The sequence below is a fragment of the Flavitalea sp. genome, assembly GCF_035489435.1.
Taxonomy (GTDB): Bacteria; Bacteroidota; Bacteroidia; order Chitinophagales; family Chitinophagaceae; genus DATHKG01.
Map to the genome: position 1 here is coordinate 1 of NZ_DATHKG010000067.1, position 57,671 is coordinate 57,671.

The 57,671-nt window shown below is 41.1% G+C and carries 44 protein-coding genes and 1 pseudogene (1 of these 45 running past the window's edge); 19 read left to right on the forward strand and 26 right to left on the reverse strand.

Annotated features, from left to right (window positions below; all coding sequences use genetic code 11):
- The 6 genes from VK664_RS10550 to VK664_RS10575 all read right to left on the reverse strand — a co-directional run.
- A partial coding sequence (locus VK664_RS10550) for a SusC/RagA family TonB-linked outer membrane protein (protein WP_461398617.1) occupies positions 1-1,745 on the reverse strand: 1,745 nt, incomplete at its 3' end.
- A gap of 41 nt (positions 1,746-1,786) precedes the next feature.
- Positions 1,787-2,836, reverse strand: a complete 1,050-nt coding sequence (locus VK664_RS10555; protein WP_461398618.1) for a FecR family protein — start codon at positions 2,834-2,836, stop codon at positions 1,787-1,789.
- A gap of 79 nt (positions 2,837-2,915) precedes the next feature.
- Entirely contained in the window at positions 2,916-3,494 is a 579-nt protein-coding gene (locus VK664_RS10560; RefSeq protein ID WP_461398619.1) for an RNA polymerase sigma factor, read from the reverse strand.
- Positions 3,495-3,534: 40 nt separating this feature from the next.
- A complete protein-coding gene (locus tag VK664_RS10565) occupies positions 3,535-4,227 on the reverse strand; it encodes a 3-keto-disaccharide hydrolase (RefSeq protein ID WP_461398620.1) in 693 nt (230 codons plus the stop codon).
- A 513-nt stretch (positions 4,228-4,740) separates the two neighbouring features.
- Positions 4,741-5,043: a hypothetical protein gene (locus tag VK664_RS10570; RefSeq protein WP_461398621.1), complete on the reverse strand. Its 303-nt coding sequence runs from the start codon at positions 5,041-5,043 to the stop codon at positions 4,741-4,743.
- A gap of 11 nt (positions 5,044-5,054) precedes the next feature.
- Positions 5,055-5,504, reverse strand: a complete 450-nt coding sequence (locus VK664_RS10575; RefSeq protein WP_461398622.1) for an SRPBCC family protein — start codon at positions 5,502-5,504, stop codon at positions 5,055-5,057.
- 426 nt (positions 5,505-5,930) lie between these two features.
- Between VK664_RS10575 and VK664_RS10580 the strand changes: the two genes are divergently transcribed.
- A complete protein-coding gene (locus VK664_RS10580; protein ID WP_461398623.1) occupies positions 5,931-6,866 on the forward strand; it encodes a DUF808 domain-containing protein in 936 nt (311 codons plus the stop codon).
- Between the two features lie 112 nt (positions 6,867-6,978).
- On the opposite strand, the gene VK664_RS10585 is transcribed toward VK664_RS10580, so the two are convergent.
- Complete coding sequence (locus tag VK664_RS10585; protein WP_461398624.1) at positions 6,979-7,632, reverse strand: alpha/beta hydrolase family protein; 654 nt, start codon at positions 7,630-7,632, stop codon at positions 6,979-6,981.
- Between the two features lie 519 nt (positions 7,633-8,151).
- On the opposite strand from VK664_RS10585, the gene VK664_RS10590 reads away from it, so the two are divergent.
- Together VK664_RS10590 and VK664_RS10595 are read left to right on the forward strand one after the other, a co-directional pair.
- Positions 8,152-8,712 carry an ORF6N domain-containing protein gene (locus VK664_RS10590; protein ID WP_461398625.1) on the forward strand — a complete coding sequence of 187 codons (561 nt, stop codon included), beginning with the start codon at positions 8,152-8,154 and terminating at the stop codon, positions 8,710-8,712.
- 150 nt (positions 8,713-8,862) lie between these two features.
- Complete coding sequence (locus tag VK664_RS10595; RefSeq protein WP_461398626.1) at positions 8,863-10,290, forward strand: alpha-L-fucosidase; 1,428 nt, start codon at positions 8,863-8,865, stop codon at positions 10,288-10,290.
- Between the two features lie 98 nt (positions 10,291-10,388).
- Here the strand turns inward: VK664_RS10595 and VK664_RS10600 are convergent, their stop codons facing one another.
- Positions 10,389-12,773 (reverse strand): ABC transporter permease, encoded by a 2,385-nt coding sequence (locus tag VK664_RS10600; protein ID WP_461398627.1) that lies wholly within the window; start codon positions 12,771-12,773, stop codon positions 10,389-10,391.
- 1,060 nt (positions 12,774-13,833) lie between these two features.
- Here VK664_RS10600 and VK664_RS10605 point away from each other — a divergent pair.
- The 6 genes from VK664_RS10605 (at position 13,834) to VK664_RS10630 (ending at position 22,537) form a co-directional block, all read left to right on the forward strand.
- Positions 13,834-17,883 carry a YDG domain-containing protein gene (locus VK664_RS10605; protein WP_461398628.1) on the forward strand — a complete coding sequence of 1,350 codons (4,050 nt, stop codon included), beginning with the start codon at positions 13,834-13,836 and terminating at the stop codon, positions 17,881-17,883.
- Positions 17,884-18,018: 135 nt separating this feature from the next.
- A complete protein-coding gene (gene porV, locus VK664_RS10610; protein WP_461398629.1) occupies positions 18,019-19,128 on the forward strand; it encodes a type IX secretion system outer membrane channel protein PorV in 1,110 nt (369 codons plus the stop codon).
- 224 nt (positions 19,129-19,352) lie between these two features.
- The gene (locus VK664_RS10615) at positions 19,353-19,598 is read left to right on the forward strand and encodes an ABC transporter permease (protein ID WP_461398661.1); all 246 of its coding nucleotides are present in this window, start codon (positions 19,353-19,355) and stop codon (positions 19,596-19,598) included.
- A gap of 627 nt (positions 19,599-20,225) precedes the next feature.
- On the forward strand, positions 20,226-20,612 hold the full coding sequence (locus VK664_RS10620; RefSeq protein ID WP_461398630.1) for a hypothetical protein: 387 nt from the start codon (positions 20,226-20,228) through the stop codon (positions 20,610-20,612).
- A gap of 191 nt (positions 20,613-20,803) precedes the next feature.
- Complete coding sequence (locus VK664_RS10625) at positions 20,804-21,583, forward strand: alpha/beta hydrolase (protein WP_461398631.1); 780 nt, start codon at positions 20,804-20,806, stop codon at positions 21,581-21,583.
- A 135-nt stretch (positions 21,584-21,718) separates the two neighbouring features.
- Positions 21,719-22,537: an alpha/beta fold hydrolase gene (locus tag VK664_RS10630; protein WP_461398632.1), complete on the forward strand. Its 819-nt coding sequence runs from the start codon at positions 21,719-21,721 to the stop codon at positions 22,535-22,537.
- 171 nt (positions 22,538-22,708) lie between these two features.
- Here the strand turns inward: VK664_RS10630 and VK664_RS10635 are convergent, their stop codons facing one another.
- Complete coding sequence (locus VK664_RS10635) at positions 22,709-23,695, reverse strand: isocitrate lyase/PEP mutase family protein (RefSeq protein WP_461398633.1); 987 nt, start codon at positions 23,693-23,695, stop codon at positions 22,709-22,711.
- A gap of 412 nt (positions 23,696-24,107) precedes the next feature.
- On the opposite strand from VK664_RS10635, the gene VK664_RS10640 reads away from it, so the two are divergent.
- The 6 genes from VK664_RS10640 to VK664_RS10665 all read left to right on the forward strand — a co-directional run bounded on the left by VK664_RS10640 (position 24,108) and on the right by VK664_RS10665 (position 33,824).
- Positions 24,108-24,626, forward strand: coding sequence for a DUF4760 domain-containing protein (locus VK664_RS10640; protein WP_461398634.1), 519 nt, complete (start codon positions 24,108-24,110; stop codon positions 24,624-24,626).
- 340 nt (positions 24,627-24,966) lie between these two features.
- On the forward strand, positions 24,967-26,307 hold the full coding sequence (locus tag VK664_RS10645) for an NAD(P)/FAD-dependent oxidoreductase (protein ID WP_461398635.1): 1,341 nt from the start codon (positions 24,967-24,969) through the stop codon (positions 26,305-26,307).
- 50 nt (positions 26,308-26,357) lie between these two features.
- Positions 26,358-26,810, forward strand: coding sequence for a carboxymuconolactone decarboxylase family protein (locus tag VK664_RS10650; protein ID WP_461398636.1), 453 nt, complete (start codon positions 26,358-26,360; stop codon positions 26,808-26,810).
- A 112-nt stretch (positions 26,811-26,922) separates the two neighbouring features.
- Positions 26,923-27,678: an SDR family oxidoreductase gene (locus VK664_RS10655; protein WP_461398637.1), complete on the forward strand. Its 756-nt coding sequence runs from the start codon at positions 26,923-26,925 to the stop codon at positions 27,676-27,678.
- Between the two features lie 336 nt (positions 27,679-28,014).
- On the forward strand, positions 28,015-31,275 hold the full coding sequence (locus tag VK664_RS10660) for a sigma 54-interacting transcriptional regulator (RefSeq protein ID WP_461398638.1): 3,261 nt from the start codon (positions 28,015-28,017) through the stop codon (positions 31,273-31,275).
- A 143-nt stretch (positions 31,276-31,418) separates the two neighbouring features.
- Positions 31,419-33,824, forward strand: coding sequence for an ABC transporter permease (locus VK664_RS10665; protein ID WP_461398639.1), 2,406 nt, complete (start codon positions 31,419-31,421; stop codon positions 33,822-33,824).
- A gap of 159 nt (positions 33,825-33,983) precedes the next feature.
- Here VK664_RS10665 and VK664_RS10670 read toward each other — a convergent pair whose 3' ends face one another.
- Positions 33,984-34,787 (reverse strand): lysostaphin resistance A-like protein, encoded by an 804-nt coding sequence (locus VK664_RS10670; RefSeq protein WP_461398640.1) that lies wholly within the window; start codon positions 34,785-34,787, stop codon positions 33,984-33,986.
- A 48-nt stretch (positions 34,788-34,835) separates the two neighbouring features.
- Positions 34,836-34,997, reverse strand: a pseudogene (locus VK664_RS10675) (hypothetical protein); the annotation flags it as partial.
- A 140-nt stretch (positions 34,998-35,137) separates the two neighbouring features.
- Here VK664_RS10675 and VK664_RS10680 point away from each other — a divergent pair.
- Positions 35,138-35,926, forward strand: a complete 789-nt coding sequence (locus VK664_RS10680; protein ID WP_461398641.1) for a hypothetical protein — start codon at positions 35,138-35,140, stop codon at positions 35,924-35,926.
- Between the two features lie 12 nt (positions 35,927-35,938).
- Here the strand turns inward: VK664_RS10680 and VK664_RS10685 are convergent, their stop codons facing one another.
- The 8 genes from VK664_RS10685 to VK664_RS10720 all read right to left on the reverse strand — a co-directional run bounded on the left by VK664_RS10685 (position 35,939) and on the right by VK664_RS10720 (position 46,009).
- Positions 35,939-37,417, reverse strand: a complete 1,479-nt coding sequence (locus tag VK664_RS10685) for a PAS domain-containing sensor histidine kinase (protein ID WP_461398642.1) — start codon at positions 37,415-37,417, stop codon at positions 35,939-35,941.
- Positions 37,418-37,433: 16 nt separating this feature from the next.
- Positions 37,434-37,859, reverse strand: a complete 426-nt coding sequence (locus VK664_RS10690) for a response regulator (protein WP_461398643.1) — start codon at positions 37,857-37,859, stop codon at positions 37,434-37,436.
- Complete coding sequence (locus VK664_RS10695; protein WP_461398644.1) at positions 37,856-39,748, reverse strand: sensor histidine kinase; 1,893 nt, start codon at positions 39,746-39,748, stop codon at positions 37,856-37,858. Before VK664_RS10695 ends, VK664_RS10690 begins: the two co-directional genes overlap by 4 nt.
- 244 nt (positions 39,749-39,992) lie before the next feature.
- Positions 39,993-40,211, reverse strand: a complete 219-nt coding sequence (locus tag VK664_RS10700) for a hypothetical protein (RefSeq protein WP_461398645.1) — start codon at positions 40,209-40,211, stop codon at positions 39,993-39,995.
- Positions 40,212-40,298: 87 nt separating this feature from the next.
- The gene (locus VK664_RS10705) at positions 40,299-43,343 is read right to left on the reverse strand and encodes an efflux RND transporter permease subunit (RefSeq protein WP_461398646.1); all 3,045 of its coding nucleotides are present in this window, start codon (positions 43,341-43,343) and stop codon (positions 40,299-40,301) included.
- 10 nt (positions 43,344-43,353) lie between these two features.
- Positions 43,354-44,277 carry an efflux RND transporter periplasmic adaptor subunit gene (locus VK664_RS10710; protein ID WP_461398647.1) on the reverse strand — a complete coding sequence of 308 codons (924 nt, stop codon included), beginning with the start codon at positions 44,275-44,277 and terminating at the stop codon, positions 43,354-43,356.
- 12 nt (positions 44,278-44,289) lie between these two features.
- Positions 44,290-45,531, reverse strand: coding sequence for a TolC family protein (locus VK664_RS10715; RefSeq protein WP_461398648.1), 1,242 nt, complete (start codon positions 45,529-45,531; stop codon positions 44,290-44,292).
- A 52-nt stretch (positions 45,532-45,583) separates the two neighbouring features.
- Complete coding sequence (locus tag VK664_RS10720) at positions 45,584-46,009, reverse strand: PepSY-like domain-containing protein (protein WP_461398649.1); 426 nt, start codon at positions 46,007-46,009, stop codon at positions 45,584-45,586.
- Positions 46,010-46,208: 199 nt separating this feature from the next.
- Between VK664_RS10720 and VK664_RS10725 the strand changes: the two genes are divergently transcribed.
- A complete protein-coding gene (locus VK664_RS10725) occupies positions 46,209-46,988 on the forward strand; it encodes a LytR/AlgR family response regulator transcription factor (RefSeq protein ID WP_461398650.1) in 780 nt (259 codons plus the stop codon).
- 108 nt (positions 46,989-47,096) lie between these two features.
- On the opposite strand, the gene mnmE is transcribed toward VK664_RS10725, so the two are convergent.
- Positions 47,097-48,479, reverse strand: coding sequence for a tRNA uridine-5-carboxymethylaminomethyl(34) synthesis GTPase MnmE (gene mnmE / locus VK664_RS10730; protein WP_461398651.1), 1,383 nt, complete (start codon positions 48,477-48,479; stop codon positions 47,097-47,099).
- 240 nt (positions 48,480-48,719) lie between these two features.
- Here mnmE and VK664_RS10735 point away from each other — a divergent pair, with 240 nt between their 5' ends.
- A complete protein-coding gene (locus VK664_RS10735; RefSeq protein WP_461398652.1) occupies positions 48,720-49,403 on the forward strand; it encodes a hypothetical protein in 684 nt (227 codons plus the stop codon).
- 81 nt (positions 49,404-49,484) lie between these two features.
- On the opposite strand, the gene VK664_RS10740 is transcribed toward VK664_RS10735, so the two are convergent.
- From VK664_RS10740 to VK664_RS10760, 5 genes are all read right to left on the reverse strand, one after another.
- The gene (locus VK664_RS10740; RefSeq protein WP_461398653.1) at positions 49,485-50,309 is read right to left on the reverse strand and encodes an energy transducer TonB; all 825 of its coding nucleotides are present in this window, start codon (positions 50,307-50,309) and stop codon (positions 49,485-49,487) included.
- Between the two features lie 813 nt (positions 50,310-51,122).
- Complete coding sequence (locus VK664_RS10745) at positions 51,123-51,953, reverse strand: energy transducer TonB (protein WP_461398654.1); 831 nt, start codon at positions 51,951-51,953, stop codon at positions 51,123-51,125.
- A 61-nt stretch (positions 51,954-52,014) separates the two neighbouring features.
- The gene (locus VK664_RS10750; RefSeq protein WP_461398655.1) at positions 52,015-52,575 is read right to left on the reverse strand and encodes an ExbD/TolR family protein; all 561 of its coding nucleotides are present in this window, start codon (positions 52,573-52,575) and stop codon (positions 52,015-52,017) included.
- Positions 52,576-52,613: 38 nt separating this feature from the next.
- Positions 52,614-53,288 carry an ExbD/TolR family protein gene (locus VK664_RS10755; RefSeq protein ID WP_461398656.1) on the reverse strand — a complete coding sequence of 225 codons (675 nt, stop codon included), beginning with the start codon at positions 53,286-53,288 and terminating at the stop codon, positions 52,614-52,616.
- Between the two features lie 107 nt (positions 53,289-53,395).
- A complete protein-coding gene (locus VK664_RS10760) occupies positions 53,396-54,259 on the reverse strand; it encodes a MotA/TolQ/ExbB proton channel family protein (protein WP_461398657.1) in 864 nt (287 codons plus the stop codon).
- A 333-nt stretch (positions 54,260-54,592) separates the two neighbouring features.
- Here VK664_RS10760 and VK664_RS10765 point away from each other — a divergent pair, with 333 nt between their 5' ends.
- The gene (locus tag VK664_RS10765; protein ID WP_461398658.1) at positions 54,593-57,148 is read left to right on the forward strand and encodes a zinc-dependent metalloprotease; all 2,556 of its coding nucleotides are present in this window, start codon (positions 54,593-54,595) and stop codon (positions 57,146-57,148) included.
- A 274-nt stretch (positions 57,149-57,422) separates the two neighbouring features.
- Here the strand turns inward: VK664_RS10765 and VK664_RS10770 are convergent, their stop codons facing one another.
- On the reverse strand, positions 57,423-57,671 hold the 3' end of the coding sequence (locus tag VK664_RS10770; protein WP_461398659.1) for an ABC transporter permease. It continues 1,029 nt past the right edge of the window; only the last 249 of its 1,278 coding nucleotides appear in the window; the start codon falls outside the window, past its right edge; its stop codon occupies positions 57,423-57,425.

Sequence of the window (57,671 nt, forward strand, 5' to 3'; positions counted from 1 at the left end):
AAGGTATTGATACCAAATGAAGATCTGAATACCAGTCCTTTGATTGGCTGAACCGTAAGATATATATTACCGTTCAGCGTATTGCTCCGGCTGAAACTTCCGGATCTTGCGTAATCCAGCCAGGCCATTGGATTTGGCGCAGTTGGCGAAACACCGGTAGGGCTGCCATAAACATTATAAGGATAATACGGATAAGGGCCCTGTACCGTCGGATCGGGATTGTAGATCTGGATCACCGGGCTTCCACTTGCTACACCGGCATAGCTATTTTCATTGCCTGCACCTTCAGCAATGGTTGCGCGCCGGCCTATATTATTATAATTGACATTTTCGCCGATTTTAAGAATTGCTGTATTTCCCTTTTTGAGTAATGTCCATTCAGAATTCATTCTGAAACTAACGCGTTTATAGGTAGGTATGGCGGGTTTGCCTACAATTCCTTCCTGGTCATCGAGTGATATACCCAAAGAGTAAACACCCTGCTCAGTGCCACCTGAAATATTCACGCTATGACTTTGAATGGGCGCATTTTTATTAGAAGTCGCATCGAGCCAATTGGTTCCATCCCATTTACCGTTTGCTATATCTGCATAGCCTGGTATTACCTTGCTAAAATCAGGAACCGCAACGCCTTTATTGGTGTAGTCTTCTGCCCAAAGCATCAGGTAATCTTTTGCGCCGAGGTATTCCACTTTTTTGGCAACGTTCTGCACGCCATAAAATCCGTCGTAACTAATGGTTGGTTTTCCAACTCTACCTTTCCTTGTAGTAATCAGGATCACACCATTTGATGCCCGGGCGCCATAAATTGCTGCCGAAGCAGCGTCCTTCAACACATCCACAGACTCTATGTCAGCAGGATTCAGACTGTTGATATTTGGAACTGTTACCCCATCAACAACATAAAGTGGTGATGAATTTCCGGTAGTACCGATACCGCGGATAATCACTTTAAAGCCATCCCCTGGTTGAGCAGAAACCTTTGCAATGTTTAATCCCGAAACCTGGCCTTTCAGCGCATCTAATACAGCCGGTGTGTTTCGTTTTTGTATATCCGTGCCTTTAACCTGGCTGGTAGCACCGGTGATCAATTTCTTTTTCTGAACACCATACCCTACTACTACTACTTCTTCCATGGCAGCAGATTTAGTGACTAGCGTTGTTGTAATGGCGGTTTGTGTGCCAACGGCAACTTCTTTTGTTTCATATCCAACAGAAGAAATAGTCAATACAGACTTAGTGCCTGCAACAGTAATTGTAAAAGCACCGTCAGCATCGGAGGATGTAGAATTAGTAGTCCCATTTTCGGAGATGGTTGCATCGGGGATAGCCTGACCATTAGGATCCGTTACAGTTCCCGAAATTTTGATTGGTTCAAAGCTCGCACCGGGGCTTGTGCTACCCTGGATACCTGATTGTATCGCAACAGGTACAATCGGATTTTGTGTACCAATTTTTTCGTTTGGAACAATACAATAGTAGTTTGTTTTGACATAAAGGAAAACAAGATTGTTGGGATACAGGAGGTTCTTTAAGACTTCTTCAACAGGCTTGTCTGCAAAACTGTCAAGCTGGTAGCTGGTAGTTTTACCATCGAGTATGGATTTGTCGCAGACAAACTCGGTACCAAAAATTTTTGTAACTTTTTTTAAGGCTTCGCGGAGGGAGGTTGATTTCTGGGCGAAGGCGCAGGGGCTTATCAATAGCAGCAAAATAAGCATCCTGCCGCGGTGGCGTGCATTCATGGCGTTTTATCGTTAGAGATGGTGAAAGATTATATATTTGATTACCTAGGTCTTACTATGATCGTGCTGTCATTCTTTATAATTTCTGCATTTAATACAGTGGATAATACAAATAAAGCATCATCCATGTTGGTTAATAAAACAGCACCTTCAATTTTCCGTTTTCCTGATTCGGAATTTTCCAGTACAATATTTTTTCCGAAATTGTCTTCCAGGTATTGAACAATCTCTTCCGCAGTAGGATTATCCAATAGCAGTCGTTTTTCTTTCCATGCCGAAAATTTTTCCGCACTGGTAGTCGCCGTTATCAATTTATTTTCAACATAATTGTAGTCGAGCATTTCGCCTGGCTTCATTATGATGTCACTCCTGTTCGTATTTTTGAAAGACACTTTTATTTTGCCTGTCTCAAGCACCACTATTGTTTTTCCTCTTCTAAGCCGGATGTCGAACGAAGTGCCCAAAACTTCTACCGTAACGTCTTTTGTATGAACAATGAAGCGTTCATATTTTTGAATATGGTTGGTATCTTTGTTGATGTGATTGACATTAAAAAAAGCTTCGCCCGTTAACCACACTTCCCTTTGATCATTTTTGTCCCATTCTTCATCGAACCTGATTGCTGAATGAGCATTTAAAACAACCTGGGAACTATCAGGTAAGGTTAGTGATCTCACTTCGCCATATTGAGTACTGAATGAAACAGGTTCCTGCTTTTTAGTTAAAATATAAAGTGCCGAGGCGACCAGGATCAGGCCTACAAAACCCGCCGCTATCCCAAGCACCGTTTTCATTGGAAAGCTCCGTTTGAAATCAACAATCTTACTATTTTCAATTCTTTTGACAGCCTGGAGATGAGTTGCCAACGATCTATTGATCACCATTTCGTCGGGGAGATCTTCTTTGAAGATGATCTGCTTTAAAAAAATGGCTGCCGCCTTTCCCGCGTCCTGTAGATGTGGATATGCCTCAAAAAAAGACTGCCAGAAGATGTTGCTTTCCGCGCCGGGATGCATTACCCAATCCTGGAAAACAGGATCCATGATAAATTCGTTCTCAGTAAAATCGCTATACTTATTATAATCCGTCATTGAAACAAGCTTCCGTTACTATGATTAATAGCATCTCTATTTATTATAGTGCAAGGAAAGCAATGTTTTACCCCACGGTTTAATATTTATTTAAAAAAAAATTCAAGGAGAGGACATTTAAAAGCAATGCAAGAGCAATAAGCATCCTATTTTTCAGGGCAGACAGGCTTCTGGCCATTATCTTATAAGTAGCTTTTACGGAAATGTTAAGCACCTGAGCGACTTCTTCATACGATAAGTTCTGGTAAAACCTTAAAAAGACAGCTTCACGCTGATGGGGGGTTAATGCTTCAAATGCAGTTTTTAACCTGGCCTGCTGTTCATTATTCACTTCCCGGCTTATAAGTAGGCTATCAACCGAAAATGAGGCTTCACCCTCAATTCCTTCATTACTGACAATTTTGTTCTCTTCTTTTATTTTCCTAAACAGGATGTAACGGAAAGATGCAAAAAAATAGCTGTTGATGGAACTTACGTGGAGCAGCTTATGTTTTTTTAGCCAGATCTCAAGAAACACTTCCTGGATCGAATCTTCTATTAGCGAGGTATTTGAAGTAAATTTTTTGCCGTAGTTGTAAAATTTTTTATAATAATCAGTATATAATTTTGCATAAGATTCGTCATCGTTAAAAATATTTACCCAATCCTCGTTCGTCATCCTGCACGCTATTAAATATGAGAATGAATTGTCAAAACCATTACAGCCTTTTTACCCTGATATTTTTAAACCATACTTTTTGTCCATGGTGCTGAATCATGATCAGCCCGTCAGGTGACTTGCCAAAAATGGGATTATCTTTATACTTACTTTCATTGATCAGTCGGTTCGTTTTAACTGAACCCATTTCGTATTCCACTACCTTTTTGCCATTCAGCCAGTGTTCGACGCGGTTTCCATTAACTACAAGCTTACCGGTATTGTATTCACCAACTGGCTTCAAAGTTTTATTGGTAGGGACAATTAAATCGTAGAGCGATCCCGCTGAACGTATGGGCGCCTTGTCATTGAAATCTATATCATCCAGTATTTGAAATTCGAAATTATCCAGCCAGTTAGGGCTGTTTCCATTGCCGGATTGATGGATCTGCGATTCCTGCATGTGAAAAAAGATACCGCTATTCCCGGCTTTTGATACTTTCCATTCAAATTCCATTTCGAAGTTCTTGTATTTTTCTTTCGTAACTAGATCTATGTTCGATACGTCGATTTGAGCTGCCAAAGCACCATCTTCAATTTTCCAGGCCTGGTCGGGGAAGGATTTCATATTATATCCCCTGAAATTGTCAGTAGAAGTACCATCAAATAATACGGTCCATTTACCTTGCTGTGCGTGGCCAGATATCACGCTAATGCAGACTGCGAAAAAGCTAAATAGAATGTTCTTTTTCATGAACTGTTAGGATTAATTCGATTTTTCGTTTCAATAAATTACTTAAAAAACTTCAATATCTGCTGTTATACCACAACCAGCTGTTAATGTGGTTCAGGGCCTTTATAATATGCCTGGGAAAACCATTCAATCAGTGAATATACTACAATGGTTGTATACCGGCATTTCATATAAAGTTTATCAGAGGATCGAATCCAGAAAATTTTATGTGTGTATGCAATAATATTGGCAAACTATTGCAGCCAGGCGGTCCACTTTGCAATATCGAACAAATTAACGGTGGATTGGTTCCGTTCGCGGGAGCGTATTTATAAAACACGGTGCGGGGAAAATTGTTGGCATGATTGGCGTATCTCGTGTCAGTTGACGAGTATAATCAGGTAGCCTCTTTCGGAATAATTGTGATGTGAGCAGTATTTGTTGAAATTGGATTTGCTATGGAGTATAAAACGCGAGCGGATTTTTGGAAAATTTAAAGTGATAAAATTTTGAAAAGGCAATCAGTTACCAGACCTACTTTCCAATACAAAACTTATTAAAAATGTAATCGAGTTGATCTTCATGCGTGATCTCGCCAGTTATCTCTCCAAGAAAATGAAGACATCTGCGAATGTCCAAATCAATCAAATCGCCTGGAATATTGTTGTCCAGCCCCAGGCGAACTTCATGAACAGAAATAGCTATCTTCTGAAGCGAATCAAAATGTCCTGCATTGGTAACTATTGTTCCTTCTGCCTGAACATCTCCTTCGAGCACCATAGCTGTAAGTTGGTTCTTTATGTTAGCACTTCTTCCATCTATTGAAAGACCAGGCATCGGCTTAAAGATCAGGCATCGGGTATTTCAGGCTCCACAAGCTTAATTAATTTATCCAACGAGTCCTGCCAGCCTAAATAGCACATCTCCGCAGGTATCATCGCAGGAATACCTTCCTGCGTAATTTTTATTTCCGTACCAGCTAAGTTTTTCCGAAGTGAGACCGTAGTAGTCATCTCACCCGGCAGATTAGGATCATCAAATATGTCGGTATATTTCAAAAATTCATTAGGTTTTATCTCCACATATTTTCCGCCGAACGATTGGCTACTGCCAGTGGTAAAATTTTGAAAAGACATTTTATAAGTGCCGCCTGTTTTTACATTCATTTCATGAACTGTACAAAGAAAACCATAAGGTGGTATCCATGAAGCAATGGCCAGTGCTTCAGTGAAAGCGCGATACACCTTTTCCGGCGAAGCTTTTGTTTGCCTGTGTAATGAAACATTATTCGTTGACATAAAATTGCTTTTTTGTTCCTACTCGTTTGGCTTTTCGGTTTCGCCCGTTTTTTGCCGTGGTTGCTGCTCCACCAAAATTGTTTGCTTTGATTTTGTTAACATCAACTTTTTATTAACATCAACAACTCAAAGGTGCCGACTATCTTTCAATATAACGATGGGTATATACGACAACTATTGGGTTATTTGCGACTTACTGCAACATTTTATTGGGATTATTTGGAAAAATATATCCAAACACAAAACCTTTGTCAACTTAATTCAATTATGGTCTTTATGGATTGGCAGCATGAGACCCGAGGAAAAACTAAAAGTCATTCCGCACTACCAACAAACTTTTATTAATAAAGCTGTCCTAACTTGCTGCCGGGCAGAACAGGAAAAAACATAGCGAACTAAACAGGACATCAAAAAAAATTGACAAATATGGCATCAGGATTTTTTGCTTTGCTAGATGATATTTCGGCTTTGGTTAAAGCAAGTGCTGCCAGTTTGGATGATGTGCCCGCACAGGTCGCCAAAACAACCGGAAAAGTTTCAGGTATTGTAATCGACGATACGGCGGTTACACCTAAGTATGTTGTCGGCCTCGATCCATCCCGGGAACTCTCCATTATTTTCAGTATTGCGAAAAAATCACTGATAAATAAGCTGTTTATTTTAAGTCCGGCAGCTTTGCTGCTTGGGTATTTCGCCCCCTGGGCAATTACCCCGATTTTGATGGCAGGTGGTGCTTATTTATGTTTCGAAGGTTATGAAAAATTGCATTCGTTGTTTACCAAGCCGCACAAAGCGCAGGTTGAGACTAAGCAGCTAAAAGTGATTACTCCGGAGGAACTGGAAAAGGAACGCGTTACAGGCGCTGTACGCACAGATATCATTCTGTCAGCCGAAATTATGGCTATTGCGTATAACGAGGTAAAGGACCAGGCAATATTTAATCAGGTTGTTGTGATGTTGGCAGTAGCCGTTTTTATCACGGTGGCCGTATATGGGTTTGTCGGGCTGATTGTTAAAGCAGATGATATCGGCACACACCTGGCGCAGGATAGATTTCACCCTGTTGCGCAAAAGTTTGGTCGTGCAATTGTAAAATTTATGCCACGCTTCCTGAATATACTTGGTGTTGTAGGTACTGTCGCGATGCTTTGGGTAGGCGCCGAAATCATCGCACATGGCATACCTTTTACCAGTCATTTACTTCACGATTTAGAAAATGCTTTGGCAGGAATGCCGGCAGTGGCGTGGGCCGCGAAGGCGCTAGTCAGTGCAATTGCAGGGATTGTTATCGGTTTTACTATTGAGAAAATCCTAATGGGGGTGAAGATGCTATTTCCTAAGAAAGAAGATGTTATCGCTTAGGAAAGTTTATTCCTGATAATCTTCACCATCTATTGTAAATTCGTTTCCGGAACAAGACTAAAAACTTCTCCGTTCGCCCATCATTCTACTTTCATTTCCTTCTGATTAATTATCACTTTAAAGTCATTATCCAGTCCCTGGTTAAATTGGCAAGAAGCTGTATGACATCCTGTTTCCCTGCTTTAAATGCATGATTCGCTCCCTCGATTTTCATCAGGGTGGCTGGCCGCAGTGAGGCACATACTTCTTCTATTAAATTCCATGTAGCCAATTCATCTCTTGTTCCCTGCAAAAACAACATTGGCTTTTTAATGTTTTTTAAATGTTCCGCCCTGTCTGTAGAAGGCTTTCCCGGAGCATGTAACGGAAAACCGTAAAAGATTAAACCTTTAATTTCAGCATCGGAATTAGCCGACACATATTGAGAACTCATTCGTCCACCGAATGATTTTCCTGCAACAAAAAGCGGAAGCGCAGGGAACAATTGTTGGGCTTTAGCAATAGCGGTTTCAATAGTTTGATGAGCAACAGCAGGAGTATCAGGTCTGCCTTTTTTATGCTCTGCAAAGGGAAAATTGAAACGCATCGTAATAATCCCCGCATCTGCAAGTAACTGCGACAAGGTTGTCATGAAAGAATGATTCATACCTGCACCGGCACCATGTGCAAGGGTCAGTACACAGGAGCTTTTCTGCGGTACAATACATTCAGCGGAAACGGTCCCAAGAGCAGGAGAGATTTTAAGTGATAAAGACTTCGTTTTCATTTGCCATTCATTTAGCTGTGCGATAAAAATAAGAAGGATAATCTGTTTCGGTAAATGTTATACTTTTCCTAAATCGGAAACCGCGGTTAACATCGAAATACCCGGACGTCAGACAAACCAGGACAGCGGATCATTGAGTTCACGAAGTATGAAAACAAGGCGTGATGATCTGTCGAAAGTTATCTCTTAAATTCACAGCCATTTTTTTCTTTTAAACAAGAACAAGTATACTCCAACATTGAATTGATGTCTTTAATAAGAATTTTGAGTCTTTCCTTGTTCTCAAAAACATTGCTGCCCCCGGGACCTCCATGCCTGAATATCCGGGATTTCATGTCATATTGCTTGTGTAAAGGTTCTCCCGTAGATATATCACTATCGACAATCTTAGGAATTTTTGTTCGGGCTGTTAATGGGTTTGATAGAATTAATCAAAGTTCCCGGCCATGAACTATCCCATTTATTGTAATTTCATAAAGTCATCTTACATTAATTTAATCGAAATCGAATCTGGTACCCGTGAAAAAAATTATTAGCATTCAAAATAGAATATACCAGCTGCGGGAAGAACGTGTCATGCTGGATTTTGATCTTGCTCAACTATACGAAGTAGAAACCCGCGCATTAAACCAGGCCGTGAAGCGCAATATTAAACGTTTCCCCAATGATTTCATGTTCCGTTTGACTCTTGCCGAATGGCAGGAGATCCGATCACAATCTGTGACCGCATCTGACAGTACGAATATGCGATCACAAACTGTGATCGCATCCCAAAGCAAACGAAATACCACTGTTACCCCATTCGCCTTTACAGAACAAGGCGTTGCCATGTTAAGTGGCATATTAAACAGTGACAAAGCAATAAACATGAACATTGCAATCATGCGAGCTTTTGTAGAATTGCGAAAAGTGCTGATGCTACCTTCAGATCTTAAAGAACAGTTAAATCAGATAAAAGAGAGATTAGGCGAACATGATGTGCAGCTCAACCAGATCTATGACGCGATGGAAAACTTGTTGGATGAAAAATCTGCTCAAAAAAAATGGGAAGACAGGGACAGGATAGGATTTAAGAAATAATACTTTAATTTAAACTATGCACTCCAGCTTATGGCTTAAAGTTTATCAATGTGTTCATGTGGTATGATGAATTCTCAGTGCTCCCACCCAGCTTATGGATGGACATGTAAGAGCTTTTAGATTAAAATACCTATGCAACGATTAAATTGTATGAAAAAACGCTTCTTTATCGCGGTAGCTATTACCTGCATTTTCCAACCTCTATTTGCCCAGCAATTATCCAGGGATGAACGTATGAAATGGTGGCGTGAGGCCCGTTTTGGAATGTTCATTCATTGGGGTGTATATGCCCAAATGGCGGGGGTATATAATGGTCATGAGCAAGCCCGGGGTGGGGCTGAATGGATCTTAAACCGCATGAAAGTTCCTATTGCAGAATACAAGGGAATAGCAAGGCAATTTAACCCGACAAAATATGATCCGGATGCATGGGTAAAAATGGCTAAAGATGCAGGCATGAAATATCTCATTATTACTGCAAAACACCATGATGGATTCGCATTATTTGATTCAAAGGCAAGTGATTGGGATGTGATAAACGCGACAACCTATGGTAAAGACCTTTTAAAGCCCTTAGCGGCAGCTTGTAAAAAGTATGATCTGAAATTAGGCTTCTATTATTCCCAGGCACAGGACTGGGGCAATCCCGGCGGTTCTGTAGCAAGAAAAGAAATGCTTGAAGGATGGCCAAATCCTGATAGCGCGAAAATTGATGCCTATACAAAGAAACATAAAGGTCACTGGGATCCGGCACAGGAAACAAAATCATTTGATCAGTACATAAACGATGTAGCCGTTCCACAGGTAAAGGAAATTCTTTCCAATTATGGTGATATTTCAGTGCTTTGGTGGGATACGCCAACAAATATGACAGACGAGGCCGCACTTAAACTTCAGGAGCAATTAAAGCTACAACCCCGAATTATTACTAATGATCGTTTGAAGCGTCCAAACTTTCCTGGTGATACAAAAACGCCCGAGCAGAAAATACCAACCCAGGCTGAACTGGATGTAATGGATTGGGAAACATGTATGACCATGAATGGTACCTGGGGGTTTAGAACTTCTGACAATGACTGGAAATCATCTGAAACATTGATTCGAAATCTTTGTGATATTGCTTCTAAAGGAGGGAATTATTTATTGAACATTGGACCTAAGCCCGATGGAGCATTTCCGCAGGAAAGTATTGACCGGTTGAAGGAAATAGGTGCGTGGACAAAAGTGAATGGAGAGGCAATATATGCTACGAAAAGAAGCCCACTGACTCCCCTGCCCTGGGGACGTTGTACTAAAAAAGAAACAAAAAATACTACTACACTATACTTTTCTGTTTTTGAATGGCCTGAAGACGGAAAGCTTACTATTCCAGGTGTGAAAAATGAAGTTGTATCGGCAATATTACTATCCAATAATTCAACAATCAAAACGAATAAATCTGCTGATGGATTAACATTAATAGTTCCGGCAAAGGCGCCGGATTTAATTGCCCCGGTTATTAAAGTTGTATTGAATGGAGCTGTTTCGGATGTAAACAACGATAAAAAAGGTAAGATTAAGAGTAGTGAGATTGACTAATAAAACCGGAAAAATCCCGATCAGCACTTCACTTTAAAATCCTTTCTTTAGATCTTTTAAAAAGGGCCAGTGACAAGCTCTGAAAAACCGGGTTCATATTATTCGTTCCGTAAACTTCTAACCGGGTTTGTCACCGCTGCCCTAACCGACTGAAAACTCACTGTAAGTAAGGCTATCCCTAGCGCTATCGCACCAGCGACCACAAAAATCCATACACTGATAGTAGTCTTATATGCAAAGTTCTCCAGCCACTTGTTCATTGCCCAACTGGCAATTGGTAATGCGATAACGATCGAAACAGATACCAGCTTCAGGAGATTGCCCGATAACATCAGTACAATATTACTTACACTTGCTCCTACAATTTTTCGAATGCCAATTTCCTTCTGCCTTCTTTGGGCTGCGAATGCAGCAAGTCCAAACAAACCCAGACAGGAAATAATAATAGCAAGACCCGCAAAATACTTTGACAGCTTTCCAGCCCTCTGTTCTGAAGAATATAATTGCTGATAAGCTTCATCCAGAAAAGTGAAAGTAAATGAATATTTAGGATGCAATTGTTTGTATAAGCTTTCGATCTTTTTAATAGAAGAAGCCTCATTTCCAGCAGCAATCTTAACTAATATACGATTACTGACCCGAGCATTCCTGAACCGGAAAATAAGAGGTTCAATAGTATGGTGCATGGATCCATACTGAAAATCTTTTACTACACCGATGATTTGCGCCTGGCTATCACCCTTTTCTATAGTTTTACCTATGGGGTCTTTTAGTCCCATCTTTTTTAGAGCAGATTCATTCAGGATGATCTTTGAATCATCATCTTTAAATTCTCTTGAAAACGTTCTGCCTGCTAACAGTTTTAGTCCAAGTGTTTCTACCACATCATAACATATTCTTGGTGATTTAAAGGAATACTCTTCATCTGATTTTTGTCCTCTCCATGAAAAACCGCTTTGATTATCCGTGTCATCCAGAATGGATCCTGCCATTCCGGCTGCATTGATGACGCCGGGAATATTTTTAAGCATTGATAAAAACACTTCAGGGTCACCTGTTATTTCTCCTTCTCTTTGAAAAGAAACGATATTATCCCTGTTGTATCCCAGGTTTTTTGTCCGAATGAAGTCGATCTGTTTGTTAATGATCAGAAAGCCTACGATAAAAATAATAGATAACGAAAACTGCGTAACCACCAATCCCTTTCTGATCCATAGCTCACCTATGGAAGTCTTCGGATTTCCTTTTAATACGGTTACCGGTTTAAATGCTGAAAGATAAAATGCCGGATAAAGCCCGGAAACAAGACCCGTAAACAAAGCAGTCCCTATGATAGGCAAAATGAAACCCGCCTCATAATTTATTTGAATTTGTTTGCCTGTAATTTCATTGAAACCTGGCAGCAACAAAACAACTAATAGCATAGCAACGATCAACGATAACAAAGCCATGAAGATCGATTCACCAAGAAACTGCAACACCAGGGATCTTCGACTCGCTCCTATCGTTTTCTTTACTCCTATCTCTTTCATTTTTCCGGTGGCCTGGGCCGTAGACAGGTTCATAAAATTGATACAGGCTATGATCAATATAAACAGCGCAATTATCGAGAACAGTTTTACATATTGGATCCTGCCGCCAGCCACCACTCCATTTTCATATTGTCCATATAGGTATTTTTTTGAAAACTGCTGAATGAATATGCTGCATATGTTATTCCGCGGATCTTTTGTTTTTGTAAAATCCCTGATCTTCTTTTCAAAAGCTTTTTGATCTGTTCCTTTTTTTAGTACCATGTATGTTTTGGCGTAAGTGCCTGTCCAGTCTTTAGCGTAGCGGTCTCCTTTATATAAATTTTCATAGTTAAATATGATATCAAATTGACTGGTTGAGTTGGCTGGCGGATTTTCGAATATCCCTGAGATATAAAACGGTCCTTCCAGCTTCACCCGATGATCCCACTCCAGTGTTTTGCCCATAATACCCTCTGTAGTACCAAACATTTTTTTTGCCAATGATTTAGAGAGCAACACGCCATTTTTATCAGCCAGCACTGTATCCTTATGACCATGGATCAACCTGAATGAAAACACATTGAAATAATCCTTCCCCGCAAAAATTCCCTGCGCCCCTATATGTTTATTTTCAAATGAAACAACCCCCGGCCCCACAAACCCATTCATAAAAGGGTTTATAGAAACAGCCGTTTCCACCTCGGGCATTTCAGCCACTAATGCAGCTGCCAAAGGCGATGGTGTTTGATCAATGGTAAGAATATTATCTGCCGTCTGTATATTATACATCGCCTGATAGATCCGGCTATCTTTTTCATTGAACTTATCAATGCTCATCTCATCATTCACCCATAAAAAGATCAATATAGCGCTGGCTAACCCGGTCGAGAGCCCTACGAGATTGAGAATAGTGAATTGCCGGTCTTTTATCAATCTGCGCCTGGCGATTCGAAAAAAGTTATGGAACATTTGGATGGTTTTTAGTTTGAAAGACAAGATAACAGGGGGTTTTTTACGAGCCGGGATTCTTTAATTCACGTAAAAATGTGCCGGGAATGGGTTGGTTGGTTTTCAAAGGTTTGTGAAGTTGGTATTTGGCCGATTGTTCGGATACGTTACAGAGATTGTTCGGATACGTTACAGAGGTTGTTCGGTTTTGCGCAGATGAAACTTCCTCTCATGTTGGAACTGTGAATGTTTTCATTGTGTTTGTTTTGATTATCGTGCGGCACAATTAACTACAATCAGTTGCTTTGTCGAGTGACAACCATGTTGTAATGTAGTTCTGCCTTTATCCATGATAAAGTTTTTTTTAAAGTTAACATTTTCAGAGAAATCTTCTGAGTGGAAATAACCGTGAAAGTATTCCGATACCAGAGTAGCAAATGAAACAAAGAAACTCTTTTCATTAGTCCCGAAACGATTATTGTCTGTAATCAGATAATAACTATACAATTTTTTACTTGCAGCACAATCAAAAGTATATTTCATCAAAACTCATTTTCGGGTATGAAGAACTGTTAATTGTATATGGCTTTATCTGATGTCATCAATCTTATTTAGTAAAGGGCATTTTTATTAAAAGCCGGATACAAGTTGACGGGACAGGCTGCTAACCTATAACATTACTAATATCGCTCCGGCAGGGCATTTCGACAGGCCAGGTATTTCGATCATTGTGATACCTGGCCTTTTTATTAAAGCTCTCGATGTCGCAGATGGACTTTGCGTTTAAACAGATCGTCCACTGAATCTTTCAAGTTTCATTACTCAGACCTCAGGCACCCTGATTATTGAAGCCATTGAAAATTGTCCGATGGAAAATGTCCTGTAAAATCATCCAACTTATTTCTCTTCTATTTTCAGTTGATAGTTGCTTGTGATGATTTTTTTTAAGCAAATACTCTTAAACATTTAAGTATCACATAATAATTATAATAAAGAATCTGCTCTCAAGTTATACCTCGGAAATTTCCCGTAATTCAGCGGGGAGTATATCTATAATGAACGAAACTAATCAACCGTGTTTATGAAACGAACGTTACTCTTATTGATTGACATTTTCTTACGACAACATCAAAAAAAAGCTTTAAAACCCGCCTTGGTTCAACCCAGGATATTTACGCCTGAAAAATCAAGGATCAACCCGATAAAATTTGCCGGGATCGGCATTTTTCTAATGCTGAATCTCCTTACAACTTTAGTATCAAGGGCACAGACCACTTATGATTTCAGTACTCCTGCTACATTATCATACGGAACGGGTGCACCATACTGGTATAACCAGGCTAACATCACCATTGACGGAGTTGACTATAAGATCACTTCCGCTGGAAATGGTTCTTTATCCAATGAAAGTACCGGCGGATCGGGAAACTCGAAATGCCTGCAGAAAGAGGGTTCCGGTGGTGACCAGTTTATTTTATCGCGGGCAGATAATAAACCCTTCCAGTTCTATGGTTTTTGGATAAAACACCAAAGCATGAATAATTATGCAGAGTTTTATTCCTTACCACCCTGGTACGTGATCACTTATAACAAGGTGGTAGGAGCAGCTGAAATTTACAACGACAACACACCGATGCAGGGAGCTGTAAAACCAGGTGTTTACACATCATCATCTACTGCATTTACCAAAGATCTTACAGTAAAGTCCGTATCTATTTTTTTCTACGCCAACTACCATTATTGGATTGATGATATAAAAGTCGGCCCTGCTACTTCTGGTGCACCCGCTATCACGGTTCAACCCTCCAATAAAACTGCCTGTATCGGCTCTAACACCGGGTTTTCGGTTACGGCCACCAGTGCAACAGGTTATCAATGGAAGGTCAATACTGGTTCAGGGTTTACCAATATAACAAATGGTGCTCCTTACTCCGGGGCAACCACAGCCAGTTTAACCATTACGGGTGCTACCAGTACCATGGATGGTAACTTGTATCAATGTGTAGCCAGCGGATCCGGAACAATTACATCCAATTCTGCCACATTAAGTGTTCCTACAATTACCACATCAGGCTCCAATACTAATGTCAGTTGCAACGCTGGTTCAGATGGAAGTGCCACAGTAGTTGCCAGTGGAGGCGTAGCTCCATATTCTTATAGCTGGGCTCCTTCAGGTGGAACTGCTGCAACTGCATCAGGACTCACTGCCGGCGAATATACAGTTACCATCACCGATGCAAACACTTGCACCACTACACAAAATTTTACGATCATTCAACCACCTGCATTTGCCGTAACACCAACACAAACTGATGTAAGCTGTAACGGCGGCAGCAATGGCGAAGCTTCAGTAGCTGTAACCGGTGGAACAGGTTCATATACTTATAGCTGGTCACCTTCAGGTGGAACCGGTGCAACCGCATCAGGACTCACTGCAGGAAAGTATACGGTGACCGTCGCCGATGCAAACACTTGCAACACTACACAAAACTTTACGATCATTCAACCTGCTGCAGTTACCGCAACAGCTACTCCGTCTTCGGCAACGGTATGCAGCGGCAGCGCAACAGATATTGTTCTAAGCTCTAACACATCCGGCGTATCCTTTACCTGGACGGCAGCAACCGTGAGTGGAAACGTGGCCGGCGCCAGCGCAGGTACCGGATCTGCTATTGCACAAACATTAACAGGTAATGGCGTTATAAAATACGTGATCACTCCTGCCAATGCCACCTGCACCGGTGCATCAATTACGGTTGTTGTGACTGTGAATGCCTTAACAAGTATAGACAGCCACCCTACTGGCAGTAATATTTATGATGAAGAAAATACCAGCTTTTCAGTTACAGCAACTTCTGCAACGGGCTTCCAATGGCAGGTAGATAATGGTAATGGCTTAATAAACATACAAAATCAAGCTCCTTACTCGGGCGCAAACACAACCACGCTTAACATCACAAATGCTACAGGCGATCTGAACGGATATGCGTTTCGTTGTATTGTCACAGGAAACTGTGCACCAGTTATTTCAAAAACTGCAGTACTTGGAGTAAAAACAAGGACAGTTCAAAAGATTGTCTTCCCTGCTACCCGGGAAGTAACCTACGGCGATGTTGATTTTACTCCTGATGCAATAAGTGACGGAGGACTCGAATTGACCTATTCAAGCAGCGATGAAAACATAGCCACGATTCTTGATGGAAAGATTCATATCAAAAAAATCGGACAGGCCATCATCACTGCCGGTCAGCCAGGTGATGATGATTTCAAGCCTGCGAAATCTGTTACACAACAATTAACCATCAACAGGAAGGACCTGGTGGTAACGCTCAATTCAACACCGCAGATAAACAAGACATACGACGGAACTACGAGAGCCACCCTTACAGCCGGAAACTATACTATAACCGGCCTTGTAGGCAGCGATGATGTCACCGTTGAAGGAACTGCATATTTCAATGACAGCAAAGCCGGAACAAACAAAAACATAACCGTCAATAACTTTGCATTGAGTGGTAAGGATATAGAAAATTATAATTTAACAACTACCACCTCAGACGTAAAAGGTGACATCACTAAAAAGGATATAACCGTTACACTGAATTCGAAGCCCCTGATCAGCAAAATATATGATGCTACTGCAGAAGCTCAACTTGGCGCAGGCAATTATACTCTGACAGGATTAATTGGCGAGGACCAAACAGGCATTACAGGAAAAGCGGCCTATTCCGACAAAAATGCAGGATCAGGTAAAGTTGTTTCAGTCAGCGATTTCATATTGGATGGCCAAGACAAAGACAACTATTCATTGACTACTTCTTCAGCCACCACAACGGGCAATATTGAGGTAAAGCAGATCGGCATTGCTCTCTCCGCTGCATCAGCTATCACCAAAGTATATGACGGTACCACACATGCAACCACAACTGCAGGCAATTATCAGCTTCAGCAGGTTGAAAAAGGAGACGATCTTTCTGTATCAGGTACAGCAGAATATGATAACCCGAATGCAGGAACAAATAAAAAAGTATCCGTCTCCGGGTTTGTGTTGAGTGGAACCGATAAGGATAATTATAGCCTTGGAATTTCGTCTGATCTTACTACAGGAAGTATTACACAGAAATCAATATCGGTAACGCTTCAGCAGACCCCGGTTGTGACTAAGGTTTATGATGGCAACACTGACGCAATGTTAAGCTCGGGAAATTACCTTGTTACGGGAATCGTTGGTTCAGATGATGTAGTACTGAACAATCCTGCAAACGGTGCATACGATAATAAAAATGGCGGCCTGAATATACAGGTAACCGTATCAGGTCTTGAAATATCAGGTAACCATGCAGGTAACTATAGTTTAGTATCAACCACAGCAGAGGCTGCTATAGGAACAATTACTCCAAAAGAAATAAAAGTTGTTGCCCAGGCTCAAACAAAACAATATGGTGAAAACGATCCTGATCTTACTTATAAAACTGAAGGAAAGCTGGAACAGGATGAACTAACGGGCAGCCTTACACGGGCAACCGGCAAAAATGTGGGTGACTATGCAATCTCAATCGGATCGGTTTCTGGTGGCGATAACTACACCATCAGCAAATTCGCACCATCTGTGATGACCATCACTCCTGCACCGCTTGTAATAACTGCAGAAGATAAGACCAAGCCGCAGGGAACATTGAATCCATCCTTCACGTTCCGTTATGGAGGACTGGTAGCAGGTGATTTGCCTTCGGACCTTTCCATACCTGCGGTAGCAACCTCCACTGCAGCAACCGGTTCACCAATCGGCTATTATGATATCGTAGCAGCAGGAGCTGTTTCCAATAATTATACGATAACATTCACTAAAGGCAAATTAACAGTTACGCCAGCCGGAAGCCAGACTCATAGCCTTAAAACATGGAGCAGCAGCCCTGATATGTTGCAAATAAGGATTTATACTGATGTTGCACAGAAAGCAGCCATTATCCTTTATACTGAAAGTGGTCAGCAGGTAATACTGCAACAGCGTCAGCTTCAGAAAGGCATCAACAGCTTTTCGATGCCTGTGGGACATCTTTCTTCAAGCACATATGTTCTGGGAGTAGCAGCTGAAAAATTCAAAGACTCTCAAAAAGTAAATGTGAAATAAAAACCCAAAGCATTCTACCCGGCTATTTCAATAATGCCGGGTAGAACGCTTTCTTTAATCGCTATCCCATCGCGGACAATTAATTTCCACCTTAACAATATCAATTCGTAGCCCAAACATCAATTCGTAATTTATATGAAGACCTTGTATAATAAATTATTTCTTTCAATTTCATTACTGGCATTTAGCCCTGTTTTTTCACAGGATCCTGAACCTATAAACGTTGTTACAACAGCTACTCCATTTCTGCGTATTTCACCCGACGCACGTGCAGGTGGCCTGGGCGATCAGGGGATCTCAACATCACCAGACGCCAGTTCACAATTTTATAATGTTTCCAAATATGCCTTTGCCAGATCTCAATCCGGAATCGGCGCAACCTATACTCCCTGGATGCGGGATCTTAACCTTAAGGATGTATATCTTGCAACAATTGCTGGTTATTATAAACCGGATGAATCGCAGTCTTTATCAGCCTCATTGAGGTATTTCAGCCTGGGCAGTATTCAGTTTTCGGATGCTATGGGCAATGAGCTGAATACTGGTCGTCCGCGCGAGTTCAGTTTTGACCTTGGCTATTCAAGAAAGCTTTCAGATAAACTGGCCCTGGGTATGGCTTTACGGTATATCTATAGCAACCTTGCTTCGGGTTCCAGCTCCGGAACCAACTATAAGGCAGGCAACGCAGTAGCCGGTGATATTGGCTTGTATTATACAACAGTAAATGAAACAGGGCAGGGATTCAATATCGGTGCTGTGTTAAGTAATATGGGATCCAGGATCGCCTATACTACTGATGCCACTCAAAAGAATTTTATCCCTGCCAACCTCGGATTAGGTGCAGGACATACATGGGTCACCGATGGCGTACATAAAATTTCCGTAAATGGAGAGATTAATAAATTGCTTGTTCCGGCATTGCCGAATGGCAATATAGATTCTGCTGCTTATGCCAAATATGCTAGTGATGGCATGGTTAGTAGTTGGGCAAAATCTTTCGGTAATAAAGCCATGGCATATTCCTTAGGTGCAGAATACGTGTATAATGAGCAGTTTGCTTTGCGTGCCGGATATTACACAGATACCAGGAGCCTGGGCAAAAGAAATTATTTTACTGTTGGTGCAGGATTTGATTACAGCATGGTGGGTCTGAATTTCTCATACCTGGTGCCATCCGGCAATGGAGTAAATAGAAATCCACTCTCCAATACTATACGCATCGGTTTTTCACTTAAGTTTGAGTAAGCAACTCTCTTTGTCTTTGCAACAGCTGGCGGGCTATACTATCTTTGTGTTTTATTTTTTCGACACTGCAAAGATATTCTGGTTCATTAACTCATAGCCTACCTCTTACAACGTTCAGTTCATCAACCGGCGTATCAATTCTTTGTTGAGGTAAATGCTTCCAACACGATAAGGTTTCGAATTACCAGTCTGTCTATCATCAAACCATTTTTCTTATAGTTGCGCTGCTCGTCATTTTCATAGCGGGATTAGGTTTATTAGGTCTTACCATTTATGCGGCAGAACTACGTGTAAAAGAAATCGGCATACGAAAAGTATTAGATGCCAGTGTTAGTGGTGCCGTGCTTATGCTTTCAAAAGATTTTTTAAAGCTGGTGCTTCTCGCAGCCTTAATTGCAACTCCGGTTGCATGGTTTTTTATGCATAAATGGCTGGAAGATTTTGCTTACAGGATAAACATCAACCTGTGAGTTTTTATTTTGTCTGCCCTGGTGGCAATCATAATTGCTATGGCAACAATCTGTTTACATGTAGTAAAAGTAGCAATTGCAAATCCAGTGAAGAGTTTAAAAATGGAATAAAGAATTCCAGGATCTTAAGTAAACTAAATAGCTTCTGTTGAGGTAGCCCCTGTATTTTCCAATACAGAAAATAATAATCAATGACACCGGGATAATAGCTCTATTAACCGCTACTTATGAAGTTGACCCGCCTTCACGCATGTCCCCTTACCCCTCACCGGGACATTATTCGCTATTGCAGTTTTTATCAGGAACGTTTCAACTAAGACAAACTGTATTTAGTCGATTCCTTCACCGATTGGCGAAATAAAGTGAAATAAAAATCAAGCTTCTTTCGTGATTCCTTCATTTATAATTCATTGTGAATCGGCACGCCGGTTGCAAATCTGTAATCTGCCAGGCCTGGTGTTCATTCAACAATAATTATTTCAAAATTTTAAAAAACTGCCAATGAAAATGCAAATCAATTTAATCAAACCCCTGCTGGAGTTTAAAGCAGGGCTATAATACCGAAAACAGCCGGCCGAGAGAAGTGAACTAAAGTATTTTCAAAACCATATTAAAACAAACAAGAAAATGAAATTTATTAATACACATAGAATAGCCGTTACAATTGTTTCAGTTACTAAAACGCTTGATGATCTCAAGCGTGAAGGGTACCAGTCCAAATTCAGGCGGGAGCCAACAGGACTTTGCTGTATTGGATTGAAAGTATGGATCACCCCAGAACAATTCAGTGTAGATAACTGCTACTACTACGAAGATATATCAAACCCGGATGCTGACAGGGTGTTATATGCCATCACTACCAGTTTGGGGATCAAGGGGATCCTGGTGGAAACATGCGGAGCTTATATGGATAATATCAGCGAAGAAATGATTGAAAAATTAAAATTCAAAAAGCTGAGGCAAGCCAGCACCATCATGGTAACTAATTTCGCGAACGCGATAGAGAGCTGGTAACGAATTATGGTAAATAAATGCTGTCAAATAAATTGATTACCATAAAATATAATAATACAAGTGCAACACAATGGATTCCCTCGGTTATTGACGGCCCGACTGATCTGAAAAGCGTCAAATATTAGCATACCGGATTTTCCATATCCAGCATTAAAAATTCAACATTATTATCTAATAATAAAATTTAAACAATGAAAAAAGAATTTGTTTCAACAGTCAGCACTATAACTGTAGAAGAATATAAGCCAATAAAAAATATTGTAATTGTTCATGGCGCTTTTGCGGATGCTTCCGGCTGGGAGCCTGTCTATAAAATTCTCAGCAATGACGGTTATAACGTTTCATTGGTACAGAATCCTTTGACATCCCTGGAAGATGATGTTGTTGCAACCGAAAGAATAATAGACAGGCAGGATGGACCTGTAATATTGGTTGGCCATTCATGGGGCGGTGCTGTAATCACCCAGGCGGGCCTTTCATACAAGGTTTCTTGTCTGGTATATGTGGCTGCATTTGTTCCGGAGGAAGGAGAGACCATTCTGGCGCTGGCAACTGCTACGCCGCCTGCGCCCGAAAATGGCATCCTCCCTCCGGATGCAAATGGATTTATTTATTATGACAAGACAAAATTTCATGCGGGTTTTGCAGCGGAACAAAGTGCTGAAAAATCTGACTTCATGTTTGCGTCACAGGCGCCTGTTGCCGCAAGGGCATTTGTAACACCCATAACAAAGGCCGCCTGGAGAACAAAGCCTTCTTACGCCATTGTTGCAACCGAAGACAAAAGCATTGATCCGGAAACAGAAAGAATGATGTATAAAAGGGCGGGTTCAAAAGTTACCGAGATAAAAGGAAGCCACACATTGTTTATCTCCAATGCAGAGGCAGTAGCTGAAGTAATTAAAACCGCCGCAATAGTAACTGCGAAAGAGAAGAGGGCGTTTACTCGAAAAAGTGCTATGAATATTTAATTAAAAAACAAGGATTAAAATCGTATCTCAACATCATTTTTTAAAAATTGAACAGCAAGCATATCTAACCGATGACCATCAAATTCAGTTTACAACATAAAACAAATTCAGTTAAACAATAAATAATTAAAAATCATGAAAAAGATAATTTCAAAAACATTGCTGATATTATTGACTGTATTTTCATTTGCATCCTGCAGACACGAAGGGGTTTATTATCCTGATATTTCAAAAACATTTGTGTTGGTACATGGGTCATGGCAGGCTCCCTGGGTTTGGAACAAAGTAGAAAGCCAGTTAATTAAAGCCGGTCAAAAAGTAATAGTGATAGAGTTGCCAGCCCATGGTGATGATTCTACCCTGCCAATAAATACTTCATTAGATATTTACAGAGACAAGGTCATTGCAGCTGTCAATAACACTAAGGGTAAGGTTATTCTCGTCGGGCATAGTTTGGGAGGAATGATCACATCAGAGGTTGCGGAAAAAATACCGGCAAAGATTGAAAGGCTGGTTTACATTGGTGCCTACATCCCGGCAAATGGCCAGTCATTGCTTGATCTGGCTAATACGGACAAACAATCATTACTAGGCCCTGCACTTGTTCCTTCTGCCGATAAGCTAACATTAGACGTGCAAAAGGATGTTTTAATTTCAATCTTTTGCGAGGATGCACCCGAAAACGTTAAGAAGGAAATGCTTGAAAGATACCGTGCCGAACCCGTCATTCCTTTTACCAACAAAGCAGTTGTAACTGATCAGAACTTTGGCAGAATTCAAAAATTTTACTTGCATACTTTACAGGACCACGCAGTAGGTTTAGATTTACAAAAACAAATGGCAGAGGCAGCTCATGTTATCAAAACATTTTCTCTAAATACAAGCCATTCGCCTTTTTTGTCACAACCTGATGAAGTGGTAAAGATTCTGCTAACGATTGCCTCATTAAAATAATAATAGTGGATCCTTCCCTGACAATCTTTTATTCCCCGTTTTCCAATAACCAATGGCTGGCATATTTATACCAGCCATTACTATTATCCGGAATCCAACCTGGAGTTCATTTTGTCCCTGAATAACACTCAACAATACCACTGCAGTTCGTTATGGTTAATCCAGAAGAATTTAATGGTTGATTAAACTATTTAAGTAAGCAAAGTTCACCGGGTTTTCCTTCGCATCATTCATGCCTTCATACCGTAATAATTTCTCAGCGGTATTTTTCATCGCGTTAATGGCGGCGCTTAAAAACCCCGGGCCAAGGCTTAACCTTGCTACGCCTGTTTTTTGCAATGATTCGAAATCCGGGATACCTGGGAATAATAAAATATTTACAGGTAATACAACTGCTTTGATAACTGCTTCTATATCTTCTATTGTTTTTAGAAAAATTGGATAGAATCCATCAGCGCCTGCGTCTTTATAAGCCTTTCCACGCTGAATGACTTCTGCTAATTTTTCTTCCCCTGATAAATGACCCGCTTTCAGGTACGCATCTGTCCGGGCATTAATAAAAAGCGGTGTTCCCATTGACAAAGCGGTTTTTTTTATAAGAGTTATTTTTTCACACTGCGCTTCCAGAGAATTGAGTGAATCATTGTCCTGATTGCTGTCTTCAATATTAATTCCGGCAATTCCGGTATCAACGAGTTTTTTAATATTTTCAGAAAGCGTATGGTTATTTATTGCATAGCCTGTTTCAATATCTGCTGTAACCGGAATTTTCACTTGCCTTACTATTTTCTGCAGGATGGTTAACAGATCTGCAAAGGGAATTTTTTCTCCATCAGGATAACCATTGCTAAAAGCAATGGAAGCACTTGCAGTGGCAATAGCAGAATAACCCAGGCTCTCCAGCAGCACCGCGCCTAATGGATCCCAAATATTTGGCAGCACAAGCAGTTTACCATTATGGTGCAATTGATTTAATATCACTGCCTTTTGTAATTGAGTATTAATGAATGATGACATTTTAAGTATTTTAGAGTGTATGATAATAATTTTATGGAAAAGATCTGCTGTAGGCAATCCTGAATCCGATTGAATTGGGCATATGTTGATCATTGACAAGCGACGTGCCATCGTGCAAGCACCTGCAAATGAGTAGATCACAAATTGACTTCCTTTTTTCTTTCTCTTTATTTCGTCGATTGACTGGTACGTTTCACTAAATAAAGTGCCTGTTACAAACGATACAACTATAATGAAGCGAAAATAAGAGTAAATAAAAAGCTCCTGGAATCTTCTACGATCTTCTGATGATTTTTTCAGTCATCCCATGTCTCTGATAAGTTAAAGACAACCGCGATATTTAAAGAATCATGTCGCTAAATAGCGAAATATCATAAAGAAAAATTGAAGGCAAGTTTGTAAGTCTTTACAGTTCAAGTTATTATATTCCGGCATTTACTTTGAAATTAAAGATTATCAAGGTCTACGGATTCATGAGAAACTGGCTTTAATAAAACCAGAGAAAGTTAAGGTAGCCCGTTTAAATTAAAACAGGTTCTAAACCAGATAAACTATGATAAGTCCTTTAATTACTCTATTGGCCAATCTTGCGCTCACTTTATCATTCATTGTAGGACTTATATTCGGTATTACACAAGTTCGGGCAGCTGCACGTGATCGACGTGAACGTTTTACTCTTGAAACTTTGCGCACTTTTCAAACCCGCGAATTCGCACAGCTCATCCAGTATATTAGTTCGCAGGATTTCCCGTCCAGCTACGAAGAATTCCAGGCCCGATCTGCAGAAGAGCAAACCTGTTTTATACAATTCGACCAGGAAATGGAATCGATCGGCATCCTGGTGGCGGAAAAATTAATCAATATTGATCTCGTAGTTAAGACATTGGGAGTATTTGTTGCCAATGCCTGGAAAAATTACAAACCCATGTATTTAGATATGCGCGAAAAACTACCCAATCCTTTTCTAGGTGAATATTTCCAATGGCTTTCTGAACGCATCGATGAAAGAATGAGGGATAATCCCCGCAAACTATTTAAAAAGAAAGCAATCGCCTTTAATATAGGTAGCTGAGATATGCCGCGATTCATTTTAGTAAAGTCCAGGCGGTTTTTAGAATACCTGAATATTTTGTTGTGGCATATTGCTGACTAACATTTGCATTAATTGAAAAAGCCTTTTAAAGCTTTCACTGAATAACGCGTCTACGGACGTCCATTGGCGAAATATCGTTAAGTATTTCAAGTTAGAATTTTGTAAATAATTGAAGGCTATATTATTATGATATGGCACATAGGTTGCAAATTTAAATGATTAGGAAGAGATCAAATAAGCAGAGCATTTCGATTCGCCAGGGTTTAAACAACACAGTATTTCAGGATATCGGATTATTTAGATACAAAAAATTTATAAGATGGAAAGCAATAACGCAAATAGAAAACAAATTGTACTTATTGGCGGAGGCTTTGCGGGACTCAATTTCGTGAAACATTTATTTAATAATAAATACTACGATATAACCCTGGTTGACAAGAATAATTACAACTATTTTACTCCTTTGCTTTACCAGGTCGCAACAGGTTTTCTCGAGCCTTCCGCCATTAGTTATCCATTTAGAAAACTTTTTAAGAAAAAGGAAATTGCTTTCAGAATGGCAACTATTTTAAGAGTAGATACAGAAGAAAATTTATTGCATTTAAGTGATGGCAGTGAATTGATTTATGATTTACTGGTATTTGCTGCAGGTTCCAAAACTAATTTCTTTGGCAATGAAGTTATCCGGCAAAATTCATTTTATATTAAAACGATTGATGATGCACTGTCTATGGGTAATGGGTTGATCGCAACTATGGAAAGGGCTTCTGTTGAACAGGATCCTTTTAACAGGAAAAAATTATTGACGATGGTAATTGCTGGTGGTGGCCCTACAGGTGTTGAGCTGGCAGGTATGCTCGCTGAGTTTAAACTGTGTTTACTGAGTATGGACTACCCTGAACTGAAAAACGATATACTGCAGATATATCTAATTGAAGGCTCACCAAATCTGCTGGCACCCATGAGTGATAAGTCTCATAAAGAAGCATATAGAGAGTTGCAACGGTTAGGTATAGATGTAAAATTGAACACGCAAGTCACTCATTATTCTAACGATGAGGTGCATTTATCTAACGGGGATATTATTGAAGCAAAAACGCTTATTTGGGCCGTAGGTGTAACTGCCAATACTTTCGAAGGATTAGATAAAAACAGTCTTGGAAAGGGAGGTAGAATGATCACAAATCAATACAATCAGCTGAAAGGATACGATAATGTTTATGCAATTGGTGACATTAGTATTCAATACGATGATATAAATTATCCCAATGGTCATCCGCAACTCGCACAGCCTGCGATTCAGCAAGGCAAGCGGCTAGCTAAAAACTTACTATTGCAGGCCAGGAAGAGGAAAATGAAACCATTCAAATATTTTGACAGAGGTGATATGGCAATCATCGGCCGGAGATGGGCTGTTGCAGATCTATTCAAACATCGCCTGCATTTAGGTGGAATTTTGGGTCTGTTGCCATGGCTCTTTGTACATCTGATCTCCCTTGTTAATTACAATAACAAAATCAAGACTCTATATAACTGGGTGTTTGCCTATTTAAACCATGATCAGGTATTGAGAATGATTTTTCGTTCCGGGAACCAGGAAACAAAGTTGGATACTAAACAAACCAAAATCATACAGAAAAAGGCAGACGTCATTGGTTAAATGGAGAAATACACAATTGTCAATATTTTTTAACTAGTAAAAATTAATAAATGGAAGAGCGACTTAATGTACAGGCACTTGGACAAAATGCCTTAAAAACTCTTTACGGTATTGGTAATTATCTGAAGCGTTCGCCGATAGAGGCCCAGCTTCAGGAACTGATATTTTTCAGGGTGTCCCAGATAAATGGTTGTGCTTACTGCCTCGATATGCATTACAAAGACGCACGCGCTAAAGGTGAAACAGAACAACGCCTTTATGGATTAAGTGCCTGGCGTGAAGCGCCATATTATACCGAACGTGAAAGAGTAGCGTTCGCCTGGGCCGAAGCTGTTACGGATTGCGTGGTGCCTGATGATATATACAAAGAAGCAAAACAGCAATTTTCTGAAGCAGAGTTAATTGACCTCACGCTTGCAACTACAATTATTAACACGTGGAACCGTATTAATCTGGCCTTTCCTGATCTTCCCGGATCATACCAGGTAGGGCAGTTCCGATAAATGTTTGAATTGCTATAATATCATAATAATTATATTCTTAGAAAAGGCGCACAGCTATGAAATGCTTTTTTTAACACACGGTCCGGATAGGGACAGGCAAAACAATTCCATTATGAAAATCGTAGTGATTGGTGGTACAGGACTTATAGGATCAAAACTCGTAAACAAACTTCGTCAGCTTCAGCATGAAGTGATAGCAGCATCGCCGGCAACTGGTGTAAATATTATTACAGGACAAGGACTCGATGAAGCGCTTAAAGGAGCACAGGTAGTTGTTGATCTGTCAAACCCTCCATCATTTGATGATGATGTAGCGACGAAATTTTTCCAGACGGCAGGATCTAATCTTTTTGCTGCAGAAGCCAAAGCAGGGGTGAAGCATCATATTGCATTATCAGTAGTAGGGACAGATCGCCTGCAGGCAAGCCGATATTTCCGTGCTAAACTTGTTCAGGAAAAACTGGTCAGAGAGTCCGGAATTCCCTACACCATTGTACATTCCACACAGTTCTTTGAATTTATACCTGTCATTACACAATCAGGGACGATGGGCCGGGAGGTACGTATTGCACCTGCTGCTTTTCAGCCAATTGCCGCAGACGATGTAGCTGAAATAATGAAAGATATAACTATCGGTACACCAATTAATACCATTACTGAAATTGCAGGTCCTGAAAGAATGCCTCTTGACGAATTTGTCGGCTTTTTTATCACAGCAACAAAAGATCGACGGGTGTTGTTTAGGGATGTGCACGCTCCTTATTTCGGTTTAGAGCTAAATGATCAGTCTCTCGTTCCCGGAGAAAACGCCCGTTTAGGTAGGATTAAATACAATGATTGGTTAAAGGCACGGGCTCAGGTTGTTTAGTTACAAAACAATTTATGGATTCGCTTTCTGCCTGCAGAAACGAAGATGATGGGTGTCGGGTCTGCACACCTCGTACTTTTCAGGTTTGTTATCATGAATTAGAGACAAATTTTTTCAGTAACTTTCAGGTAGTGAGGAATTGAGTCCCGGTCCATTTTATGCAGCCGATCCGGCAATATTAAAGTAGTAGAAGAAATCCTGATTAAACAGAGCACAGAAGGCGAATTTCTTGTTCGCAGAGACTATCAGATCACAGTTACTCTCCTGCCCTTAACACATCATTCTTTTAGGACCTCTGCATCAGAATTTAATGATTTAATTGTTAAAAGCCGGTCAATGAAAAAAGTAGGAAATTCTGAAAACAAAAAGAATCATCAAGCTAAGTCACCATCGGATCAAAGCTATATAAATACTCTCCAGGGGAAGCTTGATGCCTACGAAAAGGAAAAGAGTATTCTACTTGCTTTAAGTAATGATATCACTAAAGTCAGGGAAAAAGATGACCTGATTAACCTTTTCTCATCGAGACTCAAGGGGTTATATTATTTTACGCATGCTGTTGTTTCTCTGATTGATAAGCAAAGCCAAACATACTATCCATTCTTAATCAATCCGGAAGCCTTACCCATCAAACATCAAAAGGAGCTCCCATCGTTACTTCGAATGCGTTTTCCAATGACCGATCCCTTCATTTTGCAGGTTTTGGATTCAGAACGGCCTGTATCTTTTTTACTGGAAGAGATCATAGACAAGCCAGGCATTCCGGCTTTTATAAAAGTTAATTACGAATGCGGAATCAGGAAAGCGATGGTGGCTATCTTAAAAAATAAAATGGAATCGATTGGCTATGTAATTATTTATTCAGACCGTATGGATAGTTTCCCTGACGACTTCAACCGGGTTTTGTACGGCATTGTTCCCCATTTATCCAATGCCGTTTCCAATATTATTATAAATGAAGAAATCAGGTATAAGGAATTGGTTAATGAAATTTTGCTTTCTCTAAGTAATGATATGGTAACCGTGCGCAGCAGGACAGACTTATTAAATGTGATAAATTTTAGCCTCAGGAAACTTATTTATTTTACGCACTGTATAATGACTGGTCTGAATGAATCCGGCGAAACCTACTATGCGTTTATACTTGATCCTGAATCCCGGGCGAAAAACTTTTCAGAATATGCTGAAATGCTTTCCATAGCAAATCCTGTTCAGGATGGAATTTATGATGTTGCATCCCTTTCAAATAAGCCAGTTGTAATTAATACTGCAACGGTTGATTTGACCAAAGCACCGCTTTGGCTTAAACTCAATTATGAAGCCGGGGCAAAGGAAATGATGATCAAGGTTCTTCCCGGGGAAGGCAAGCCTAAGCACAGTATAATTTTATTTTCAGACAGGACAAATAATTTTGATGAAAAGGCGATACATATCATAGAACGTATTTCCAGTCAGCTTGCCACTGCTGTAAGTAATATTTCGGCAAATGAAGAAATATTAAAAAAAGAACGGGATAAGACCTATTTGCTGAATTTCAGCCATGAAATAGCTGCTGTGAGAACCATAGAAGATCTTTCCAATGCAATTTATAATTCGTTAAAAAAGTTGGGCCTGGTAAAAGCATATTTTATCAGAACCATAAATGATGATAGAACTACGATGAGTTCCTTTATGAATGATAAGGATTTTATTTATAAAGATAATGTCGCATTCAAGGAGCTACTCGAAACAAAAATTCCAATAAACGTTGGCATTACTGCAAAAGTGTTAAGCGGGAATGTTCCGCTTCTTATTGATTTTGTAGACGAAATTAGCCAGGGTAATACGGATCCCTTTATAGAATGTTGGAAACAGTTGGGTGCTCAAAAAGCAGCATTTCGAAAGATAGTAGGCACACCACTTCGTATAGGCAATATTGACCTGGGAATTCTTTGGGTAATAACTGACAGAATAAATATGACCATTCTTGAAGGAATAAGCACTCAAATATCTCTCGCAATTTCCAATATCATAGCCTATGAAGAAATCGCAAGCAGGGAGGAAGAAAAATCAATCCTGCTCTCTTTAAGTGATGAAATTGCTTCCCTGAGAAACAGGAATGATTTGTTCAAGGTGGTAAATGACAGGATAAAGAAATTATTCTCCATAGAACAATTTGGCATTGCAAAAATTAATGAAGACCGTGAAACCCACAGCGCTTTTATGATGGATATGGGCGATTCTGTGAGCAATCAGGAAGATTTTGCCGAAGTGACCAGTATAAAGTATAGCATCACTGATAAAGCCTTTGCTGCTGTCATGTATTCGGACGATCCTGTTATTCTTGATGTAGACCGTCTTTCAAAGGAAACGGATGTACCCAAATATGTAACATTTTGGAAAGCGGTTGGCTTTCGCAAACTTTTGTGTTTGATGCTGAAGGTGGGCGGAAACCCGGTAGGCACTATTTTTTTTAATATCCCTCCCGAACAAATTGTTTCTGTTAAAGACAATTTGTTGAAAGCTGTTTGCGCTCAATTAGCGGTAGCTGTTTCGAATATACTCGCCAATGAGCAGGTTCTTGCCTATAAACAAATGTTGGAAATCGAGAATGATCATCTTAAAGAGCAGATCAAAACAATCTATAATTTTTCTGATATCATTGGTAGTGGTCCTGAAATGCAAAAGGTATACCGCCTGATGACCCTTGTAGCAGAGTCTAATTCCACCGTTCTGTTATTGGGTGAAACAGGTACAGGAAAGGAATTAATTGCGCGGGCAATTCATAACGCATCTCCAAGGAAGGAGAAATTGATGGTGAAAGTAAATTGCGCTGCATTACCTGCAAACCTGATAGAAAGTGAATTGTTTGGACATGAGAGAGGGTCGTTCACGGGTGCGATTGATCGAAGGATTGGAAAATTCGAATTGGCTAATAACGGAACGCTGTTCCTGGATGAGATTGGAGAAATGCCTCTTGAAACACAGGTGAAATTATTGCGGGTAATTCAGGAACGGGAATTCGAAAGAGTGGGCGGGAAAACGACAATAAAGGTAAATGTGCGAATTATTGCAGCTACTAATCGTAAACTGGATGAAGAAGTAAATTCACATCGGTTCAGACCAGATCTTTATTACCGATTAAATGTATTTCCAATTAACCTTCCATCCTTAAGAGACAGGTTGGAAGATATTGAGCCTTTAGCAAATTTTTTTGTTGAACGCTATAGTAGAATCACTGGACGAAAAGTTACTTCTATATCAGCGAAAGTCAACAAGGAGTTAAAAAGCTATTCATGGCCTGGAAATGTAAGAGAGCTGGAACATTTGATCGAAAGAAGTATTCTTTTAACCGAGGGAAATGTATTAAAAGAAATACAACTGCCGGTAAAGAACAAAATTAAAAGTGATGATGCCGATATTTCCCCTAAAGGCCTGCAGGAAATCGAGTCCTCATATATCATTGAAGTTTTAAAAAAATGTAAGGGTAAGATATCCGGTATTGGCGGGGCTGCCGATGTACTGGGAATTCCGGCGACTACCTTACATTCTAAAATGAAAAAATTGGGTGTTTCAAAACCGGATTATTTCCAGAATCAAAATAAAGAAAGCGTGTGAACAAGTGTTGCGCAAAGACAGCAGCGACGCTGAGCTGATTAAAAATACTATTGTATCAAAAAAAATAAGGAAAAAGCAATACTTTGGAATGAAATTCACATCTAACTGATCTTGCCAGCTTTATGATATATTACTACGCCAAAATGATGTGTCAAAGGATCAGGACCAGGAAACTACCCATTATTATTAATGTCGGCGGTCTGGCCCTTGCACTGGCCGCTGTTCTCCTGATTGCAAAATGGGTTCAAAACGAACGCAGTTATGATGGATTTCACAAACAGGCCGATAGAATCCATCTCCTGAAAACGCTGGCACAATCGACCGGCAATGAGGGTCCGGCGAACGAAAATACACCATATCCATTAGGTATGGCAATCGCGAATGGTGTCCCTGAACTGGAACTTACAACGCAAATGCTTCGGATCGCCAGAAATGAACTTACACTAAAAAATGGTACCGAAATTTTCAGAGAAGAAAATAGCACTTATGTAGATGAGAACTGGTTCGATGTCTTTAGTTACAGGTTCATCGAAGGCTCGCCTGCACTGTTTAATGCTCACCCAAATAACCTCATTATCACAGATAGCAGGGCGAAAAAAATCTTTGGTACATCATCCGCCGTCGGAAAGATCGTAATCATTGATTCAACAGTGTTCACGGTGAGTGGCGTGATCGCCGATAACCAACCGAATTCGAGCTTTCAGTTTAATGCAATCCTCCCCTTGAAATCATATCTCAAAACGGCAAACCATCTGGTGGAAATGAACGACTGGCAATACAGCCCTGTCAAAACTTTTGTGCGACTCCACAGCAATGCTTCAACAGCCATCGTAGAGGAAAAAATAAACAAGATTATTAAAGAACATGAAACCGCGAGAAACAATATCGGATTGCTGCCGCTCAGGCAAATGTATTTTCATTCTGAATTTCAGACTTCTGCATTTCAACATGGCGACAACAAACGGGTAACGATCTTCACCTGGTTGGCGATCATCCTGCTTGTCACTGCAAGCATCAACTACGTTAATTTCTCGATCGCCAAAATTGGTGATCGTGTGAAGGAGCTTTGCATCAGAAAGATCACCGGCGCTACCGCCACGCAATTATTTTTACAGGTAATGGCGGAAGCACTTATTAACACATTGATCGCGATGGTGATAGCAATTACTCTTGCTGTTTTTGCAATGCCCCTATTAAAAAACATAAGCGGTTCAGTATTTACAGATTTTTCTATCAATACATCATATATCAGCATCATAGCTACGGTGCTGGTTGCCGTAATACTGTTGACAGGCCTCTATCCCGCCATCATTTTGTCATCCCAGAAAACAATGAACCTGTTGAAGGGACATATGTTTCTCAATATCAGAAACAGCTGGTTCAAACAGGCGCTGATAGTTGGCCAGTTTGCATTCGCCCTTTTTATGATTATTGCCACGATTGTTGCGCAGCGCCAGTTGATATTTATTCAGAAAGAAAACAACGCATATAACAAATCACAAGTATTCACAGCCACACTTCCACCAGAGTTTCATAGCAAGCTATTTCGCTTTTCAGGCGACGCAGAAAAAAACAAACAGGTCGAAATTGCGCGCGAGAGTTTTCTTTCAGCGCTGAAACACGAACTGCAAAATCTCCCTCAGATCATGGCCATATCGCGCGCGTCGTTTTCGTCGGTAGTCAATAACAATTATGTTACAGGTCGCGGACTTAACTGGGACGGGAAGCCGGATGACTTTAATCCATCTTATATCGCATTTGATGCTGAAAAATCAATTGCTGGTATTTTGAATCTTCAGCTGGCACAGGGTAGATGGTTTGATGATAAAGTGGAAACCGATCAAAAAAATATCATATTGAACGAATCTGCTGTGAAAAAATTCGGCATCAGGCAACCGGTGATCGGTAAGCGTATCAATGAAGGAATAGTGATTGGTGTGGTAAAAGACTTTTATCATCAGAATATGCGTGAGCCGATCGTGCCACTGGTGTACAGGATCGACGGCCCGCTTGCCGAAGCATTTATCATTCAGTCGAACCCGAGCGATGTGGAAGATGCTTTGACCCGTACGCAGGCGGTGTTCAAACAGTTTTTTCCAAACAGCGTTTTTGAATATTCTTTTGCAGATGATGAGTTTGAAAGGCTATACCGCGCAGATCGGAACTTCCTGTTTTTGGCGTTTATTTTTTCGGGGCTGAGCATATTGATTTCTGTGCTTGGTTTACTTGGCCTCACCTTGTTCATGATCAACAGACGACGCAAAGAAATCGGTATTCGAAAAGTGATGGGGGCCAGTGTTTCAGGTATTACTGTTTTACTAACAAAAGATCTTTTAAAGCTGGTGATGATTGCAATTATTATTGCCACTCCCTTAGGCTGGTGGGCAATGAACAACTGGCTGCATGACTATCAATACCGAATCAGATTGAGCTGGTGGATGTTTGCGCTCGCTTCGGTGATTGGAATGGGTATTGCGATTCTGACGTTGGGCCTGCAGGCTGCGCGTGCAGCTTTGGCAAATCCTGCTGAAACGTTGAAAAGCGAGTAAGGGCAAATATGGACGAATCAACTATCTATAAAGACCGATACCAAATTTGGAATTGGCTTTAAAACAAACCTCAACAAGAATTTTTTGAAAAGCGGTTCAGCAAAAATTAGATGCCGGAACAGCATTCTGCACTAAAGCATTTGCGATACAGACGGCGCTTTAATATTTGATTTTATTGACATGCGGTTTCCAGGAAGAAACTGTAACAATCATTACAACAGCAACTACCAGATAAGGTATCAACACATTTATTGGTTTATATGAATCAGGATCCTGAATCAGATTGAAAAGCGCGGTTTTATTTTGCTCCGGAGAACGAGGGATAAGAGCCTGAGCCACGTTCCATCCCATATGCACTCCAATCGACAACAACAATTTCCCTGTTTTTATGTAGCAAAGACCATATAAAATTGATCCCAGTCCTGTTGTAAGTAAGGTCATTAAAAATTGATTCAAGGTAATATGTGTATTCAACTTCAGATGCATTATAGCGAAGGGAACGATGATGACTAACTGGGCAGTCCATGGACCATAAACTTTCAACATGCTTTGAAAAGGATAGCCACGATAAGTAAACTCCTGTACAAAAGACGACCAAAAATGAATCAGGATCAGCACCTGGATATAAACTACATCGACCTTTCCGGAAAATTGTAAACTGCCTTTATTTAGTAAAATCGTTATCCCAGCCGTGAGTGACAAGGCAAGAAAGCCTATACCAATACCGGAGAAAAAATGTTTCCAATCTTTTGTATTTTCTGGTTTAAACCCAAGGCTAAAAAGCGATTTCCTTTCTTGTCTCAACATTATATAACTTAATAACATTGCAATGGCAAAATAGTAAAAGAGACTATCGAGCATCGGATATATGCTGGCTATATAAGCTGCAGCAATAATGATTAAAAAGTAACACGATACTTTAAGCCATATTGGAAAATTGGGCGTGATGTTCCTGGTATTCATGGAGCTGTTTTGAGCGCAAATACGCCCATTACCATTCCAGTATCAAATTTAATCGACGGTTGAAATGAATTTTACAACCAATGAAAAGATCTGGGCAACGAAGAGAAGTCGCAAGATCTGATTTGAATCGGTAGCATGTTCCCGAATCCCAGCGGTGTCGATTAACCGAAAAAGAATTCCATCGATGTTCAGCACTTCTTCTATGGTATCACGGGTAGTGCTGAGTGCCGAATTGCTGAATCCTCAATTCATTCACTGCTTAGGACAGTCCAGTCCTGTCTCGTTTGAATGCTGACATGTTAGCCGGTAATATTGCGCAGCATTAACACTCAAACAAACAAAATCGTATTATGAAAAAGTTTTTCTTCCTGGCAACAACCGCCGCCATGCTAATATTGAGCTCATGTAAAAAAGACAATGTCGATGGTCCGAACCCTAACCCTGATACGGATCCTAAACCATCTCCATCAGAAAAGGTTTTGAAAAAAATGACTAAGATCAAAAACGGTGCAACAACTGTTTACACATTAGCTTATAATGGCAGCAAAAGACTGGTATCGATTATCGCAGATAATAACATAGAGAAAACCCTGTTTAGCTACGACGCGGCAGGCAATCTGGCACAAGCTGAGCAAAGCGACGAAGAATTCCATAATATTTACAATTATGTCTTTGTGGACAATGTTCCAAAATCTGCAAGATTTAAAAGTTGGATGAGCCGTCCTGGTAAACCTCAGGAACTGATCGAAGATGACCTCCTTACCTATACCGTAGAAAATAACCAGGTAAAAAATATACATCTCGTAATGCAGCTTGCTGAAAATGCAGAAACAGACTTCGGGATGCACTACAGCAACGGTAACCTTACCAAAGTAACTGCAGACGCGCCGTTCCAGTACACCGCGGAATTTAGTTTTGGGAACAAAAAGCCAGTATTACCGGCGGTTTCAAAATGGGTGCTTGATCACGCGGGCTTCTCACTGCAGTACTCAGCCGGGAATGAAGTGTTGTCGGCAAAATTTGATTTCCCGAACAATAACTTCGACAGATCGATTACCTCTCAATATACATATGACGCCAATGGTTATGTGCTTACATCTACCGATGGTATAGCTACGATCCAATTCGAATACGAATAACCTTTTTTACATTTAATAGCTCCGTGCAGCAGGCTGGTTTTCCTTAGGGAACTGATCCTTTGCCAAAAGTTCCGGTTCCCTTGAGGTTTTTGTGCTGAGAGGAATGATCGCTTTCAGCACACATCCCTGCCCGGGAGAGGAGATGATATTGACGCTGCCATCGTAGAAGCCCGCACGGTTGCTCATATTTCTTAAACCGATACCACCAGTCACCTTGCTTTTATCGAAGCCGACACCATCGTCTCTTATCGTAAGACAGATATGTTTGGAAGTCATGCTCAACGCGATCACAGCTTTTTTTGCACGTGCATGTTTTATGATGTTGTTGATCTGCTCCTGGATAACCCTGTAAATGGTCAGCTTTATACTGTTATCCAGCTCTTCTTCCCGGTAGTTATCGGTGCTTAGTTCCAGGTGCACGGAAGTGGTAAGGCTGATCAGTTCAGTCAGCTTGTTGATAGCTTCAATCAAACTGATATCGCCCAATGACGGAGCTACCAGCGACTGTGACAATTTGCGGATCTCTTCAATTGCAAGGTTGAGAGTAGCCCCACATTTTTTCAACCCTTCAGATTTAATTCCTTCCGTTTCCACGGAATACTGCAGGTATAGTTTTGAGGCCACCAGGAGCTGGTTGATGTTGTCGTGTAGTTCTTTACCGATCTCATCCCGCTCTCTTTCCTGTACCTTTATGCTCGTTTCCGTTATCAGTTTTTGCTGAAGTTTGCGCTGGCGTTCAATTTCCGCTTCTGCTTTTAACCTGTCAGTAATATCATTGGCCAGCACCAATATAACTGGTTCATTTTCGTAAAGCACTTCATGCGCGATCACTTCCACAATAACAGGGTCCCCATTTTTTTTCTTGTGATGACGGATCCCCGATTGCTGAAGGCCTTCCGTTTCGTATCCGGGTAAGTTCAGGCTTTGAGAGTTGATGGCCAGAAATTCTTCTCTGGTATACCCGTAATGATGTATGGCAGATTCATTCACATCGATGATGGTAAGGGTGGTGCATGAAACCATCCACATCGGCAATGGATTTCCTTCAAACAATAACTTGTATTTACGTTCAGACAAGCGTAATGTTTCGATCGCCTGTATGCGCGCGGCCCTGGACCGATAGCTATCCATGGCACTGGTAATGGCGCGGGGTAAACGTTGTAACCGGTCTTTCAGAATATAATCGCTGGCCCCTTCCTTCATCACATTTACCGCGTACTCTTCCGAAACAGTAGCGGTGATAAGAATAAAAGGAATCTGGATATTAAGTTCTTTTACAATTTTAAGCGCCTCATGCGAATCGAAAGAAGGCAAGGAATGATCAGACAATATAATATCGGGCGAAAATTCTGTTAAGCCCCGTATGAACTCTTCTTTGGTTTCTGCTAAAAAAATCTCTCCCTGCAATCCGGCCTTCTTGAGCTCCCTGGCTACCATATCGGCATCGGAGGGCAGATCTTCCAGATGAAGTATTCTTAAAAATTGGCTCATTCTCGGTTATTATTAACTAGCTCTTCGGAATTTGGTTTGTTAACAGCCAGTACATCCCCAATTCGCTCACTGCTTTAGCAAAATTTTCAAACTCAACGGGTTTTACCACATAGCTGTTTACTCCAAGCTGGTAGCTGGCTATCAGATCCTTCTCTTCGCTCGAAGAGGTCATAATGACTACAGGGATGGCCCGGGTGCTCTCGTCGGCTTTTACGCGTCGCAATACTTCAATTCCATCCACCCTTGGCATTTTGATATCCAGCATGATCACTTTGGGTTTGATAGTATATTTGCCGCCAAAAAGGTAATCGAGGGCTTCCTGTCCGTCTTCCAGGTGAATGACACTATCCGCAAGATTCACTTTTTTCAATGCCCTGATCGTTAAAGCGGCATCATCCATATTGTCTTCTACCAATAAAATTTCTCCTACATTTTTACTCATATGTTACTAGTTGCCTTGAATTCTGTTATTACCAGTTGCGTTGAATCCTGTGAATATGTTCCTTCTGCTTCGCGGCCTGGTTCTTTTGCGTGGGGTACGGTAAAATAAAAAGTGGCGCCCTGGTCAACCGCTGCTTCTGCCCGGATCTCGCCGGAATGTTTGGTGATGATCCTTTTTACAAAAGCCAACCCTATTCCCGTTCCTTCGAACATTTTCTGGCTATGCAGGCGCTGAAAAACACCGAATAGTTTATGTGCATGCTGCATATCGAATCCTACACCATTATCCCTTACAAAATAAACCGGTACCGGATTTTCCCTCTGAAAACCTATTTCAATAACAGGATTGGCTTGTTTGGATGAATATTTGATCGCGTTACCGATCAGGTTAGTCCAGACCTGTTTGATAAGATTTGGATCACCCTGGCAGGCAGGCAGTTTATCCACTATCACCTTGTATCTGCCTTCCGGTTCAGCTTGCAGCAAGTCAGTTACACATGCCTGTACCAGTTTATTCATATCTATTTGATGACGCGCCAGTTCCTGCCCTCCCATCTTCGAAAAAGCGATCAGGTCATCAATAAGCTTCCCCATCATTTTTGCATTTGAAATGATCTTGTCGACAAGCGCCGTGGCATCCTCATTAAGCGCTGCATTATAGTCTTCGTTCAGCACCCGGGCATAACCATTTATGGCCCGAAGTGGTGCCCGAAGATCGTGCGACACCGAATACGAAAAAGCTTCCAGTTCTTTATTCACCCTTTCCAGTTGAGCCGTGCGTTCCTTTACTTTCTGCTCAAGATTTTGCTGCGATTGGCTTACCTGTGCCACCATAGTATTAAAAGCGATCGCAAGTCTGCCCGTTTCGTCGTTGCGGTTCACCTTTACTTTTGATAAATAATTGCCAGCCGCTATAGAAGTAGCAGCAACTGTAAGTTCCTCCAAAGGTCGGGTGATATTTCGGCTCATAAGCCAGGCAATAAAAATACCTGCAGCGATCAGTATCGCTCCCGTGGCAAGCAGCAAGCTCAGGAACCGTGTGGCGGCCTCCAGTACTTTCGCTTCGGAAAGCTCCAGTAACACCACCCAGGGCGTATGGGGAATCGGCTTCATTGCGGCAATAACCGCGGTTCCGTTTCGTGAATAGTCAAAAGAGTTTTTGTCGGATGCTTTTTCCATCGGTGGTACACCGATAGATTTTATCATATTGGTCCAAACGGTCTTATCCTTATTACCCAGGTTGATGACTGCATCCGTACCAAGCAACTGAGAAAACTGTTTTAATGCTTCCGGTGTAGTCCGCATCACTCTCCATCTGACCACATATCCTATTGCACCGCTTTTTCCCAATACACTGGTGATAACAGGGTAATAAATGGAGTCATTTACCACACATAATTTTCCAACTTTTGAAGTATCAGTAGGCAGAATTGCTGTGATCAATAAAGAATCAAAATTTACCCGTTTCCCGATACCGGCTTTTGAAGAATAAAATAATGGCTTCCGGTTAACATCCAGCAATTGCACAAAAACGGAAAGTGAATCCTGTCGCATTTTTTCAATCGCTTCCTTCGCACTGTCCAACAGTACCGTGTTACCAGACTGCAAATATTCTTTTACCGGCCTTTGATTGGCGGTCGCATGCGTTGTGTTTATAAAGGCTTCAGCTGATTTTCCGAATAAGCTCCCTAATTGTTCGGTCAGGGCTTGCAGGCGATCTCGTCCCATAGCAAGCGCGGCGCGCTTCACTCCAAAATAAGAGATAAAGCTAAATGTAATAATAATAACAAGTAATAAAACACAGATCAACAGTGGAAGCCGTTGTTTGAGTGAAAGGCTGCGAAAAGTAATAATGCGGACTCCCTGGTTTAAGGATATATTTTTACCCATATTTTGATTTTGATAGGACTGAGATTCACATCCGGGTACGTCGCTTTGCAATAGGGGGGGGATAGTAATATTCAAACGAAGAAACACAATCCGTTACAATCTACCAATAGTAGTTATACTTATCCCATGTGAAATATACCATGACCAATAATATAACGGTTTCGAATAATTGACACTTTGGATGGAAAACTTTAACCTCTTAAAGAAGTATTTCTGGTTTAACCGCTTTCAGAATGATGATCTGTTAAGCAACACAACTGGGATTGAGCTGAAGGATAAGTTTATTATATAAAATGCATATATAAGCTACGTCATCACATCCATCGCCGATAGGTACCTGTTGAATAACCTTACCTGGAATTGCATCCAGCACTATCAGCAATTTATCACATCCGGCAAACAACCGATGTGATTTTCTATCTATTGCAAGACCTGTTGGCCCATCAGCCGGAGTTAATGCCAATGTTTTTCAACCGTGTTTGTTTTCACATCAACCTGTATGATCTCATTTTTATCTTCAATATTTACAATTAATTCATTTTTTAATATTTTAGGTTGATGGAAGATTTGTGGAAGAACGTGTATTATATAGTAGATGGAGCATGGAAGGCAACACGATCAACAATAATGGAAGCGCAATTAAAAACCCACCTATTACGGCGATCGCCAGTGGCTGGTGCAACTGCGCTCCGGCGCCAATACCAAGTGCAAGCGGTAACAAAGCGATTATAGCTCCTAAGGCCGTCATCAATTTGGGGCGAAGCCTGGTAGAGATTGCGAATACGATCGCATCATCAACGGAACGTGAGTTCAACGCCTCCCTGAATTGCAAAAAAGTAAAGATGGAATTTTCACCGATGATACCTACAATCATTATGAGGCCGGTATAACTTCCGACATTGAGTGGCGTTGTGGTCAGATATAGTGCAAGATAACTTCCTGCAATGCCAAGAACGGCGATAAATAAAATTGTCAATGCTACCCTCAGCTCTCTGAATAAAAATAAAATAACTGCAAATACCAGTAGACTCGCTGTGATAAGGATGGTCAGTAATTCATTGAATGATTGCTTCTGTTCCGCATAAGCGCCACCATATTCGATATGATAATTTGCAGGCAGCGCTATCTGTTTTGTGATCGCCAGTTGTATTTCTTTGATCACTGTTCCCAAATCACTATTGTCGAGTCGGGCCGTAATAACGCCCATAGTCTGTAGATTCTCACGCTGGATCTCCGCATCACCCGGATTCACTTTTACCGTAGCCAGGGAAGAAAGGGGCCTGACACTGCCATTCGGAAGGAAAATGCTAAGGTTTCTGATCGATTCCATGCTTTGATTCTGCCTTTTTGCGTATACCACCCGGATATTGGACAACTGTTCCTTCTCAAGTATATTTCCAGCGACACTTCCCTCCAGCGCTTCCTGAACCTGTGCCTGGAAACCGCCAGGAGAAATTCCGAATTGAGCAAGTTTACCATAGTCAGGTTGTATACTGATACCGGGACCCGCTATTACAATGCCATCAAATACATCTGCAGTGCCCTGCATTTTTTCTACCACTGCAGCTATCTGTTGTGATAGTTGTTGCAATGTTTGCTGATCATCTCCAAATACTTTTATCTCCACTGGTTGAATGGAACTCATCAGGTCGCCAAGCATATCCCCTATTACCTGTCCGAAATCTATTCTTAAAGCGGGTTGGGTTGATTCAATACGGGCGCGAATATCTGCGATCACTTCGTCGGTAGTTCTATTGCGATTCTTTTTGAGTTGAATCAGATAATCACCGGTATTAGGTTCAGTTATGAAGAAGCCCATCTCTGTTCCCGTTCGTCGTGAATAAGTTTCTACTTCAGGAACCGATTGTAATAATTGTTCGGCCTGGCGTAGCATTCGGTCTGTTTCATCGAGAGAGGTTCCGGGTGGTGAGGCATAATCCAGTATAATACTGCCTTCATCCATTTCTGGCAAAAAACCGGTCTGTAGACGAGGAAGAATTAAAATGATCAACACCATGAGCGCTCCGGAAAAAATAAAACTTAGAGAAGGCCGTCTGATAAAAAAAGAAACCCATTTCTGATTTTTTACGAGATGGACATCGGCAGTTTTTATTTTCTTTTTTTTATGTCGTGTGAAAACGAGATAGATAACCGGTAAACATAACCAGGTTATAAAAAATGAGCAAACCAGCGCAATGATCATGGTATTGGTCATTACCTTGAAGTACGCACCTGCTACTCCGGTCATCAGTACAAATGGTATAAAGATTACGATAGTACTTATCGAAGAGCCAAGCATTGCGGGAAATAAATACCGGATAGCTTTCTGCAGAAGCGAAGACACCGGATCTTCAGGATGCTCTTCCTGTGTTCGGTATATCTGTTCCACCACCACAATTGCATCGTCTATGATTAGTCCGATGGCCGCTGCAATAGCACCGAGCGTCATAATATTCAGTGTATATCCGATAGCAAAAAGCGTTATCAGCGTAAGACAAAGCGTTACCGGAATTGTCAGCAATAGTGTAATGCTCGCTCTCGCCGATCGCAAAAAAAGAACGGCAACTATGATCGCGAGTGCAAGACCGACCCATAGACTATCGGCAACACTTTTCACAGAATCAGTAACAAAATCGGCCTGGACATAATAGGGCCGGACCACAACGTCTTTTGGGAGCATTTTTTTCAGCGTTGTAATTTGCTTCTGCATATCCGATGCTATCTGTAAAAGATTGGCAGTGGGTTGCTTTATTATGGACACCAGCACGGCAGCTTTTCCATTCGCATTAACGCGAATGTATTCGACTGCTTCATTAATGGATACTTCCGCAATATCTTGCAGCTGAATAATTCTTTTCCCATCATTTTTTATAAGAAGCGATTTCAGTTGTTCCAGGTTATGAACCGTTGCATCGGTAACAGATAGGTAAAGGAATTTAAAGTCTGATACATACCCGTTAGATCGTATAAAATTCGTCTGTGATAAAGCGGTATTAACGATATCGCTGGTAATACCAAGACTACTCATTTTCCGAGGGTCTAACTGTATCCAGTATTCCTTGGTCTTACCACCGACTACTCTGACTTCTGAAACGCCCTGCACCTGCGATAAAAAAGGTTTTATAGTGTAATCGCAAAGCAATTTCAATTCTATTGGTGATCTGTTATGACTCTCCACGGTATATCCCATCACAGGTAAAATAGAAGGATTCATTTTTTCTACGCTTACCTGCAGGCCTGGTGGAAGCTGGCCGCGTACCTGCGCTATCCTTGATTCAATTCGTTGAAGGCTCAGGTCGATATCAGCGTTCCAGTTAAGAAAAACGGATGTCTCACAGCTACCCCTACCCGTAGTACTTCTAACCATCTGGAGTTCCGGTACACGTCGAACAGCATTTTCTATCGGTCTCGTAACTGTGACCATCATCCTATCAACCGGTTGCAAGCCCGCATCTGCAATGATCTTTATTTTCGGAAATGTGATCTCAGGAAAAAGAGAGGTCTGTAGTTTTATATAAGTATAAACACCTCCTGCAAGAATAAGCAGGATCAAAACGATCAAAGGATTTTCATATGATACAAAAAAGTTTTTCACTTGTTATGGTTTACCGGATAATATTAATATGAGCAGTATCGGGTAACCCATAGTTTCCGGTAACTACTATGCTGTCCTGATCGTTTAGCGGTGGTGAAATGATCTCTACCCTACCCTGCATTTCGATCCCTTTTGATACAGGAACTTTTACAGCAGTCGTACTATCTATCAATTTCATGATCCAGAATTCTGTTTGTGTTTCATTTGAAAGCAGTGCCGCTTTTGGTATAGAAACCAAAGCCTGCCGCATTGGTTTCGTTAGCCGCACGCGGGCAATAAGATTTTCGGGCATCGAATTCCTGTTGGCAACCTTAATAACGATTCGTTGTGTTTGTGTTACTGAATCCATAACGGGCATGGCAGAGCTGACAACACCCACCAGCGAATCGCCACCAGGTAAAAAAAGCAACAATTGTTTATTATTGGGCGCAAGTGCTTTTAGCTCGTAAGGCAGGTCGAGAAGAAAAACAAAACTGTTAATCTCTGTAATAACCGCTAACTGCTCGCCGTCCTGGACATAATCTCCATCCTGATGGTTAACCTCGGCGATAAAGCCTGTTGTGTTTGTTTTTACGGAATTGACGCCTGAAAAGCGAAAGGAAGAATCGAGAATAGTGATTGTATTTCCAAGACTTTCTGCTTCTTTCGTTTTGATAGTAAATAATACCTGCCCTGCTTTTACCTGTTGTCCGGGTTTTATAGTTGCTGCTCTCAGATACCCCGTCGCATTGGCTTTTATATAGTTCTTAATAAGGAATGAAGAAGTAGCATTAAGCTCTACAAATTCCAGCAAAGGTTCATGACTTATTGAGGTGACAGTAACGGGCGTTGTTATATCTTCTATCGTTGCTTCTTCAGTAGTAGCAGAAGTGTGACAGGCAGGCACGATAACCCAACCCGCTAAACTGAACAACAGAAACCAAACTATCTTCATATTTTCAAAAATTTACCTGTTCCAGTAGTTAAGCTGGTTAATAAGTTGCCACCGGCTAACACTATTCTGTGTTAGCTGGTTTTTTGCGCTCATATAGTTATTTAAGGCGATTACGAGATCGGTGATTCGTGCATCACCTGTCATTATCAATCGGAGGTTGGCCTCAATAAGTGTTTCGGAGTATTTGATCTGCTGACTTATTCGGCTGATCAGTTCTTCTGTACTTCTGATCTGATAATTCAGCTGAATGATCTGCTGATCATATTGCCGGATATAAAAATCGCGATATCCTGCCCGTGTACTTTCTGCAATATCAAATTGCCTGTTTTGTAGTTTTCTTTTTTTGCCATCATAAATAGGTACGGTGACACCAAATCCAATCCTCGCACCAAAGTTTTTATATGGCAAATACGCCATGGAAGAATTATATCCCGCATCGGCAAATACGTTCAGCCCAGGTTTATAATTGAGATCATTCATTGCGCGGTCGTTTACAAGCTTCAGGCTATCGATCAGGTATTGTTTAAAAAAAACGGAATTCATCGGTTCCGGAAGATCCGCAGGAGCAATCGAAGGAGAATCGAGCTTTACCAGCATTGTATCCGAAATGCCACAGAGATAATTCAGTGTATAAAGATCTGCCTGGAAGCGGATATCAGCCTGCTTTATAACCAGTTCCTGCTGCTGAAGAGTTACAATAAAAGTGAGATAGTCAGTTTGGCGGTACACATTATTTTCCGTCAGCTTACGAAGGATGCTGTCTTCCTTTTTTAAAAGCGAATAGATCTCCGATGAGAAGCTCAATTCCTGCAGATCACCGTAGGCTGTAACATACTGCGCAGTTATTGTGCGTTTGAGATCCTGCTCTGTGAGTTTCGCGGTATTGTTGAGCTGATCGTTCAGCAGATCAAGTGCTTTATATTGTTTCTGCAGGTTATGTTGGCTGATGATCGTCTTACTGACACCCACAACCGCACTGATATTAGCGCCATTGGTAATAGCATCATCATATCCCCAGCCACGCATTACAGGCGCATATAGATTGTTGCTTGTTCCTGCTACCTGGAATTTATTGGCAGCCCGGATCTTCAGGCTGTCGATCCGATTACTTAACACTTGGTTATAGTAATCCTTTATGAGCGGACTATTTTCGATACCTTGTTGAATATAATAATCAAGTGCGTGCGATTGTGCAGAGACATATGCCTTTGAACATATCAGGAGAATAAAGACCAGAAAATAAACCCTTTTCATATAAATAAGTAAACCGCAGAGGGCCTGCGGTTTTTATTTTTGTGTTCTCTTTTTAGTCTTTTTCCTCTTTGATGAATTTTCCATTGGCATCGAACATCAGATCTGTTTTGTTCACAACGGCTTCGTACATAACATCGCCATTCGGCTTTGTAATTTTGGCGGCATCTTTAATGGCTGCCCCTTTGTAATGTTCCTTTATATAAGTTACGATGGAATCGGGGAGGGCAGATGGTTTTATTTCCTCTTCAGTTTCGCTGAGTGTTCCCTTTTCATCGTACACTGCCGACATTTCCTTACCGCCCTGTATAAAGTTTACTTCATATTCTTTTCCCTCTTTTTCCCATTTCACTTTAGAGGCACCGGGAAAGGCCTTAGCGAATGCCTGCTTTGCGGCAGCAGGAGCTCCAGTTGATTTTTCCTGCGCGGATAGACCAAAGATTGCTCCAACGAATAGTAGCGATAAAAGATACTTTTTCATATTTTTTTACTTTAGAAAAATAAAAGTATCTATCGATTCTGAAGAATTCTTGTAGAGTGACCGTGCAATCAAAAATTTTGTCGCCAGTGGCCTCGCAGAAAGGATTCCCTGATTTGTATAGATGCCAGGCTTATTGGCGGTGTACCTGTAATAATTCCGACCATTTCCTTCCATTGCTTTTCGAGAGTTCCAGGCGCAATTGCTATTTGGTAATGCACTGGAGGCAAAAACCATCCTGAACACAACGGAAATTCGATTGTTATTTCTTGATATACATTTACCGGTTCTGGATGGTATCAACTTCTTTTCAACTCTTAAAAGTCCACCCGAGGTTATTTTTACTACCGCATATAAAGAATATGCGGTTGACGCTTTTAACCTTGATGCCTGCGATTATCTTGTTAAATCATTTCTTCTGGAAAGATTTATTATCGCACTAGGCAAAGCAGTAACCCGCATCAATACCAAGGCTAAACCCTATGATCCCGTTCAGGACCCTTCGATTGATGATTCGTTTTTTATCAGAACTGAAGAAAAAATGTATAATATAAAGTATGACAAATTGATCTATGCCGAAGCAAATGGAAACTATACAAAACTAACAACTGATACCGGTGTACTAATTCCAAACATAACCTTATCAGGTATCGAGAAATTATTACCGGCAACACATTTTATTCTTGTTCACCGCTCCTTTATCATTAACCGATCACAGATCACTCATATTGAGGGTAACAGAGTTTTTATAGGGAAACATGAGATCCCAATAGGGATGAATCATAGAGATGTTTTGTCAAATCACTGGGTTTGTGAGTATTTGTTGAACCCTGATTTCGTGATATCGGGACGCAGGATCCTAAAAACTCCTACACTCCGATTTATGCAAATGCATGAATTTCATACACCGTATTGCCAGCAAAAATCAGATGCCGGAAAGTCTGTGAATATTTCGGGATTGATCAAGAATATCGGGCAGTGAATCTCTGCATAGATGGTTTAGAAAGAAACCGCATAAAGCTTTTATGAGATGTTGCCTGCCGAGGATTTCAAAAGATGGAAACCATTAATTAATAATGAATTACCAAGACTACTTCCCAATACAAAACTTACTAAAAATATAATCGAGCTGATCTTCGTGAGTGATCTCACCGGTTATCTCGCCAAGAAAATGAAGACATCTGCGGATGTCCAGGGCAATCAAATCACTTGGGATATTGTTGTCTAGTCCCTGGCGAACTTCGTGAACAGAGATGGCTATCTTCTGAAGCGAATCAAAATGTCTTGCATTGGTAACTATTGTTCCTTCTGTCTGAACATCTCCTTCAAGCACCATAGTTGTAAGATGGTCCTTTAGCGTATCAATATGTTCATTGGTTTTAGCGGAAACAAAAATCAGTTTTTCAAAATCATTAAAAGCTTCATGTAAACCCTGACCAGCAAGATCGGATTTGTTTCCTATAAGGAGATAATCGATGGACCGGCTTTGAAGATCATTCACCACAGTTTGAATCTGAGCAGGTGTTTCTTCATTAATATCAAAAATGTAAATGACAATATCCGCCTGCGCCATTTTCTCAAGGCTTTTTTCAATACCGATACTTTCAATCAAATCGGTAGTATGTTCCCGGATTCCAGCTGTGTCGATTAACCGAAAAAGAATTCCATCGATATTCAGCACTTCTTCTATGGTATCACGGGTAGTGCCAGCAATATCACTGACGATAGCACGATTTTCATTTAATAAAGTATTCAGCAACGTGGATTTACCGGCGTTTGGTTTTCCGACAATTGCCACCTGCACACCATTTTTTATAACATTGCCGAGTTTGAATGATTGTATCAGGCTGGCAGTGGTTTCAGCTGTTTCATCCAGCAAACTATACAACTGCGACCTGTCCGCAAACTCAACATCTTCCTGTGAAAAATCCAGTTCCAGTTCAATGAGTGCCGAAAATTTTATGAGCCGGTCGCGTAATTCGCTAAGTACATGCGAGAATCCTCCCCTGATGGTATTTAAGGCTGCCTTCCGGGAAGCTTCTGTATTGCTGGCTATCAGATCAGCCACCGCCTCGGCCTGTGTAAGATCCAATTTGCCGTTTAAAAATGCGCGCTGGGTAAATTCGCCGGGTTTCGCATGCCGGGCTCCAAGGGCCGCAAATGCCTGTATAAGCTGTTGCTGAATAAACGGAGATCCGTGACAACTAACTTCTATTACATCTTCACCGGTATATGATTTAGGAGCCTTATAAAGACCTACAACTACTTCATCCAGTGTAATACTATTCTCAACCAGGTAACCGACATGAAGGGTATGTGACGGCTGTTGCTGCAGGTCTTTTGACGGAAATAGTTCGTCCACTATACGAAACGTATCTTTACCACTCAATCTTATCACCGCGATGGCGCCAATGCCAGGGGCTGTCGAAAGAGCCACTATAGTATCATCCCACCCTGAAAGCTTCGAAGACATGCCGGAAAAATTTGTGCAAAAATACTATAATGTATGTTTTACAATGAAAGGATGTTTCTGACGCAATGAAGTCTCTAAAGCATGATGTCTCTAACGCAATGATTTCTCTGACGCTTGATGTCTTTAACTCAATGATTTCTCCGACCCATGATGTTTCTTAAAACCAGGAATTAACGTCAATTACCTGGGAGAAAGCGGATCCTGAATAACAGCATTTTTAACCCCATAAACCAACCAATTATGAAACGTTACCTTGTTTGCCTGGTTGCTTTGTTAATATTGTTCGCAACTTATTGCCAGGAGCTTACTTTTAATGGCAACTCAATAGATAATCCACAATACCCGATCCTCACTCATTCGACCCATGGCTATACAACAACTCGTAATCTTCTTAGAAAGCTCCGGACTCAATTATATCAGTTAAGTCCGGCTATGGAATATAGACAACTTACTATGTACCTACAGCAATCTTCGCTTTCTTACAGATTATTCATAGATATTAATCAGCAAATAAATTTGTCCGCTATCGACCAGTATTATGCACCGGAGAGTAACCAGGCTGGTAGTCAATCGGTATTGATAAGTCATTATTCAAATACAAATCCTAAATCTGGCAATTTTTCTAAATCTGGCAATTTTTCTAAATCCGGCAATTTTAAGGTGATGCCGATCTATGCAAATGACAAAGTGAAAGGTGGGTTTGGCAGGGGGGCATGGACAGGTGCAATAGTCGGGGCTGTAGTCGGTTGTTTTGTTGCGGTGGTAGCAGGAGACGGCTCTTCATCCACCGAGTGGGTTACTTTCGATTTACCCGAACGATTATTAATCTACGGTGTTGGTACTGCAATAACAGGAGCTGTTATTGGTGGGTTTGTAGGGATGGGTAATAAAAGAAAAAGAGAAAGGCAATCAATACGACAGTGACTGCTTTTCCCTCGATTTAAAAATCTGATCAATAATAATCTGATCAAATTGCAAAGTCCGCGCCGATTTTTGTTGTCTGCTTTATTCCTCTGCTAATGTAAAAACTATAGGTTGTCGTTTATATGAATTTACAATCTTTCCATTTTGCTGAGCCGGCTGCCATTTACCGCTTTTCTTTATCACTTTGGTTGCGAGGTCATGAAGTTCTTTTGGACCTTCGATGGCATGTACATTGCTGACATTTCCATCTTTGTCTACTATAAACAACACTACCACTTTTCCCTGGATTCCCCGCTCGGCGGCATCCTGGGGATAGTTATTCGACAGATTTTTTATCAGGAACCTTCTCCAGGCTTCAATACCACCGGGATAACTCGACTCGATTTCAACGCTTAGAAATACAGAATCAGGATTTTCTCTTTTTGGACGTTCAATGATTCCCTTGCCAACTGATTCTTCAATGGGTGCAGGGATGTTGTCAAAATCCGCTCCTGCTTTGTTAACGAGGCTGAATCTGGCATTCTCGAGATCTTCGTTCAACGGGACTTCTTCATCTGGTGGAACTTTGTTATCAGGAACAACCACAATATCCAGATTTCGTCTTTCCATCACTTCAGGTTGCTTAACAGTTGGCGGTGGAACCACGGGTGGCGGAATAACTTTGTCTTCAGCCAACTTTGTTAACATAGGTTCGGGTATATCGAAAGTCGTTAACGTAACCAGCTTATTCTGATCAGCGAATAAAAAACCAGCGACACATAACAACACAATGCTTCCTGTAACGGTGATGGCTAACCTAAGTCGCCCGGCATATGACTTTCGTAATTCATATGCTCCATATTCTTTGTTTTTTCCTTCGAATACAATATCGAGGATGTCCGCAGTTAAAATTTTTGATATTTCCATGGTCTTATAGTTTTGTATTTAAGATGCTATAAGATTCAGGATTCCACAGCCCTGGAAATTAATAATGTTTTATGGAAATCGCCGGACATCGCATCATACGTGCATTGCATCTTGCTTGCATTGCATCTTGCGTGCATTACATCATGTGGTCATTTTACATGCATTACTTAATATGTGCATTGCAGCTTGCAAGCATTACATCATGTAATCATTCTACATGCATTGCTTCATGTGTGCATTGCAGCTTATGAAATCGCTGGCAACTGATCGTCACCATAAAATATATTTTGGATAGCACCCCACCAACGTTAGTTTGAGTATCGTATAATCGAACTAACGTAGATACGCAAACGAAGATTACGCAAGTGATAGTGATTGAAAACGATGGCACATTCAATTCTCAGAAAAAGCATTATCAAATAACTGGTCGAACATCAATCTATGTTTTTCTTTTCTTTTAAGTTTTGCACCCGCCTTCGTCCGCTAAGAGGTTTTATAGGAAGATTTCCTGACCGGGCTTCGGCAGGCAAGGCCCGAAGAAGCCCGCAAGACTCATGCATAGGTAGCCGCTAACCGCGATGTTCGGCTTTACCCTCCGAATCCATCAAGACTCTCCACAATCCGCAATTACAGCGATGGCGGGATTTGCCCGCCGAAGCCATAAAGACTGATCCACAATCAGCAATTAACTGCGAAGGCGGGCTTCGCCCGCCGAAGCCCAACACGATAGTCGCATAAATCGCTCTTGCGGGCGTAGACGGGGCAAAAAAAAGTCCCCCGATATCGGGGGACCTAAAATAAAACTTCTAAATATTATCCTTCTGTTTCGAGACGGAAAACGATAGGTTGTTTTTTGTATGATTTTACCTGGCGACCATTTTGAACGGCTGGCTGCCATTTACCACTCTTCTTGATTACGCGGCCGGCTTCCTCATGTAATTCTTTAGGACCACTGATTGCCTGTACTTCACTCACATTTCCTTCTTTATCCACGATGAACTGTACAACAACGGTACCCTGGATTTCATTATCGATAGCCTCCTGGGGATAACGTAAACTCTTGTTGAGATAACGTGACCATGCACCGGGACCGCCTGGATAGGAAGATTCAATTTCAACCTTTGTAAAGGTTTTATCATAATCTTCTTCGACCTTCTTAGGCGCTTCAACAACACCTTTTCCGTCGTCGATAGGGGGGGCAACGATACCTTCGTCTTTCACACCTTCCTGGTTAACGATAGAAATCTTTGTGTCTTCCAGTTTTTCAACTTCTGGTGGTTTTTCCTCTTCCTTCACCTCTTCATCTTTTACGATTTTAGGGGGAGTGAATTTGGTCATTTCCACTTTTGGAGGATCTGGTGGTTTTGGAGGAGGTGGTGGAGGTGGTTCCTCTGGTTTTTCTTCCTTGATGTTTTCAAGTTCCACGTCTGCGACAATCATCTCCTTATTTTTGTCGTTGCTGCTGAGGTTATTGGCCAGCAGGTAACCTACAAATAAAAGTGCAATGAGGGCAGCCATGGAAACGATAGCTATGGTCAGGCGCCTGTTGTAGCCCTTCCGTAATTCATAAGCACCATATTCCTTGTTTCTTCCTTCGAAGATGATATCAAGGATATCGGCACTCATAATTTTATTTATATCCATGTGTTGAAGTATTTGGTATTAAGATTCAGTTACGACCGGATTCCATATAAAAATAACGGAATTATTTTGCCGGAGCCGGGGCTGCCGGTGCTCCTCCGCCCTCACTTGCCTTAAGCAATTGAAGCTCAGACTCTGCGATATCAACCAATGCATACCTTTTTACCTCGCTGATCGTCATCTCATCCAGCACATCAACTGTATTGACATAGTTCGATTCAGGTCCTGGCTTGATGACAACAACGAAATCTTCGGGTTTAGTGCTTTTTTTCTTGGTAATGATTACATCCCGTAAATCCTTGAAATTGGTGTTTTTAAAATTCGCACCATCCGGAGACAGGATCCCCTCATAATAGAAAATCTGGTTGTTTTTACCAAGTAAAAGGGTCAATGCGCCTGACTCCTTGGCTTTATTTTGCTCTTCCGGCTTTTCGGTATCCTTTGGAAGGTATAACCTCATAGCCGTTGGCTCACTCATGGTAGTGGTGAAGATAAAGAATGTGATCAGCAGGAACCCAAGGTCAACCATGGGAGTAAGATCAACCCTGGTGGATTGCTTCTTCGCTTTTTTTACGCCTGGCCCTTTCTTATGCCCACCCCCACCGGAGGTATCCATTTCTGCCATAACAAATGTTTTTGTTGTTTCTAATGTTGTTTTAAGACCTATTCGGCAGGTGTCTGTGTAGCTCCGCGGTTAGCGTTCTTTTTATACAATTCGCTGCCCAAAGGAACGTTTTCCTGATCTGTAATCATCTGGAATTTCAACAGGTCATTCTTTTTGAAAGCGTCAATAACGCCTTTGAATGACGGATATTTTGCATTTGCATCTCCCTTAACCAACAACTGCATTTTTTTGCCCTGGAATGCAGAATTCGCAGCCTGCATCCAAACAGTCATTTCATTGTTGAGGGTGTCAGTTACAGGAATACCCGGTTGCTTCACCGTTTTTTGCTGTTCGGCGTTAAATCCAAGATATTGTTTTAACTGGCTGAATGGAACCCCAACGAAAGAACCGGTTTTCAGGAAAGAATTTTTTTCCTGGGCAGTTAAACCCAACTGTTTCTGCTGGTCAATGATGTCAATGGTTTTTTGCTTTTCTTCACGATTGTCATCGCCGATAGAAAAATAAACTTTGCCCTCTTTATCCATTGTCACCAGTACCACGTCTTTCATTTCTGCAGGTTTTGTCTGCACAGATTTAGGTGTAGTAACCTTCAGTGCCTCATCAGGCTTGAAGCTGGTTGTAAGGATGAAAAACGAAAGCAACAAAAAAGCCACATCGCACATCGCAGTCATATCCACACTCGTGCTTTTTCTGGGAACTTTTACTTTTGGCATGTCTTTAAAATTTCTGTTTCGTTATGAGATTCATTTACTGCCATTTTCCATAATTAATGCCTGGAAATATTTACAGGTTATTAAAGGGGGCAGAAAGACCGGTACAATTATTTGTAAAGGGTCGCGAAACTCTGGGTCAGGGTAAAACCTGATTCATCAATACCGTATGTGATACCATCGATCCTAGTTGTGAACACGTTATACATGATGATCGCAACTGCAGAGGTACCGATACCAAGTGCTGTATTATAAAGAGCTTCAGAGATACCTCTTGAAAGTTCAGCAGCAGCAGAACCACCACCTTCAGCACCAAGTGCAGAGAAAGAAGTAATCATACCGATAACCGTTCCAAGAAGACCAAGCAATGTAGATACCGAAGCCAATGTAGAAAGAAACACCAGGTTTTTTTCAAGCATAGGCAGTTCAAGGGCTGTAGCTTCTTCAACTTCTTTTTGAATGTTCATTACTTTCTGCTCGGTTGACAGCTCAGTATCAGTGATCATTTCTTTGTACTTACGAAGACCAGCTTTCATTACATTACCTACACTACCTTTTTGTTTGTCGCATTCAGCAATTGCCGCGTCAACATTTTTGTTAGCAAGATGATACTGGACTTTACGAATAAATTCAGCGATATTACCGCTACCAGTAGCCCTGGTGATAGTCATAAATCTTTCAATACAAAATACCAACACGATTAAGAAGCAGGCAATCAAAATAGGTACAATGATTCCGCCTTCATACATTTTTACGAGACCGCCGATCGGGCCTTCATGTTTGGGCCAGAAGCCACCGTTTGGATCGGGCTTGGCAAAATTACTTGCATTACCTAACACAAAACGCCAGATTCCATATCCACCCAGGATACACAAGAGGGGGGCAACCCACGAAATAGAATTGCTGCTTTTTTTCGGTTGAACAGAAGTACTACTCTTTGCAGCAGCGGTTGCAGTTGGTCTAGTCTCAGCCATGATTGTTTGTTTTTTTAGTTGTTTAAAAATTGACCTTATGGATAGATTAAAAAATTGCTCTTAATACCGGGCAAAACTGCTTATTCTAACAGATTATTTTGCTAATTCTAACAGATTATTTGAATTTCAAATTAAAGGACGGGGTTCACAAGATAAGGAATTTCTCAAATGCCGGTCGTAAATGTAGGCATTTGTTGGATAAATTATATGGCAATATAAAGACTTAATTTAAAAACAAATTAACAACGCTGATTTTTTTTCTCCATGCGCTGAACAGCCCGTCCCATAAAGCTCTTTTTACTATCTTCACTCACTAAATTTTATTATTATCATATGTACCAAAACAACTGTTTTAAAAAATCCGTACTGCTTGTTGCATTCACGGGAAGCCTGTTGGTGACTAACTCACAGGACCGGAGGCAGACACCCGTAAGACCAGCAGCACCAACTACAGATACATCAAGGCCGAGGCCACCTGCGGTTGCGCCCAGACCAGGTCCAAAGCCTTTCAAGGAGGTTATTACTGCCAAAGCAGTATCACGCAAAGGGTTATTCACTGTTCACAAACTTGATGATAAATACTACTTCGAATTGGGTGATTCAATTATGGGAAGAGATATCCTCGTTGTAAACCGGATCTCAAAAGCACCTATAAATACAAGAGCGGGGTTCCTGGGTTTCGCAGGCGATGAGATCAATGAAAACGTAATCCGCTTTGAAAGAGGCCCTAATAACAGAGTGTTTCTTCGTAACATTTCATTCTCGGTATATGCAAAGGATTCCACCAAGCCAATGTATAAAACCGTTCAGAATTCAAACATTCAACCTATATCAGCATCATTTGATGTAAAAGCATTCTCACAGGATAGTGCAGGAGTTGTGCTTGATCTTACAGATTTTATCAGTTCTGACAATGATATCTTCTTTTTTGCGCCTTCTGCAAAAACAGCCCTGAGAATCGGAGGAGTCCAGGCAGATAAGTCATATATAGTAGATGTAAAAACTTATCCTATCAATACTGAAATCCGCACCGTAAAGACTTATTCAAAATCTCCGGCCCCTTCCCTGTTCCCTGGTATACCTTCACAGGGTCCTGCAGGCAATGCCACTTTTGAATTGAACACATCCATCGTAATGTTGCCTAAGGTACCTATGCGTTCAAGATATTATGATGACCGGGTTGCTTATTTCTCAACCGGTTTCACCGATTTCGATGCAGATCCACAGGGTGTAAAAGATATCAGCCTCATTACCCGCTGGAAACTCGAGATTAAGCCGGAGGATTTAGATAAGTTTAAGAAGGGAGAACTTGTTGAACCCGTTAAGCCTATCATTTATTATATAGACCCGGCGACCCCTGAAAAATGGGTTCCTTACCTGATCCAGGGTGTAAATGACTGGCAGAAAGCATTTGAAAAAGCCGGTTTCAAAAATGCTATAGTGGCCAAACGTGCTCCAACCAGGCAGGAAGACAGCACCTGGAGCCTTGACGATGCGCGCTTTTCAGCAGTTGTTTACAAACCATCTGATATTCCAAATGCCAGTGGTCCCCATATTCACGATCCGCGCAGTGGTGAGATCATGGAATCACATATCAACTGGTACCATAATGTAATGAATCTCCTGCGCAACTGGTACCTGATCCAGGCCTCACCCAGTGATCCTAAGGCCAGGACAGGTAAGTTTGACGATGAGCTGATGGGTCAGCTGATCCGTTTTGTTTCTTCACATGAAGTTGGCCATACGCTGGGTCTCCCTCATAATATGGGTTCATCGTCTGCGACGCCGGTTGAAAAACTTCGTGATAAAGCGTATGTGGAGGCAAATGGTCATACATCCTCAATCATGGACTATGCACGTTTCAATTATGTGGCCCAACCCGAAGATAAGATCGGTCCTGCAGGATTATATCCAAGAATAGGCGACTACGATTTATGGGCAATTGAATGGGGATATAAACCAGTGCTTGACAAAACCGAAGATGAAGAAAAAGCAATTCTGAACGGCTGGGTTAAACAACGTTATGACAATCCAAGATTAAGGTTCTATTTTCAGAATGGCGCTGATCCACGGGCTCAAACGGAAGATCTTGGTGACAATGCCATGAAAGCCGGTGAGTATGGAATCAAGAACCTTAAATACATATTGCCGAAACTCCCCGAGTGGTTGAATGAAAAAGGCGAAGACTTCAAAGACCTTACAGAGGTATATAATGAAGTGATTGGTCAATACAACCGTTACCTCAACCATGTAGCTACGAACATCGGTGGTATCATGACCAACTATAAAACAACTGATCAGTCCGGTGCGGTATTCACCGTGAATCCAAAAGCAAAACAAAAGGAAGCAGTTGCCTTTATTAATAAACAATTGTTTGAAACACCTAATTGGCTGCTGGAAAAATCAATACTGGATAAAACCGTTACACCGGTTACCGACCGCATCAGTGCATTACAGGATGCCTATCTTGGTAACCTGCTGTCAACGGCACGTCTGCAAAGACTGGTATCTTCTGTAAACCGTGATCCATCAGGTTATAGAATTGATGAATATATGGATGATCTTAAGAAAGGAATTTTCACAGAACTCTCAAGCCGGAAAGTAATTGATAATTATCGTCGTAACCTGCAGAAATCATTTGTTGAAAGACTTGGCGGTATCGTAAATCCGGGTACCACGATTGGCGGTGGATCCGGACCTGGTATCACATTCTCTTTCGGACCGGTGATTGATGTTAAGAAATCAGATATCATGTCTGTTGCCAAGGGCACGCTGAGATCACTGAAATCAGAAATTTCGGCTAGCCTTGGTAGTTATACGGACCGTATGAGCCGGTACCATCTTCAGGACCTGAACGAAAGAATAGATAGGATTTTAAATCCAAGATGACAATTCAGATATGAGTTATGAGTTATGAGTTATGAGTGAGTGATGAGTTGTTAAGTTATGAGTGGTGATGAAATGTTTGTCGAGAAATATTGATAACTTAATAAATACATATAAAAAGGAAAGCTGCCTCATGGGGCAGCTTTCCTTTTTATATAATAGCAGTTATATTAGTTCAATTACTTTATAATGCAAATCTTTTTTTCAACTCATAACTTAACAACTCATAACTTAACAACTCATCACTCACTCATAACTCATCACTCATAACTCATAACTATTCATAACGTAGCGCCTCGATCGGGTTCATCCTCGAAGCTTTATATGCCGGGTAAAGCCCTGCCAGCAGTCCTACTATGAAACAGATTATTATGCCTATGAACATCCATTGGTAAGGCACAACAAATCCCGTGTTCAATACCAGCGCGAAACTATTCCCGACAATCACCCCCAGGATCACACCAAAAAAGGCACCCATCAGGCTGATCACGATTGCTTCAGACAAAAACTGGATCCTGATGTTTTT

What these genes read in the sequence shown, in the direction of transcription:
- VK664_RS10555 (WP_461398618.1), bottom strand. Translation starts at nt 2,836, where the DNA reads ATGACGGATTATAATAAGTATAGCGATTTTACTGAGAACGAATTTATC.
- VK664_RS10560 (WP_461398619.1), bottom strand. Translation starts at nt 3,494, where the DNA reads ATGACGAACGAGGATTGGGTAAATATTTTTAACGATGACGAATCTTAT.
- VK664_RS10565 (WP_461398620.1), bottom strand. Translation starts at nt 4,227, where the DNA reads ATGAAAAAGAACATTCTATTTAGCTTTTTCGCAGTCTGCATTAGCGTG.
- VK664_RS10570 (WP_461398621.1), bottom strand. Translation starts at nt 5,043, where the DNA reads ATGCCTGGTCTTTCAATAGATGGAAGAAGTGCTAACATAAAGAACCAA.
- VK664_RS10575 (WP_461398622.1), bottom strand. Translation starts at nt 5,504, where the DNA reads ATGTCAACGAATAATGTTTCATTACACAGGCAAACAAAAGCTTCGCCG.
- VK664_RS10580 (WP_461398623.1), top strand. Translation starts at nt 5,931, where the DNA reads ATGGCATCAGGATTTTTTGCTTTGCTAGATGATATTTCGGCTTTGGTT.
- VK664_RS10585 (WP_461398624.1), bottom strand. Translation starts at nt 7,632, where the DNA reads ATGAAAACGAAGTCTTTATCACTTAAAATCTCTCCTGCTCTTGGGACC.
- VK664_RS10595 (WP_461398626.1), top strand. Translation starts at nt 8,863, where the DNA reads ATGAAAAAACGCTTCTTTATCGCGGTAGCTATTACCTGCATTTTCCAA.
- VK664_RS10600 (WP_461398627.1), bottom strand. Translation starts at nt 12,773, where the DNA reads ATGTTCCATAACTTTTTTCGAATCGCCAGGCGCAGATTGATAAAAGAC.
- VK664_RS10605 (WP_461398628.1), top strand. Translation starts at nt 13,834, where the DNA reads ATGAAACGAACGTTACTCTTATTGATTGACATTTTCTTACGACAACAT.
- porV (WP_461398629.1), top strand. Translation starts at nt 18,019, where the DNA reads ATGAAGACCTTGTATAATAAATTATTTCTTTCAATTTCATTACTGGCA.
- VK664_RS10620 (WP_461398630.1), top strand. Translation starts at nt 20,226, where the DNA reads ATGAAATTTATTAATACACATAGAATAGCCGTTACAATTGTTTCAGTT.
- VK664_RS10625 (WP_461398631.1), top strand. Translation starts at nt 20,804, where the DNA reads ATGAAAAAAGAATTTGTTTCAACAGTCAGCACTATAACTGTAGAAGAA.
- VK664_RS10630 (WP_461398632.1), top strand. Translation starts at nt 21,719, where the DNA reads ATGAAAAAGATAATTTCAAAAACATTGCTGATATTATTGACTGTATTT.
- VK664_RS10640 (WP_461398634.1), top strand. Translation starts at nt 24,108, where the DNA reads ATGATAAGTCCTTTAATTACTCTATTGGCCAATCTTGCGCTCACTTTA.
- VK664_RS10645 (WP_461398635.1), top strand. Translation starts at nt 24,967, where the DNA reads ATGGAAAGCAATAACGCAAATAGAAAACAAATTGTACTTATTGGCGGA.
- VK664_RS10650 (WP_461398636.1), top strand. Translation starts at nt 26,358, where the DNA reads ATGGAAGAGCGACTTAATGTACAGGCACTTGGACAAAATGCCTTAAAA.
- VK664_RS10655 (WP_461398637.1), top strand. Translation starts at nt 26,923, where the DNA reads ATGAAAATCGTAGTGATTGGTGGTACAGGACTTATAGGATCAAAACTC.
- VK664_RS10660 (WP_461398638.1), top strand. Translation starts at nt 28,015, where the DNA reads ATGAAAAAAGTAGGAAATTCTGAAAACAAAAAGAATCATCAAGCTAAG.
- VK664_RS10665 (WP_461398639.1), top strand. Translation starts at nt 31,419, where the DNA reads ATGATGTGTCAAAGGATCAGGACCAGGAAACTACCCATTATTATTAAT.
- VK664_RS10670 (WP_461398640.1), bottom strand. Translation starts at nt 34,787, where the DNA reads ATGAATACCAGGAACATCACGCCCAATTTTCCAATATGGCTTAAAGTA.
- VK664_RS10680 (WP_461398641.1), top strand. Translation starts at nt 35,138, where the DNA reads ATGAAAAAGTTTTTCTTCCTGGCAACAACCGCCGCCATGCTAATATTG.
- VK664_RS10685 (WP_461398642.1), bottom strand. Translation starts at nt 37,417, where the DNA reads ATGAGCCAATTTTTAAGAATACTTCATCTGGAAGATCTGCCCTCCGAT.
- VK664_RS10690 (WP_461398643.1), bottom strand. Translation starts at nt 37,859, where the DNA reads ATGAGTAAAAATGTAGGAGAAATTTTATTGGTAGAAGACAATATGGAT.
- VK664_RS10695 (WP_461398644.1), bottom strand. Translation starts at nt 39,748, where the DNA reads ATGGGTAAAAATATATCCTTAAACCAGGGAGTCCGCATTATTACTTTT.
- VK664_RS10710 (WP_461398647.1), bottom strand. Translation starts at nt 44,277, where the DNA reads ATGAAGATAGTTTGGTTTCTGTTGTTCAGTTTAGCGGGTTGGGTTATC.
- VK664_RS10715 (WP_461398648.1), bottom strand. Translation starts at nt 45,531, where the DNA reads ATGAAAAGGGTTTATTTTCTGGTCTTTATTCTCCTGATATGTTCAAAG.
- VK664_RS10720 (WP_461398649.1), bottom strand. Translation starts at nt 46,009, where the DNA reads ATGAAAAAGTATCTTTTATCGCTACTATTCGTTGGAGCAATCTTTGGT.
- mnmE (WP_461398651.1), bottom strand. Translation starts at nt 48,479, where the DNA reads ATGTCTTCGAAGCTTTCAGGGTGGGATGATACTATAGTGGCTCTTTCG.
- VK664_RS10735 (WP_461398652.1), top strand. Translation starts at nt 48,720, where the DNA reads ATGAAACGTTACCTTGTTTGCCTGGTTGCTTTGTTAATATTGTTCGCA.
- VK664_RS10740 (WP_461398653.1), bottom strand. Translation starts at nt 50,309, where the DNA reads ATGGAAATATCAAAAATTTTAACTGCGGACATCCTCGATATTGTATTC.
- VK664_RS10745 (WP_461398654.1), bottom strand. Translation starts at nt 51,953, where the DNA reads ATGGATATAAATAAAATTATGAGTGCCGATATCCTTGATATCATCTTC.
- VK664_RS10750 (WP_461398655.1), bottom strand. Translation starts at nt 52,575, where the DNA reads ATGGCAGAAATGGATACCTCCGGTGGGGGTGGGCATAAGAAAGGGCCA.
- VK664_RS10755 (WP_461398656.1), bottom strand. Translation starts at nt 53,288, where the DNA reads ATGCCAAAAGTAAAAGTTCCCAGAAAAAGCACGAGTGTGGATATGACT.
- VK664_RS10760 (WP_461398657.1), bottom strand. Translation starts at nt 54,259, where the DNA reads ATGGCTGAGACTAGACCAACTGCAACCGCTGCTGCAAAGAGTAGTACT.
- VK664_RS10765 (WP_461398658.1), top strand. Translation starts at nt 54,593, where the DNA reads ATGTACCAAAACAACTGTTTTAAAAAATCCGTACTGCTTGTTGCATTC.